This window comes from Psychrobacillus sp. FSL H8-0487 (genome assembly GCF_038008385.1).
Taxonomy (GTDB): Bacteria; Bacillota; Bacilli; order Bacillales_A; family Planococcaceae; genus Psychrobacillus; species Psychrobacillus psychrotolerans.
The window spans coordinates 230687-288357 of the sequence record NZ_JBBOZA010000001.1; the positions used below are offsets into that span (position 1 = coordinate 230687).

At 36.0% G+C, this 57671-nt stretch carries 57 protein-coding genes and 1 pseudogene (2 of these 58 running past the window's edge); 48 read left to right on the plus strand and 10 right to left on the minus strand.

What is annotated here, in order from left to right; all coding sequences use genetic code 11:
• From MHI47_RS01190 to MHI47_RS01240, 12 genes are all read left to right on the plus strand, one after another.
• On the plus strand, positions 1–138 hold the final stretch of the coding sequence (locus MHI47_RS01190; RefSeq protein WP_340761188.1) for a bifunctional diguanylate cyclase/phosphodiesterase. Its footprint begins 1839 nt before the window's first position; only the last 138 of its 1977 coding nucleotides appear in the window; the start codon falls outside the window, past its left edge; its stop codon occupies positions 136–138.
• Between the two features lie 97 nt (positions 139–235).
• Positions 236–1156, plus strand: a complete 921-nt coding sequence (locus tag MHI47_RS01195) for a DUF2971 domain-containing protein (protein ID WP_093536460.1) — start codon at positions 236–238, stop codon at positions 1154–1156.
• A gap of 143 nt (positions 1157–1299) precedes the next feature.
• Entirely contained in the window at positions 1300–2064 is a 765-nt protein-coding gene (locus MHI47_RS01200; RefSeq protein ID WP_340767949.1) for a sporulation protein, read from the plus strand.
• Positions 2065–2185: 121 nt separating this feature from the next.
• Positions 2186–2419: a DUF2568 domain-containing protein gene (locus tag MHI47_RS20155; RefSeq protein ID WP_411747550.1), complete on the plus strand. Its 234-nt coding sequence runs from the start codon at positions 2186–2188 to the stop codon at positions 2417–2419.
• An 84-nt stretch (positions 2420–2503) separates the two neighbouring features.
• Positions 2504–2731 carry a hypothetical protein gene (locus tag MHI47_RS01205; protein ID WP_340767950.1) on the plus strand — a complete coding sequence of 76 codons (228 nt, stop codon included), beginning with the start codon at positions 2504–2506 and terminating at the stop codon, positions 2729–2731.
• Between the two features lie 95 nt (positions 2732–2826).
• Positions 2827–4524: a glycoside hydrolase family 13 protein gene (locus MHI47_RS01210; RefSeq protein WP_340761191.1), complete on the plus strand. Its 1698-nt coding sequence runs from the start codon at positions 2827–2829 to the stop codon at positions 4522–4524.
• Positions 4521–5417, plus strand: a complete 897-nt coding sequence (locus tag MHI47_RS01215; protein WP_340761192.1) for an ROK family protein — start codon at positions 4521–4523, stop codon at positions 5415–5417. Before MHI47_RS01210 ends, MHI47_RS01215 begins: the two co-directional genes overlap by 4 nt.
• 392 nt (positions 5418–5809) lie before the next feature.
• Complete coding sequence (locus tag MHI47_RS01220) at positions 5810–7108, plus strand: ABC transporter substrate-binding protein (protein ID WP_340761193.1); 1299 nt, start codon at positions 5810–5812, stop codon at positions 7106–7108.
• A gap of 122 nt (positions 7109–7230) precedes the next feature.
• A complete protein-coding gene (locus MHI47_RS01225) occupies positions 7231–8091 on the plus strand; it encodes a carbohydrate ABC transporter permease (RefSeq protein WP_093536446.1) in 861 nt (286 codons plus the stop codon).
• Positions 8091–8906 carry a carbohydrate ABC transporter permease gene (locus MHI47_RS01230; RefSeq protein WP_093536444.1) on the plus strand — a complete coding sequence of 272 codons (816 nt, stop codon included), beginning with the start codon at positions 8091–8093 and terminating at the stop codon, positions 8904–8906. The genes MHI47_RS01225 and MHI47_RS01230 overlap by 1 nt, the downstream gene beginning before the upstream one ends.
• Positions 8907–8929: 23 nt before the next feature.
• Positions 8930–9952 (plus strand): LacI family DNA-binding transcriptional regulator, encoded by a 1023-nt coding sequence (locus tag MHI47_RS01235; RefSeq protein WP_093536442.1) that lies wholly within the window; start codon positions 8930–8932, stop codon positions 9950–9952.
• 26 nt (positions 9953–9978) lie between these two features.
• On the plus strand, positions 9979–11640 hold the full coding sequence (locus MHI47_RS01240; RefSeq protein ID WP_340829083.1) for a glycoside hydrolase family 13 protein: 1662 nt from the start codon (positions 9979–9981) through the stop codon (positions 11638–11640).
• Between the two features lie 173 nt (positions 11641–11813).
• Here MHI47_RS01240 and MHI47_RS01245 read toward each other — a convergent pair whose 3' ends face one another.
• Together MHI47_RS01245 and MHI47_RS01250 are read right to left on the minus strand one after the other, a co-directional pair.
• Positions 11814–13094 carry a glucose-6-phosphate isomerase gene (locus MHI47_RS01245; RefSeq protein WP_340829085.1) on the minus strand — a complete coding sequence of 427 codons (1281 nt, stop codon included), beginning with the start codon at positions 13092–13094 and terminating at the stop codon, positions 11814–11816.
• Positions 13095–13262: 168 nt separating this feature from the next.
• The gene (locus MHI47_RS01250) at positions 13263–13736 is read right to left on the minus strand and encodes a general stress protein (RefSeq protein WP_093536418.1); all 474 of its coding nucleotides are present in this window, start codon (positions 13734–13736) and stop codon (positions 13263–13265) included.
• Between the two features lie 194 nt (positions 13737–13930).
• Between MHI47_RS01250 and MHI47_RS01255 the strand changes: the two genes are divergently transcribed.
• The 5 genes from MHI47_RS01255 (at position 13931) to MHI47_RS01275 (ending at position 21403) form a co-directional block, all read left to right on the plus strand.
• Positions 13931–14350, plus strand: coding sequence for a MerR family transcriptional regulator (locus tag MHI47_RS01255; protein WP_340761199.1), 420 nt, complete (start codon positions 13931–13933; stop codon positions 14348–14350).
• Positions 14351–14385: 35 nt separating this feature from the next.
• Complete coding sequence (locus tag MHI47_RS01260; protein ID WP_093536414.1) at positions 14386–15687, plus strand: hemolysin family protein; 1302 nt, start codon at positions 14386–14388, stop codon at positions 15685–15687.
• 176 nt (positions 15688–15863) lie between these two features.
• Entirely contained in the window at positions 15864–19016 is a 3153-nt protein-coding gene (locus MHI47_RS01265; RefSeq protein ID WP_340829086.1) for a DEAD/DEAH box helicase, read from the plus strand.
• Positions 19017–19591: 575 nt separating this feature from the next.
• Positions 19592–20776 (plus strand): ParM/StbA family protein, encoded by a 1185-nt coding sequence (locus tag MHI47_RS01270; protein WP_093536410.1) that lies wholly within the window; start codon positions 19592–19594, stop codon positions 20774–20776.
• A gap of 9 nt (positions 20777–20785) precedes the next feature.
• The gene (locus MHI47_RS01275; protein WP_340761201.1) at positions 20786–21403 is read left to right on the plus strand and encodes a hypothetical protein; all 618 of its coding nucleotides are present in this window, start codon (positions 20786–20788) and stop codon (positions 21401–21403) included.
• 81 nt (positions 21404–21484) lie between these two features.
• Here the strand turns inward: MHI47_RS01275 and MHI47_RS01280 are convergent, their stop codons facing one another.
• Positions 21485–22345 carry a YsnF/AvaK domain-containing protein gene (locus MHI47_RS01280; RefSeq protein ID WP_340829088.1) on the minus strand — a complete coding sequence of 287 codons (861 nt, stop codon included), beginning with the start codon at positions 22343–22345 and terminating at the stop codon, positions 21485–21487.
• A gap of 324 nt (positions 22346–22669) precedes the next feature.
• Positions 22670–23218, minus strand: a complete 549-nt coding sequence (locus MHI47_RS01285; protein ID WP_093536404.1) for a GbsR/MarR family transcriptional regulator — start codon at positions 23216–23218, stop codon at positions 22670–22672.
• A 213-nt stretch (positions 23219–23431) separates the two neighbouring features.
• Here MHI47_RS01285 and MHI47_RS01290 point away from each other — a divergent pair, with 213 nt between their 5' ends.
• The 10 genes from MHI47_RS01290 to MHI47_RS01335 all read left to right on the plus strand — a co-directional run bounded on the left by MHI47_RS01290 (position 23432) and on the right by MHI47_RS01335 (position 34232).
• Positions 23432–24685 (plus strand): quaternary amine ABC transporter ATP-binding protein, encoded by a 1254-nt coding sequence (locus tag MHI47_RS01290; protein ID WP_340829091.1) that lies wholly within the window; start codon positions 23432–23434, stop codon positions 24683–24685.
• Between the two features lies 1 nt (position 24686).
• A complete protein-coding gene (locus MHI47_RS01295; RefSeq protein ID WP_340829094.1) occupies positions 24687–25544 on the plus strand; it encodes an ABC transporter permease in 858 nt (285 codons plus the stop codon).
• Positions 25541–26443: a glycine betaine ABC transporter substrate-binding protein gene (locus tag MHI47_RS01300; protein ID WP_340829097.1), complete on the plus strand. Its 903-nt coding sequence runs from the start codon at positions 25541–25543 to the stop codon at positions 26441–26443. The genes MHI47_RS01295 and MHI47_RS01300 overlap by 4 nt, the downstream gene beginning before the upstream one ends.
• A 357-nt stretch (positions 26444–26800) precedes the next feature.
• On the plus strand, positions 26801–28849 hold the full coding sequence (locus MHI47_RS01305; protein ID WP_340829099.1) for a BglG family transcription antiterminator: 2049 nt from the start codon (positions 26801–26803) through the stop codon (positions 28847–28849).
• A gap of 55 nt (positions 28850–28904) precedes the next feature.
• A complete protein-coding gene (locus tag MHI47_RS01310; protein ID WP_340761213.1) occupies positions 28905–29180 on the plus strand; it encodes a PTS sugar transporter subunit IIB in 276 nt (91 codons plus the stop codon).
• 1 nt (position 29181) lies between these two features.
• Positions 29182–30444, plus strand: a complete 1263-nt coding sequence (locus MHI47_RS01315) for a PTS ascorbate transporter subunit IIC (protein WP_340761214.1) — start codon at positions 29182–29184, stop codon at positions 30442–30444.
• Between the two features lie 322 nt (positions 30445–30766).
• Positions 30767–31549: a transporter substrate-binding domain-containing protein gene (locus MHI47_RS01320; RefSeq protein ID WP_340761215.1), complete on the plus strand. Its 783-nt coding sequence runs from the start codon at positions 30767–30769 to the stop codon at positions 31547–31549.
• A gap of 39 nt (positions 31550–31588) precedes the next feature.
• Positions 31589–32743 (plus strand): saccharopine dehydrogenase family protein, encoded by a 1155-nt coding sequence (locus MHI47_RS01325; RefSeq protein WP_340761216.1) that lies wholly within the window; start codon positions 31589–31591, stop codon positions 32741–32743.
• Positions 32744–32785: 42 nt separating this feature from the next.
• Positions 32786–33442, plus strand: coding sequence for an amino acid ABC transporter permease (locus MHI47_RS01330; RefSeq protein WP_093536386.1), 657 nt, complete (start codon positions 32786–32788; stop codon positions 33440–33442).
• Positions 33443–33482: 40 nt separating this feature from the next.
• Positions 33483–34232, plus strand: a complete 750-nt coding sequence (locus MHI47_RS01335; RefSeq protein ID WP_340761217.1) for an amino acid ABC transporter ATP-binding protein — start codon at positions 33483–33485, stop codon at positions 34230–34232.
• A gap of 62 nt (positions 34233–34294) precedes the next feature.
• On the opposite strand, the gene MHI47_RS01340 is transcribed toward MHI47_RS01335, so the two are convergent.
• Positions 34295–35095 (minus strand): hypothetical protein, encoded by an 801-nt coding sequence (locus MHI47_RS01340; protein ID WP_340829101.1) that lies wholly within the window; start codon positions 35093–35095, stop codon positions 34295–34297.
• Between the two features lie 177 nt (positions 35096–35272).
• Positions 35273–36508 carry a mechanosensitive ion channel family protein gene (locus MHI47_RS01345; RefSeq protein WP_340829103.1) on the minus strand — a complete coding sequence of 412 codons (1236 nt, stop codon included), beginning with the start codon at positions 36506–36508 and terminating at the stop codon, positions 35273–35275.
• A gap of 574 nt (positions 36509–37082) precedes the next feature.
• Between MHI47_RS01345 and MHI47_RS01350 the strand changes: the two genes are divergently transcribed.
• Positions 37083–37412, plus strand: coding sequence for a hypothetical protein (locus MHI47_RS01350; RefSeq protein WP_340761220.1), 330 nt, complete (start codon positions 37083–37085; stop codon positions 37410–37412).
• Positions 37413–37562: 150 nt separating this feature from the next.
• Here MHI47_RS01350 and MHI47_RS01355 read toward each other — a convergent pair whose 3' ends face one another.
• On the minus strand, positions 37563–38852 hold the full coding sequence (locus MHI47_RS01355) for a sensor histidine kinase (protein WP_093536346.1): 1290 nt from the start codon (positions 38850–38852) through the stop codon (positions 37563–37565).
• Positions 38853–38911: 59 nt separating this feature from the next.
• On the minus strand, positions 38912–39934 hold the full coding sequence (locus MHI47_RS01360) for a HAMP domain-containing sensor histidine kinase (protein WP_340829105.1): 1023 nt from the start codon (positions 39932–39934) through the stop codon (positions 38912–38914).
• A gap of 461 nt (positions 39935–40395) precedes the next feature.
• Here MHI47_RS01360 and MHI47_RS01365 point away from each other — a divergent pair, with 461 nt between their 5' ends.
• From MHI47_RS01365 to MHI47_RS20160, 6 genes and pseudogenes are all read left to right on the plus strand, one after another.
• The gene (locus MHI47_RS01365) at positions 40396–41106 is read left to right on the plus strand and encodes a class I SAM-dependent methyltransferase (RefSeq protein ID WP_340829107.1); all 711 of its coding nucleotides are present in this window, start codon (positions 40396–40398) and stop codon (positions 41104–41106) included.
• Positions 41107–41303: 197 nt separating this feature from the next.
• Positions 41304–42281, plus strand: a complete 978-nt coding sequence (locus MHI47_RS01370) for an alpha/beta fold hydrolase (RefSeq protein ID WP_340829109.1) — start codon at positions 41304–41306, stop codon at positions 42279–42281.
• A 155-nt stretch (positions 42282–42436) separates the two neighbouring features.
• Complete coding sequence (locus MHI47_RS01375) at positions 42437–43036, plus strand: cupin domain-containing protein (protein WP_340829110.1); 600 nt, start codon at positions 42437–42439, stop codon at positions 43034–43036.
• A 718-nt stretch (positions 43037–43754) separates the two neighbouring features.
• On the plus strand, positions 43755–45446 hold the full coding sequence (locus MHI47_RS01380) for a T7SS effector LXG polymorphic toxin (protein WP_340829113.1): 1692 nt from the start codon (positions 43755–43757) through the stop codon (positions 45444–45446).
• Positions 45447–45462: 16 nt separating this feature from the next.
• A complete protein-coding gene (locus MHI47_RS01385) occupies positions 45463–45972 on the plus strand; it encodes an ankyrin repeat domain-containing protein (protein WP_340829114.1) in 510 nt (169 codons plus the stop codon).
• Between the two features lie 114 nt (positions 45973–46086).
• Positions 46087–46272: pseudogene (locus MHI47_RS20160) on the plus strand (T7SS effector LXG polymorphic toxin); the annotation flags it as partial.
• A 23-nt stretch (positions 46273–46295) separates the two neighbouring features.
• On the opposite strand, the gene MHI47_RS01390 reads toward MHI47_RS20160, so the two are convergent.
• A complete protein-coding gene (locus tag MHI47_RS01390; protein WP_340829115.1) occupies positions 46296–46586 on the minus strand; it encodes a hypothetical protein in 291 nt (96 codons plus the stop codon).
• A 47-nt stretch (positions 46587–46633) separates the two neighbouring features.
• On the opposite strand from MHI47_RS01390, the gene MHI47_RS01395 reads away from it, so the two are divergent.
• The 14 genes from MHI47_RS01395 (at position 46634) to MHI47_RS01460 (ending at position 56954) form a co-directional block, all read left to right on the plus strand.
• Entirely contained in the window at positions 46634–46867 is a 234-nt protein-coding gene (locus MHI47_RS01395) for a hypothetical protein (RefSeq protein ID WP_340829117.1), read from the plus strand.
• Positions 46868–46875: 8 nt separating this feature from the next.
• Positions 46876–47358 carry an HNH endonuclease gene (locus tag MHI47_RS01400; RefSeq protein WP_340829118.1) on the plus strand — a complete coding sequence of 161 codons (483 nt, stop codon included), beginning with the start codon at positions 46876–46878 and terminating at the stop codon, positions 47356–47358.
• 14 nt (positions 47359–47372) lie between these two features.
• A complete protein-coding gene (locus MHI47_RS01405; protein ID WP_340767983.1) occupies positions 47373–47822 on the plus strand; it encodes an SMI1/KNR4 family protein in 450 nt (149 codons plus the stop codon).
• A gap of 738 nt (positions 47823–48560) precedes the next feature.
• Positions 48561–49037 carry a hypothetical protein gene (locus tag MHI47_RS01410; RefSeq protein ID WP_340829120.1) on the plus strand — a complete coding sequence of 159 codons (477 nt, stop codon included), beginning with the start codon at positions 48561–48563 and terminating at the stop codon, positions 49035–49037.
• A 386-nt stretch (positions 49038–49423) separates the two neighbouring features.
• Positions 49424–49645 (plus strand): hypothetical protein, encoded by a 222-nt coding sequence (locus MHI47_RS01415; RefSeq protein ID WP_419957618.1) that lies wholly within the window; start codon positions 49424–49426, stop codon positions 49643–49645.
• Positions 49646–49649: 4 nt separating this feature from the next.
• Positions 49650–50798: a suppressor of fused domain protein gene (locus MHI47_RS01420; RefSeq protein WP_340829122.1), complete on the plus strand. Its 1149-nt coding sequence runs from the start codon at positions 49650–49652 to the stop codon at positions 50796–50798.
• A 232-nt stretch (positions 50799–51030) separates the two neighbouring features.
• Entirely contained in the window at positions 51031–51540 is a 510-nt protein-coding gene (locus MHI47_RS01425; protein WP_340829124.1) for an ankyrin repeat domain-containing protein, read from the plus strand.
• A 109-nt stretch (positions 51541–51649) separates the two neighbouring features.
• Positions 51650–52783: an AHH domain-containing protein gene (locus MHI47_RS01430; protein WP_340831978.1), complete on the plus strand. Its 1134-nt coding sequence runs from the start codon at positions 51650–51652 to the stop codon at positions 52781–52783.
• Positions 52780–53346, plus strand: a complete 567-nt coding sequence (locus MHI47_RS01435; RefSeq protein ID WP_340767980.1) for an imm11 family protein — start codon at positions 52780–52782, stop codon at positions 53344–53346. Before MHI47_RS01430 ends, MHI47_RS01435 begins: the two co-directional genes overlap by 4 nt.
• 246 nt (positions 53347–53592) lie before the next feature.
• A complete protein-coding gene (locus MHI47_RS01440) occupies positions 53593–54102 on the plus strand; it encodes an ankyrin repeat domain-containing protein (protein WP_340829126.1) in 510 nt (169 codons plus the stop codon).
• A 110-nt stretch (positions 54103–54212) separates the two neighbouring features.
• Positions 54213–55454, plus strand: a complete 1242-nt coding sequence (locus tag MHI47_RS01445) for a T7SS effector LXG polymorphic toxin (RefSeq protein ID WP_340831980.1) — start codon at positions 54213–54215, stop codon at positions 55452–55454.
• Entirely contained in the window at positions 55451–56059 is a 609-nt protein-coding gene (locus MHI47_RS01450; protein WP_340829127.1) for an immunity protein Imm33 domain-containing protein, read from the plus strand. The genes MHI47_RS01445 and MHI47_RS01450 overlap by 4 nt, the downstream gene beginning before the upstream one ends.
• A 306-nt stretch (positions 56060–56365) precedes the next feature.
• Positions 56366–56491: a hypothetical protein gene (locus MHI47_RS01455; RefSeq protein WP_340767990.1), complete on the plus strand. Its 126-nt coding sequence runs from the start codon at positions 56366–56368 to the stop codon at positions 56489–56491.
• A gap of 271 nt (positions 56492–56762) precedes the next feature.
• On the plus strand, positions 56763–56954 hold the full coding sequence (locus tag MHI47_RS01460) for a hypothetical protein (RefSeq protein WP_340829128.1): 192 nt from the start codon (positions 56763–56765) through the stop codon (positions 56952–56954).
• A 390-nt stretch (positions 56955–57344) separates the two neighbouring features.
• Here MHI47_RS01460 and MHI47_RS01465 read toward each other — a convergent pair whose 3' ends face one another.
• Positions 57345–57671: the 3' end of a DEAD/DEAH box helicase gene (locus tag MHI47_RS01465; RefSeq protein WP_340829129.1), read on the minus strand. The gene runs 2562 nt beyond the window's last position; 327 of the gene's 2889 nt are visible here — the last part of the coding sequence; its start codon lies beyond the right edge, outside the window — the gene reads right to left on this strand; it ends in the stop codon at positions 57345–57347.

Genomic DNA, 57671 nt, shown 5'->3' on the forward strand with positions numbered 1-57671 from the left:
GAAGGAGTAGAAACAAAAGAGCAGGTGGATTTCTTAAAGGACACAAGTAAAAACCCAATTTTTCAAGGATTTTATTTTGCAAAACCGATGAACCCCCATGATCTTGTTAAGTGGTATCAAGCCAGAGTGGAAGGATAATTTCTTTCTAGCTCTGGTTTTTTTGTCTTAAAAATCAATAGCTTTTGGACATAAAAAGAGGGAAGTAATACTATAAAAGTATAGGAGGTGCTATGGGATGTCTAAATCTGAGGTAGAGAAAAACCTTTTAAATATTGATATGAAGGCTCTTATTCCTTTAATAAGTAAAGAATTTAAAAAATACTTCACAAAAAATATTAAGGCGTTATATCACTATACAAATTTAGAAGGAGCACAAGGAATTATTAGCGATAAAACCTTTTGGGCCTCGCATATTAAATTTATGAATGATTCCAAAGAATATAGTCATGGGTTAGAGGTATGCGAAAGTATCGTCCAAAAGCTTATTCAAGAGTTACCTCTAGAAAATCCCAGAAGAGCATATTTGGAAGAGGTCTTTACGATTTTAGAGGAACAAGACACAGATATTTTTGTCGTGTCCTTTTGTGAAAGTGGAGACCTATTAAGTCAATGGAGAGGATATAGTCGAAGTCAGCATGGGATTTCTATTGGTTTTGACTTTTCATCGTTATTTGATGTTTCTTTTCATCTAAGTGAAGAAAACTTTTTTCCGCGGAAGGTGATATACGATCATAAGTTGCAAGAGAGAATTATTCGTAGGATTATAAATGTTTCACTCATTAGTTTAGAGCTAAGTGAAGTAAAGCCACAGTTCTCTCCTAAGGAAGTAGCAAGAACGATTGGATACTTTCTACCACTTTTTAAACATGCTACTTTTTCAGAAGAAAAGGAATGGCGGATTATTGTGACCAACTCTAGGAGCATGTCATATCAGCATGAGCTGAAATTCCGCGCGCGCGATAATATTATTCTTCCATATATTGAGTTAGAAACACATAACAAAGTACTTCAAAATGACAATAGACTGCCAGTCAATCAAATCATTATAGGACCTTCGGGAACAAATGAATTTACGGCAAGAAGTATTAATTATTATTTGAAAAATGTAGGATACCCAACTGTTCCTATTAAACTATCGCATATTCCTTATCGCTAATAAGAAAAGCTTATGCGCTTATACTAGCCTTGAACGTTGGTGGACAGCTGACGAGTAAGAAGCAGAGTATTTTTCTAATAAAAGTGAAACCTATTGCGATGTAAAAGCGTAAAAATGTTATTAAAATCAAAGGAGAAATGTATATGTCATTTTTCAATAAAGTATTGGCAAGTGTCGGGGTTGGTGGAGCTAAGGTAGACACTAAACTAGAAAAGTCAGAGTTTACTGCTGGTGAAATTATGCAAGGTGTAGTAGAAGTGGTTGGCGGAAACTTAGAACAACAGATTGATGCGATCTACTTAACGGTAAATACAACATACATTCGTGAATCGAATGATCGAAAATACACGGACGTAGCAGCTTTTCAAAAATATAAAGTCACTGAACCTTTTACAATTGGGGCAAATGAAAAGAAAAAAATTCCCTTTTCACTAACACTTCCTGAAGATGCGCCAGTCACTTATGGAAGCACGCGTGTATGGATTAGCACAGGGTTAGATATCAAAAATAGTATAGATCCTACAGATAAAGATTATATTAACGTACGACCAACGAGAATAGCGGCTCATATTTTGGAGGCAATTGAACAGCTAGGATTTAAAATAAGAAAAGTTGAATGTGAGAAAGCCTCTCATAAATTAGGTAGTCGATATCCGTTTGTACAAGAATTTGAATTTGTGCCGGTTAGCAGCTCCTATAAAGCGAAACTTGATGAACTAGAAATCCTATTTTTGTCTCAGTCCGCACAATCAGCTGAAATTTTAATGCAGGTTGACCGAAGAGCAAGAGGTTTTGGGGGACTACTTGCAGAGGCTTTTGAAATGGACGAGAAATTCATTCGATTGACTATTAATGCACAAGATATTCCAACTATTAAAGACAAACTAAAGAGAGCAATAGGGATCTAGGGCATAATTCATTCACAATGCATATAAAATAATAAGCACCTTCAACTATTTTAAAATGGTTGGAGGTGTTTTGATAGGGAGTGCGTTTTTATTAACGGAAAGCTTGTTTAGTGGCTAAACTATCGCTCCAAAAGCTACTTTCCCAGTAACTATTCCTGTTCGAATACTACTTCAAATAATCGTATTTGTACTTTCTATAACTGCATTATTTGCGGCAGGAAAAGGTAAGTTGGCTATTATATTTGGTTGTAGTGTTTTAATAGAGATGATTTTAATGTACTCCATAGAAGACAAAAAATATAAAGTTAAAACTATTATAGAGGTATCATGCAAAATATTAGTAGATAACTCTTAGAAGGAAATATTGGAAGCTTTGTTGAATTAAAGGATATATGAAGAGCACTACAAACCAGCTGTGCAGCTTGAGCAAACGATTAGGTTGTCAGAGAATCTTTATGGAAGTATAAAACTATCACAGGAGTGGATACCAGTACTCCAATCATTTAATGATTCTCCAATAATTCCATCGTATTATTTTGGTTGGAATACATATGATAGCGCAGATAAGTCGACATATCCTGAAAGAAATGAAAATGGAAATTCTTCCGGGGGCGGAGATACATTTATTGACTTCCCTATTTACTTTGGGGAATCAGTATTAGAGTAGGTGTACTTTAAGAAATTATTAGTGCAAGCGCTTGCATAATAGATGCTAGAAGATTAGAATAACTCTATTAAGTTACATTTGGGATGGTGAAAAAAATGGGGCAAAAAGTGGATTCTTGGTGGAAAAAAAGTGTTGTATATCAAATATATCCAAGAAGTTTTATGGATTCAAATGGGGATGGTGTTGGAGATATCCAAGGGATTATTTCCAAGCTGGACTATATTCAAAAATTAGGGATTGATGTTCTTTGGTTAAGTCCTGTCTATGATTCTCCAAATGATGACAATGGTTACGATATTAGAAACTATCGGACCATAATGCAGGAGTTTGGAACAATGGAAGATATGGAAAAGCTTATAGAGGAAGCAAAAAAACGTGGTATTCGTATTGTGATGGATTTAGTTGTTAATCATAGTTCAGATGAGCACGAATGGTTTGTGGAGTCGAGAGCCTCAAAAGATTCTAAGTATCGAGACTACTATATTTGGAGAGACGGGAAGGATGGACGTCCCCCTAATAACTGGGAGTCTGTATTTTCAGGGTCTGCTTGGGAAAAAGATGAACTTACGAATTCATATTATTTACATCTGTTCTCCAAGAAACAACCAGATTTAAATTGGGAGCATGAGCCTCTAAGAGAGGACGTGTACCAGCTAATGACTTATTGGTTGGAAAAAGGGATTGGTGGCTTCCGAATGGATGTCATTAACTTTATCTCGAAGGATATGAACTTACCGGATGGTGAAGTACAACCGAATAAGTTATATGGAGATGGAAGCCCGTATTTTATGAATGGCCCTAAAATTCACTCACACTTGAAAGAGATGAATGACAAAGTGTTGAGTAAATATGACATAGTTACAGTAGGAGAAATGCCTGGGGCGACAACCGATGATGCCCGTCTTTACACGAACCCCGACAATAACGAAGTGAATATGGTATTTACATTTGAACATATGGACTTAGATAGTGGGCCTAGCGGAAAGTGGGATGTACAGCCATTGAAGCTAATTGATCTAAAGAGAAATTTCGAAAAATGGCAACATGGACTTCATAATGTGGGTTGGAATAGCTTATATTGGAACAACCATGATCAACCACGGGTAGTATCCCGTTTTGGTAACGATGGAGAATACCGAGAGCTATCTGCTAAAATGTTAGCCATCTGTCTGCATATGCTACAAGGCACCCCTTATATTTACCAAGGGGAAGAGCTGGGAATGACGAATGTAGAATTCCAGAGTATGGAGGATTACCGCGATATTGAGACGTTGAATATGTATAAAGAAAAAATAGAGCAGGGGACTTCGCATAAAGACATTATGAGGGGTATTTATGCTAAAGGTCGAGACAATGCAAGAACACCTATGCAATGGACATCAGATGGTGGTTTCACTACAGGTATTCCTTGGATTCAAATGAATCCTAATACGGAGGAAATAAACGTGGAACAAGCTATAAATGATTCCAATTCTATTTTTTATACGTATCAAAAGCTAATACAGCTTAGAAAACAGCATAATATTATAACAGATGGAAGCTTCCAGCTAGCACTTGCTAATCATCCTAACTTATTTGTTTATAAACGGATGTCGGCGGATGAAGAATGGCTCGTAGTAGCAAATTTCTCCGATCAAATGGAGCGGCTAGAGTGGGAAACTTTTGACCTGCCATCAAAATCACATAGACTTATAATATCAAACTATAATACGGTTCAAACAACTGAAAAAATAGTAGAAATCCGTCCATATGAAGCGTTTGTGGTCGCATTTGAAAAGGGGATAGGGAATTGAAGAAGGTTCTGGGAGTAGATATTGGTGGAACGAAAATCCGGATGGGTGTTGTCAACGAACAGGGTGAAGTTCTGGTAGATAAGACGATACCAACTATTTTGCCGCTATATCCCTATTTAGAAGAGCAAATTCTTGCGATAATAAACGATGTGCCTGATATATCGGGTATAGGCATTGGAACAAGAGGGATGGTAGATGCAGAAACTGGTGTCATTACATTTGAAACAGAAATGCCAGGCTGGCAAGGCACCCCTGTCAAAGCATTACTAGAAGCTGCAACAGGACTTCCTGTAGAGATCAACAATGATGCCAATTGTGCTGCGCTAGCTGAAGCGAGACTGGGTGCAGCAGCAGAGTACAAACAGGTCGTTTGCCTAACAGTGGGAACAAAGCTGGGTGGGGGTATTGTTCTTGACGGTAAAGTGATGAACGGGATAAATGGTGGCGGTGGTGAGGTTGGTCACTTAATCTTATATCCAAACGGTATAGTATGTGGATGTGGAAGACCTGGCTGTAGTGAAGAGTATGTATCCGGAACAGCTATTAAGAGACTTATTCAGGAGCAGAATGTGATCAATGCAGAAACGAACGAATTGGCGAAACCTCATGATGTATTCCGTTTAGCTGCGAATGGTCATACGGGTGCAATAGCAGTTCGTGATCGCTTCCTATCGGACTTTGCCATCGTTATCTCTAGTCTTCAAGCGGTGCTAGATATGGACTGTGTTGTTATAGGGGGCGGAGTATCTGACTCTGCTGATTTCTGGTGGGAAGAACTTCTAGCAAAAGTAGAACCTTTAAAACTGAAGCCAGTTCAAGTGAAAAGAGCAACTTTCGGCAATGAAGCGGGAATGCTGGGAGCAGCTATGCTTGTAATAGATTCAAACAAGTAAACTAAAGATATACAAACATTTTTGTATAATTTAAATTCAAAAAAGGTCTTGTCCAATGTGGGCCAGACCCTTTTTGAGTGGCTGAATCTGTCATAGTCGTACTCAACTTTTTCTGGTCAACTTTGTAAACATGAAAAAAATGTTCTATCAATAGAAGAGCTTGCTAAACTAATAGAAGTAATAAGTATTGAAACGATACCGTCTAGATAATAGGGTGACAATATTTATGTGAAATAAAAGACAGAATTCATATTTAAATCACTATTGTCATCTTATTATGAATATGGTAGGATTGTTTTAACAACTTGTGCAAACGCTTTCGCAAGCTTTGTTATTATTTTTAATCTTTTGTGCAAACGTTTTCGCAAATACAAAAAAGGGTGGGAGAAAGTATGAAGAATAAATGGCGCGCAGGTTTTCTAGCAGCTTCATTAGGTATTGCAGGGGTATTAGCAGGATGTAGCTCGGATGGGGAAAATTCTTCAAGTGGTGATTCTAGTAAAGATGTAAAAATAGACATTTTCCAATTTAAAGTGGAATTTAAAGATCAATTTGAAGCGGTAGCAGAAGCATATGAAAAAGAAAATGAAGGAGTCGACATTAATATTACTACTGTCGGTGGTGGAGAGGACTACGGTGCTGCTCTTCGTTCGAAATTTGCCTCAGGAAACGAACCAGCTATTTATAATATCGGAGGACCCCAGGATGTATCAGATTGGTCAGACAAATTAGCTGATCTATCAGGCACTGCAGCAGCAGACGCAGCTCAAAAGGGTTCTTTAGATGGAGTTTCTGTGGATGGGAAAGTTTTAGGACTACCATTTAACCAAGAGGGATATGGCTTTATTTATAACAAAAATGTATTTGAAAAAGCGGGTATTGACCCTGCTTCTATCATAGACTTTGCTTCTTTAGAAGCTGCAGTAAAAGAGCTTGATAGCCAAAAAGCAGACCTAGGCTTAGAATCTGTATTTGCATTACCAGGGAAAGAAACTTGGGTAACTGGTTTACATTTATCTAACACTTTCATTGCACCAGAATTTGATAATAATGTGTTAACAGCATATGAATCGAAAACAATCGATTATAAATATGGCGACGCATTCAAAAAAATTCTTGACCTTCAAAACGATTACTCTGCACAACCAACTGTTAGTTTAGATTACTCTAAACAAGTTGAGGAATTATTCTCTCTACAAAAAGTAGCTATGATTCAACAAGGTAACTGGGTATATGGATCAATAGCAGGAATTGATGAAGACTTCGCAGCAAACGATATCGGACTTCTTCCTATTCCTGTTGAAGGATATGAAGGAGATAGTATTCCAGTAGGAATTCCAATGTACTGGGGCGTAAATAGCAATGCAGACGAAGCAGTAGTGGAAGAATCAAAAAAATTCATAGACTGGTTATACACGTCTGATGCTGGAAAAGAAACAGTATTAAATGACTTTAAATTTATACCTGCATATGAAGGGTACGATTCATCTAAAATCTCTGATCCGCTTTCAAAAGCTGTGTATGAATATGCGGAGCAAGGAAAAACAATTGGTTGGACATTCATGGGTTATCCAACTGGATGGGGTCAAGATGAGTTGGGCGTACAAATACAGAAGTACCTTAGCGACGAAGCAAGTTGGGAAGAAGTTATAGAAGCAACTAAAGAATCATGGGAATCTTCACGTAAATAATAAATAATTGGTTTAAACAAAGTAGCACTTGTGCTACTTTGTTTTGTCAAAAGGATAAAAAATGGTGCTACTTTCAAAATTGTTTAGAGGAAGAGCATCGTTGTAACTTTGGAGGTGAGCGCATGCGCACAAAAGACTTAGCGTATTGGTTGTTTTTATTGCCGGTTTTAGTAGCATTAACGATAGTAGTAGTTGCTCCATTATTTTTAGGGGTATATTATTCTTTCACTGATTGGAATGGAATTCAGACAAACAATTTTGTCGGATTTGATAACTATGTTGCCTTGTTCCAGGATGAACGTTTTCTAGATTCTCTATGGTTCACGGTTAAGTTTTCGGTCGTATCTATATTCCTTATTAACGCGATTGGGTTGTCATTGGCGCTGCTTGTGACTGCCAATTTAAAATCTAATAAATTATTGAGAACGATTTTCTTTATGCCAAACTTAATCGGCGGATTAATCTTAGGATTTATCTGGCAGTTTATATTTACTAAGGCATTTGATGGATTTGGTTCCCTGTTAGGAATAGAAAGTTTACAAGGGTGGTTATCAACATCTACCACTGGTTTTTGGGCATTAGTTATTTTAATGAGCTGGCAAATGTCAGGGTATATCATGGTTATATATATTGCTTACTTAGAAGGAATTTCAAATGAACTGCTAGAGGCAGCTGAAATAGATGGAGCAAGTCCTTTCCAACGTTTCCGTCTAGTTGTATTCCCATTAGTAGCTCCGGCTTTTACAGTTAGTATGTTTTTAACACTTTCCAATACATTCAAGCTATACGATCAAAACTTGTCGTTAACAGGTGGAGGTCCATATAACTCAACGCAAATGGTTGCGATGGAAATTTTTAATACAGCTTTTGGTCGCTATGAAATGGCCTACGCACAATCGAAAGCAGTTATATTTTTCTTGATTGTGGCAGCAATTGCTTTATTGCAAGTGTATATTAGCAAGAAACGTGAGGTGGAAATGTAATGCGTAAAAAGTATTTAATTCCCCTTGAAGTATTAGGGATTTTCCTAGCCCTTATCTGGCTAGCTCCGTTTTATCTAATGATCGTAAATTCGTTAAAAACGAAACGTGAAATTTTTGAAGATACACTAAAACCGCCTAGTTCAGCAACATTTGATAACTACGTGCAAGCATTTAATGAATTAGACTTTCTTAGAACATTTGGGAATTCCCTATTAATCACAGTAGTTAGTGTTGCACTTATCATTGTCTTTTCTGCAATGGCAGCATATGCTCTTTCACGTGCAAAAAGTAGATTTAGTACGATAATCTTTTTCGTATTCGTAGCAGCTATGCTAATCCCGTTCCAATCAGTTATGATTCCACTTGTAACGATTTTCGGGAAGTTTGAAATGCTGAATCGTGCTGGTTTAATATTCATGTATATAGGTTTTGGTGCAAGTTTATCGATATTCCTTTATCACGGAGCCTTAAATTCTATTCCACGATCATTGGACGAAGCAGCTACAATAGATGGTGCAAATAAATTCCAAGTTTTTTGGCATATAATACTACCGTTGTTAAAACCGATAACAGTAACAGTTGGAATTCTAAATACCATTTGGATTTGGAATGACTACTTACTTCCTTCGTTGGTTATTAACCAGGAAGGGAAAGAAACAATTCCGCTTAAAATGTTCTTTTTCTTTGGAGAATATACAAAACAATGGCATCTTGCTTTAGCAGGTCTGACATTAGCAATTATTCCAGTAATCATTGCATACTTCTTTGCACAACGCGAAATTATAAAAGGTGTATCTGATGGTGCTATAAAATAATTTAGGAAAGGAGGGAGTTCCATATGACTGTTACAATTATCGATGTAGCAAGAGAGGCAAATGTGTCTCCATCTACAGTTTCCCGTGTAATTGCAGACAATCCACGAATCAGCGAACAAACGAAACGAAGAGTTAGAGAAGTGATGGAAAGACTAGAATATCACCCTAACTTTCAAGCGAGAAACCTAGCTTCTAAAAGTACAAAAACTATTGGAGTGATTATGGCCCATTCGACTACGCTTGCGTTTCAAAATCCTTTCTTTCCTGAAGTTATTCGAGGGATTTGCTCTAGAGCTCATGCCAGTATGTATGGAATCTATCTGTCCACTGGTGGCACGGAGGATGAAATATTCGAGGAAGTTGTCTCGATGGTACAAGGAAGAAAAGTGGATGGAATTATCCTTCTCTATTCCCGTGTAAATGATCGAACAATGAATTATTTAAAGGAAACGAGATTCCCATTCACGATGGTGGGACGTCCTTATCAATTTGATGATGAAATTACATATGTAGATAATGACAATAAAAAAATTGCTCACGATATGGTAGATTATTTGTATCAACGCGGGCATCGTCAAATTGCATTTATCGGAGGAGATCTTAACTTTGTCGTATCCACCGACCGTCTCGAGGGATATCGACAGGCGTTAATCGATGCTGAATTACCCAACTCAGATGATTATTTTATACAGGATCAGGCTTTTAAAGAAAAAGGAAATAAAAGTATTCATGAATTAATGCAGTTAGCAGCACCACCTACGGCTATCGTGGCCCATGATGACCTAGTTGCATATGAAATTGTTCGCTATTTAGAAGAATTATCTATCCGAGTTCCAGCGGATATTTCTATTGTTAGCTTTAATAACCATGCCTTATCTGCTTATGTGAGTCCTCCATTAACTTCACTCGATATTTCAATATTTGATCTTGGTTTTGAAGCAACAAAATTTTTATTGGAAAAAGTTCAGAATACAGAAGCCCCTGTCGTGCACCATCTAGTAGAAACAAATTTGATTGAACGAGAATCATGCAAAAATATTGGCTAGACCAATTAAAATAAAAGAGGTAGATTATGAAAGAAAATTGGTGGAAAGAAGCTGTGGCGTATCAGATATATCCACGTAGCTTTCAAGATTCAAATGGTGATGGAGTAGGGGACTTACAGGGAATAATGTCTAGGCTGGATTATCTACAAGATTTAGGAATTGATGTTATCTGGATTTGTCCTATGTATCAATCACCCAATGATGATAATGGCTATGATATAAGCGATTATCAAGCAATCATGGCTGAGTTTGGAACAATGGAAGACTTTGATGCCTTGTTAGAGGAAGTTCATAGACGTGGCATGAAATTAATCATGGATTTAGTGATCAATCATACGAGTGATGAACACCCTTGGTTTATCGAATCACGTTCTTCAAAATTAAGTGAAAAAAGAGACTGGTATATTTGGCGCGACGGTGTAGAGGGAAAAGAACCAAACAATTGGGCTAGTATATTCAATGGACCTGCTTGGGAGCTTGATGAAGAGACCCAACAATATTATTTGCATTTGTTTTCCAAGAAGCAACCAGACTTGAACTGGGAAAACAGTGACGTTCGTAATGCCTTGTATTCAATGGTCAACTGGTGGTTAGATAAGGGTATTGACGGCTTCCGTGTAGATGCAATCAGTCATATTAAGAAAGACATAACATTTAGTGACATGGCCCCTGTATCAGGTATCCCATATGTTCCAGCATGGGAAAAGTATATGAATGTGCCGGGAATTATGCCGTTCTTAGATGAGTTGAAGAAGGAAACTTTCGCTAAATACGATATTATGACAGTCGGTGAAGCAAATGGTGTAGGAATTGATGAAATATCCGAATGGGTAGACGAATCTGAAGGAAAGTTTAATATGATTTTCCAATTCGAACATTTAAGTCTATGGGATGCTGAAACAACTAAGTTAGATATCCCCGGTCTTAAACAGGTATTAACTAGGTGGCAAAAGGCTTTAGAGGGAAGCGGCTGGAACGCTCTATTCATAGAAAATCATGATAAGGCGCGATCTGTTTCCACTTGGGGGAGCGACACAGAATTTTGGAGAGAAAGTGCAACAGCATTAGCGGCAATGTACTTTTTTATGCAAGGAACTCCATTTATTTATCAAGGTCAGGAATTGGGAATGACCAATGTCGATTTCTCTTCTATCACAGATTATAATGACGTTGCAACCAAGAATTTATACAACTACCGAACTGGTCAAGGTGAATCACATGAACAAGTGATGGGAATTATTCGAGCTACAAGTCGTGATAATTCAAGAACACCAATGCAGTGGTCCTCGGACGAATCTGCAGGGTTCTCCAGTGGAACACCATGGCTTGGTCTAAATCCAAACTATAAAGCAATTAATGTAGTGGCTCAAGAGCAAGATCCTAAGTCAATTTTAAACTTCTACAAACAAATGATACAATTACGCAAAAAAGAAAGCATTTTCACTTACGGTATATACGATTTAGTGTTAGAAAGTCATCCAACGTTGTATGCTTATACCCGTACAATGGGACAACAAAAGGTAATTATTCTTTCTAATTTATCAGATGAGACACTTACAGTAACGGACATAGAAGGTATTACGTATAAGCATGAGAACCTCTTGTTAGCTAACTTAGAAGTAGGGGTTCATGAAAAGGTAACTACCTTACAGCTAGCACCTTATGAAGCGAGAATTTATCAAGTGTAAAAAAACGTCTTGTCCAATGCGGGCAAGACGTTTTCGTTGTAAGGTAGTTATGCAAATAAAAGAAAAATGAAGAGGCGATTAGTGACATAACCCACTAATCGCCTCTTAATGCCTCGCTGGAATATAGATTAACCAATTCAAAGCTCCCTCAGAGGGTGTCTAACTCTTGTATCTTAATAACCTGGTTTTTTTAGAATTTTAAAGATATTATTCTTATAGTCTTCCACACCAGGTTGGTCAAAGGGATTAATATCTAGTAAGTATGCGCTATAAGCACATGAAATCATATAGAAATACAACAAATGTCCGATATGTTCCTCGTCAATTTGCTCAATGGTTAAGGAAACTTGTGGTACACCGCCATCTAAGTGAGCGCTAGCAGTTGCTTCGTGGCAAGCATGGTTGAATTCATGAAGCGTTAATCCACTTAAATAGTTTAGTTCATCGCCATCATTTTCTGCCTCGAATACAGTTAAATCATCATTAGCTTTTTCAACTGTCAAAAACGTTTCAAATAACATGCGTTTTCCATCTTGAATGTATTGGCCTAATGAGTGCAGGTCTGTTGAATAGACAACGGAAGCAGGGAAGATACCTTTACCTTCTTTACCTTCACTTTCCCCAAACAGTTGCTTCCACCATTCTTGAATATAGCGAAGTTTTTCATCAAAGGTTGCCATAATTTCGACCGGATAACCAGCATCATACAAATGCTTACGAATAATAGCATACTGAATAGCACTGTTTGTTGTTGGATCAACAAGATTGAATTCCTCTTGTGCTTTTGTAGCACCGCCCATTAGTTTTGCAATATCATATCCTGCGGCCGCGATTGGAAGTAAGCCAACTGCCGTAAATACCGAATATCTACCTCCAATATCATTTGGCACGACATAACGTTTATATCCCTTTTCAATTGCAAGTGATAAAAGGGCACCTTTTTCTTCATCTGTAGTGACGATAATACGAGATGTTGCCTGTTCACCGTAGCGTTTTTCCATGTATTGCTGTAAAAAACGGAATGCTAATGCTGGTTCGGTCGTTTTACCAGACTTGGATATTACATTTAAAGACACTTCTTTTCCATCTAAGTACGACATCAATTGTTTCAGATACTCTCCACTGACCATGTGACCGGCAAAAATTACTTCCAGACCTTCTTTTGTTTCAAATGGTGTCGAAAGTGCTTCAATTACCGCTTTAGAACCTAGATAAGATCCGCCAATTCCGATAACGACAAGGACATCCGATGTAGAACGAACTTGTTTAGCTGTATTTTGAATATCTTGAAGAAATTCATTACTCATATTGCCTGGCCAATCAACCCATCCTAAAAAGTCAGCTCCAGCAGCTGATTTTGTATGTATCCCTTCATGTATTGCATTTAGTCGATTCCTCACTTCAGGTGTAACCAATTGTGAATAATCCCCCGAATAATTTACATTAATATTCATACGAATCCCCTTTGTAATACTGCATTTATTACTACTAATTTTATCATTAAACAGATATAAAAACGAGCATATGATACAAGAAGATTTTGTTCGTACTATACAAAAAATCCCTAAACGAGTATGTAAAGTTTAGGGATAGAAAAGATAGTTTCTAACGCGATATAAAAATTAACGTTCTCCTCGGTCACTTAGTGGGTATTGGTTTAAACGGTTCTCTACATCTTTTGCACGGATGGGTTCTCCAGGACCTTCTAATTCATCTCCATCATAAGAAGAGTCCGATTGATTTTTAATATAGTTATCATAAACAGCGCCATAGTTCTTGTCTACATACAGGAGAATTCCTCCATTTTTCACTTCACTATAATAACGTTCAGACTCTTCATCAGTAAACCCCATTTGACTAAAGGCTGCACGAACTGGCTCATCACCCATCAAAAATGCTTTGAATTTATCTAACCAGTTACCTTCTACAGATTCTAACTCTACAGCTGTTTGTCCTCGCACGATTGAAAGTGATTCCTTGTCATCTGTTACGACATAAATATCGTCATCCACATATCCTTCTAATTTTAGTTCATTGATTTTGTCTAATACTTCCTGTTCTGTTAGAAATGATCCTACAAATTTTTTATCTGCCATTTTAAAAGACCTCCATATTTTTTAGTATTGCTATTAATTTACCCATTAGAGCCTGTCATAAACAAAGACATTTCTCTTCAAAGTTTAAAGGGTAGAAAAATATATTTTCTTTTAAGAACACATAGGTTGTGTAATTTTCTACACTAAATAATTGCTTATATACTTAACTACTATTATACTTAAACTATAACGTGATGGTTTGGAGTGATCTAATTGGGATCGAAAAACTAAGAATTGGTGAATTAGCAGAAAAAACAGGTATAACTAGACGGACAATAGATTATTATACAACGCTTGGCTTACTACAAGCTGAACGTTCCGCTTCTAATTATCGTTATTACTCTATAGAAATGATCGAGAAACTACGATTAATTGAGGAGAAAAAAGCTTCTGGAATGTCTTTGGAAGCTATCAAAAAACAATTTGAAGAGGTTCAAATTGAAGAGGTAGATATTCAGGAGTTACGTTTACAAATGCAATATTTAGAAAAAGAAGTTACTCATTTAATAGAACAGATTAATTCAGAGGAAAAAGCTACTCAACACAATATAAAACAAAAAGTCTCATCAGAAAGCGTTGCGCTAATGCAATCTTTACTTTTACTTATCACTTAGGAGGTGAAGTCTTACTATTATAGTAAGACAACTTATTGACCGTATTAAACTTAACTATATTTATTATTTTATTAGCATTAACAGGATTTTTTGTTGCAACAGAGTTTGCAATCGTTAAGGTAAGGCATTCGAGAATAGATCAGCTTGTGGCTGAGGGCCGTAAAGGATCGCTTGCAGCAAAACATGTTACCACACATCTAGATGAATATTTATCGGCCTGTCAGTTAGGAATTACTGTTACAGCACTTGGTATTGGGATGGTGGGTGAATCGACATTTGAATTCATCCTACATCCTTTGTTTAATGGTATCGGTATTAGTACTGAATATATTCATTACTTTACAATCGGTGGTGCGTTTGCCATTGCAACATTTTTACACGTAGTAGTTGGGGAGTTAGCTCCCAAAACGGTTGCAATTCAAAAGGCGGAAGCTGTATCCCTTCTTTTTGCCAAGCCCATTATGATTTTCTATAGAATTTTATACCCGTTTATTTGGTTCTTAAATGGTTCCGCCCGTATTTTAGTAGGTCTATTTGGTATGAAGCCAGCTTCTGAACATGAATTATCTCATACCGAAGAGGAACTGCGATTATTGTTAGCAGAGAGCTTTAAAAGTGGAGAGATAAACCAAAATGAATTGAAATATGTGAATAATGTCTTTGAGTTTGATGATCGAATTGCTCGCGAGATTATGGTGCCACGTACTGAAATTATTGGTTTTGAAAAGAATGCAACATTCCATGAAGTACTTACATTAATTTCCGAAGAGCGCTACACCCGTTATCCTGTTTATGATGGAGACCATGATAATATAATCGGCTTTATAAATATTAAAGACTTTTTGACGCAGGGGATGAGTAATCGGGTTACTGCGGAGACATTTACGATGGAAAGGTTTACAAACCCTGTCATAAATACAATGGATACTATACCGATAAATTCCCTATTATTGAAAATGCAGAAAGAGCGTACGCATATTGCTATTCTTTTAGATGAGTATGGTGGTACTTCTGGTCTTGTCACAGTAGAAGATATTCTTGAAGAAATAGTTGGAGAGATTCGTGATGAATTTGATGAAGATGAAATAGCGGACATCCGCAAACTAAAAGATGATCATTATCTAATACACTCAAAAGTACTACTAGACGATGTAGCGAAACTTTTGAAAATTGAGTTAGAAAATCCAGATGTTGATACATTTGGTGGTTGGTATTACACGCAAAATATGGACCTGTTAATGGATAAACAGGTTGAGTATAATGGCTATAAATTCTCTATTTACGAAAAAGATGGTCATCAAATACATTTTATTGAAGCGATAAAAATACCTTCTTAATACTATGCAAGTGAATAATATTGAACCTTCTAGAGCTCAAATCTAGAAGGTTTTTTTATAGCACTTTACTAGTCGATTTTCAGAGTAGGCAGGAGGGATATGTTAATATAAAGTAAAAAGCCAACAACTATCCGATCAACAGAAATAATTTAGGGAAGATCGAGAAAGGATACACAATGAATTTTTCGATGAATGAAGCAAAGATAAAGCAATTATGTGGGGTTACCGCTTTTAAAAAGGGTAAATCTTATTATCAAGCTGGAAAAGTACATGTGCATTCTTTTCAACCAGATGATTCTATCATAAAAGCGACTGTACATGCAGTCGATGATGTGGAAGTTATGGTAGTAGCAGATGTTGAGGGGAAGGTTGGAGGTACTTGTACTTGTCCGCCTATAGGATTTGTTAAAACATATTGTCAGCATATTGCAGCAGTGCTCTTTGTAGTAGAGGAAAAGGAAACAGAAGAGCGTCTGGCATCAAGAATGCTTAATTTGTTTGAAAACAGATCTGTGCACCCTACAGCAAAACAGCTACATTTTGATAAAAGACAAACATTACATATTGAATTTATATGTCATCTATTACCACTAGTTGATGGCTGGGATAACGGAATTGGCATTCAGGTAAAGGTGGGTACAAATAGTTTATATAGTATTTCTAACATGAAAGATTTTCTTCGTAATTTGGAGAGACAAGAGCCATTTGAATATGCCTCAGAACAATACTATGCTCCCGAGATATATAGCTTTCCAAAAGAATCAGATGCCGTGCTTCAGCTGTTATTAAAAGGGCAGCATGAGCAATCCCTCCAAGCAGATACCTTACTCATCTCAGCATCCGACTGGGATCAGTTAGTCCCGTTGTTAACAGAAGCGCCATTAGTTCGATTCGTTCACGGGGAAAGAAAATATAGTGGGGTGAAGTTTGGAAGAGATCTTCCACTCCGTTTTGCCTTTGATGAAACGAAGAGGACCAATTACCAACTGAATGTGGAGGGACTTGATCAAATTGTTGTGTTGAAAGGCTATGGATATGCATTCTCACAGGGAATTTTGTATAAGCTTCTTCCAGAAGAATGTATAAGACTTGCCGAACTAAAAGAGATGCTTGATCAGTCTGGAAAACATGAATTAGTCATATCAGAGAGCCAAATCGATTATTTTATGGAGAAAACCATACCAGGGCTTATGAAGCTGGGGTATGTACATATTGCAGAATCTATTTCTAAAAGAATGGGAGAAACTCCACTCCGGGTAAAGCTGTTTTTAGACCGAGTCAAGCATCGAATACTTGCAGGACTTGAATTTCATTATGGACACCTGGTTATAAATCCTTGTGAGGAGATAGAGTCAGATGTTATGCATTATCCGGGTATTAGACGGCAGTTGGATAAAGAACAAAAGATTATAGATGTGTTATTGGAAAGTGGATTTTCTCAAACCTCGGGGGGATTCTACTTGTTTGATGAAGAGGCAGAGTATCACTTTTTATATCATGTGCTATCTGGTATGGAAAAGTGGGTCCAAATATATGCCTCGACAGCAGTTAAATTGCGTGTACAAAGAGGATATATTGGTCCGAGGATTAAAGTAGAAGTAAAAGAGCGAACAGATTGGTTAGAGTTTAAATTCGATTTAAAAAATATTTCAGAGAAGGAAATTCAGCGATTGATGACCTCCATCGAAGAAAAACGGAAATTTTACCGTATTCCAGGAGGTAACTTAGTTTCACTTGAAACCCCTGAATATCAAGCTTTATCAAGCTTTATTATTGATATGGGAATCACGACGGATTCATTTGACGATGAAATCCATATACCGTTAATAAAAGGGATGCAAATGATTGATGCTTTAGATCAAAGTGATCTATTAGAACCTGGTGAGAAATTTGCAAAGCTCATGAAAAACTTACATGACCCTGAAAACTCAGAATTGGATGGCGCTATACCTCTAGAAACGATACTTAGAGACTATCAAAAAGTAGGTTTTCGTTGGTTTCAGCTGCTGGCAAAATACAAATTTGGTGGTATACTCGCCGATGATATGGGACTTGGAAAAACCCTTCAAAGTATTGCCTTTATTGAATCCGTTCTTCCAGATATTCGTGCGAGAAATTTACCGGTGTTAATCGTGTGCCCTGCATCACTATTATACAATTGGAGGAACGAGCTAAAAAAATTTACTCCACATATCCAGGTGCAGGTGATAGATGGTAATAAGACAAAAAGAAGTGATTTGTGGAGACACACTTTACATACTGATGTAATAATTACTTCTTATCCAACGCTACGATCGGATACAGATCTGTACCGGGTACGATTTTTTCATACATTGTTCTTAGATGAGGCACAAGCCTTCAAAAATCCAGTAACCAAAACAGCGAAAGCAGTAAAAATGATCAAAGCAGATTTCCGATTTGCCCTAACAGGAACACCAATCGAGAATACATTAGACGAGCTCTGGTCTATATTCCATGTTGTATTTCCCGAACTATTACCTGGAAGAAGAGCCTTTAGTGAATTAAGTCGTGAAAATATTGCAAAACGGGTCCGACCATTTATTTTGCGTCGGATGAAACAAGATGTATTGAAGGAATTACCAAAGAAAACAGAAACAATGCTCTACTCTGAATTACAAGTCGAACAAAAGACATTATATGCCGCTTATTTGGCTGAACTTAAACAGGATGCACTGAAGCATTTAAAAAAAGGGGATCTTCAAAGGAATCGCATTAGAATATTAGCGGGTTTAACAAGACTTCGACAGCTTTGTTGTCATCCAGCTCTATTTGTAGATGGTTACAAGGGAAGTTCAGCTAAATTTGAACAATTGATGGAGCTTCTAGAAGAGTGCAGAATATCGGGGAGAAGAGTGCTCATTTTTTCGCAGTTTACACAGATGCTAGGAATTATTAGAGGGAGACTTATACGAGAGGGGACTCCTTACTTCTATTTAGATGGACAAACCCCATCTGAAGAACGGGTAGAATTATGTGATCGCTTTAACAACGGAGAAGGGAATCTATTTCTCATTTCGTTAAAAGCAGGAGGCACTGGGTTAAATTTAACTGGAGCTGATACAGTTATTCTATATGACCTTTGGTGGAATCCAGCAGTGGAGCAGCAGGCCGCTGATCGAGCTCATCGAATGGGTCAAGAAAACGAAGTTCATGTCATACGTTTAATAGCTAAGGGTACGATAGAGGAAAAAATTACTCAGTTACAACATAAAAAACAAGGCCTCATTGATGAGGTCATTCACTCAGGAGAGGATACTTTGTCTGCAATGACAGAACAGGATATTAAAGAGATTTTAATGATTGAATAGGGAGTTTTTAAAGAATAGTCCAAGTGAAGCATAAAAGCTTTGCTTGGTTTTTTTATTTGGTTTTATTCAGAATATGGTGCTCTATATAATCGTTTTTAGTACCTTATTTTTGATTCCTAATAGGAAAGTTAGTTAAATAGATTAAACGCCTTAAATGGGCGATAAGTGCTTAATTAACGGAATTGGATAATTTAAATTCTAAATAGTGAACTACAAAAACTACAAATAGGCTAAAAGTTATTCTATTTTTTATTACTTTATTGTAGTAAAAGTACCAAAGAAAGTATTAAAAAATCCTCCCCAAATTGAATTTTAGTGATGTATTCATGAATGTATACAAGTATACAAAAAGAAAACAAAGTGTATACATAATAGTAAACATGTACACAAAGAGGTGTACATGTTGATTTAACAACATGTGTGCAATTGTGTATACAAGTGTACGTAATGAGTAGAGTTGTATACACAAAGAGGTTAAATGTTTACAATTTGAATACATCTTTTGTTGGATTGACCGTGTTTACTCTATAAGATAACCTTAAATTGGTAGAACATATAGATGAAGGGATGATTTGATGAATACTTCAAGAATTTGTGCAATCGATGTAGGAAATGACTCAGTTAAAGCTTTATTTGGTAAGTTAGATTATGAACTCAATATTCCTAACGTAATAGCCGTATCCACAGAAGACAGACCTGTTATAGGAATAGAGGAATTGAATGATAAGGATCCAATTGAAGGAATTCATATTAGAGTTCACTCCCCTGCCCTAAATGATAATAATATAATTTACAGAGTGGGTAGTTTAGCAACAAAAAGTGATAATGCAACTGAATTAGACCCTGGTAGCAACAAATCAGAAGAAGATCAAACATTAGTAATGTTATTTGCTACTTTAGCTTTAGATGCAGTGAGAGAAGAAAACTCAGAACTATTCAAAAAGAATAATAATATAATAGATGCTAACTACACATTGGGTACAGGTTTACCTTTACGTGAAGTAAAAGAAGGTAAGGATGTAGGTTATCGTTCACAACTTTTAGGATCTGTTCACCAAGTGGAATTTTTAGTGACTCCTAAATATCAAGGATTAAAAGTGAATATTAAGTTTGAAGAAGTTAAAATCTATCCTGAAGGATTTGCTGCATATATAAACTTAATAATGGATAATGATCTAAACATTATTAATAGAGATTTGGTAGACAAAAGTATCCTGATTCAAGATATTGGTGGACTATCAACGGATGTAGCAGTTATTAAAAATCGTAATGTAGATGATGATAAAGCGCAGGGGTTCAATTTAGGTGTTTCTGAAGCTCTAGAGTCTATTCGAGAAGAGATTAGATTAAAACATGGTGTAGAACTGGATAGCCGTAGAGATGTGGTAGATATTATCACTAGAAAAAATGATCGAAATCATATTATGGTGAATGGTAGCCGTACAAGCGTTCATGATATTACTGACCGAATTCTGCTAGACTTGGCGAAAAAAGAATATCGTCACTTACGTAATGTTTGGCAAAAAAACTCGCAAACAGAGATATGCTACTTTGTTGGTGGTGGAGCAATTGTATTAAAAGAGTATATCAAAACACTAAACAACAATCTAAATGGATATAACATCGAATTCTTTGAAGATGAAAAAGAGAGCATTTGGATGATGGCAAATGCCTATCATAAATTAATCTCTGATTTTGTGAGAAAGAATAAGAAAGATATAAAAAGTAATGAAGTAGTGAAACAAAAAGTAGAAAAATAAGGTGATTTCATGGAAAAAGCGAGGAACTCTGGTATTCAAAGGGGACAAGCAATTACTTTTCGTCTGCCTTCTGACACTCCTGATCACATTTTAAAGCAAATGCAAAAGTTAAAAGAGACTGAGAGAAGAAACTTTTCAAGTAAAATAGCAGAGTTTGTTTTGGAGGGAGTAAGTACCTCCTTATCTAAGGATAGAGAAACTATAACTATCCCGATGCCTAAGCAGTTAAGTAAGGAACAGCGTAACTGGCTCAAGCATGCACATTCCGAAGCTATGCTAGGAAATATTGTCTATCATTTGTTGTCTGATCCAGTTCGTGCAATGTCTATTCTTGCTTCCCTTAACAGTAATGCCTTAGATATTGACCAAGCCTTATACTTACAAGCTGAGCTTACTGAAGAAGTAGAAGATGAATTAGATATTAGTACTAATACTAGCATTTTGACGGAACGAGAGAATAATCCCCCAGAATTACCCGATGATGAAATCGAAGATGATTTAATGAACTTTGACTGGGAGCAAGCAAAACAAGAGCATGCCATAACTGAAGAAGATTCAGAGGAAAGTACCGAGATGGAAAGCTTGGATGATTTGCTTGGTGACTTTCTTTCCAGGATGAATAAATAATAGTTGAAGTATAAATAGGTAAACTAATACCCCCAACCATTAATATTGGTTGGGGGTATTAGTTCTAGTGGAATTTTGTGGTTATAATCTATTACGTTTATTCAAAGGATCATTGTCCATACGGTTTTCTTCCAATGGATCATTATCTAGAGCCTTAGCTTCGATATCATCTGTACGATGGATATCTGCTTCTTCGCGACGAACTGTCTCGTTTACAAACTCGGTGTCCGTTACTTTTCTCTTGCCTACAACAATTTCTTCACTTACGACAGGACGTTTGGTTACTTCTACTCTCTCTTCCATAACTGGAATATGAATTTTTTCACCATCATCTACAATTTGTCCAGTGGCGTTTTCATCAACCACTGCACGTCTTTCAATATAAACTTCTTCGTGCTCTACTGGAACTTCAACTCTTTCTTGCGTTTCTACAACGTGTTTCTCAACGTTTACTTCACCAGCTAGTTGTTGTTCCTTATCAATGGACAGTCTTTCCTCATGAAGGCGCATCCGTTCTTCTTGTGTATGACCATCAATGAAGTTGTCTGTTGTAGAGAAATTTGTACCTGTTTGCGTAGTGCCTAGATCTTTATCGTTCTCATCATAAATAGTTCCGTACTCTTTATCTACATAGAGAAGGATGCTACCGCTTTTAACTTCATTATAATACCGATCGGACTCTTCATCAGTGAAACCCATATTTAGAAACGCTGCTCGAACTGGTTCATCTCCACTCATAAAAGCCATAAACTTATCTAGCCAGTTACCTTCTACTGTAGATAAATCTACATCCGTCTGACCGCGAACAATAGAGAGCGACTCTTTATCGTTAGACACTACATATATATCTTCTTCCACATAGCCTTCAAGTTTCAACTCGTTAATCTTATCGATTACTTCCTGTTCTGTTCTAAAAGATCCAATATATTTTTTGTTTGCCATTATTAATCTCCTCCTAAAAAATTAGATATTAATATCGTGCATGTTTAATAAAATACCCAGCATGTTTTAAATTAAACAAAAGCAACTTCATTTTTGGATAGGATAAAGTTCAAAACAAAAAATTAAAAAAACTGCCAGTTGCTTATAAAATAAGGGTTTAAAGCACTTGAAACAATTCTTATAAGATAATATTATTCCAGTAATTGGATTTTTTGAAGCGAGCTAAGGGTAAAATAATTGGAGATGTCTTGGTTAGAGTTACAAAAACCCCAAATAATTGGCACTATGAAAAGTGCTGATTATTTGGGGTTTATCTTGAAATCTCTAATTTTTAGAGTCTCTCTCGAACTTAGGAACCAAATCGAAAATTCGTTGGTCCTCAAATGCATCTATGAGGCGTTCAAGCCAGTTGTAGTAATCTTTCATATACTTAAGCTTACTAATATCTATTTCAACCACTTCACGCAATTCATCACTAAGTGTTGGATTTTGCAATAACTCCTCATACTCTGCTAGTGACTTTTTAATAGCTGCTGAATGAAGTGTAACCGATCTCTGCCATTTAATAGAAAATAAATCGATGAAGCTTTGATGCCAATCATCGGTTACTTTATATAAATCTTTTCGAACTCCTTTTTTCCATGCACGCTCAACTAATTTTAGTTCAGACAGTGCCCGGACAGAAGTACTCATACTTGTTTTACTCATGCCTAATTTTTCTGTCATATCATCTAATGTTAAAGGTTCATTTTGAAAAAACATTGTGCCGAATTGTCTACCTGCAGAAGGCACCAAGCCGTATAAATGTATATTTTGGGCAATTGCTTCTATAATTCTTTCCCGTGCTTTATCTATTTTTTCATGGTCCTCCATATACGTTCCCTCCACTGAAATTAGCTTCATTCAAATCATCTGCTAACTAAATTTAAATGTATTATATCCTTACCCAAAAAGCAATTTTTTTAAATATTTTTCGTACAGTTTTAACTGTACAAACAATTAATATAGTTAATACTGTTGAAATTATACGAAAAAACCACTATAATGAATTGGGTTCGGATTTTTCGGACGGTAAGGAGTGAAGATATGACTGAGGAATACATAAATAAAAAAATAGTGGTAAAAGACGCTACTAAGATATTTGGTAAAAGTAGTGGCCGTGCTATACAGATGCTGAAAGATGGCAAAACAAAAAGTGAAATATTAAAAGCCACTGGGGCAACTGTGGGGGTAAAACAAGTATCCTTTGATGTAAATGAAGGTGAAATTTTCGTCATAATGGGTCTATCCGGAAGTGGTAAATCAACATTAGTTAGACTACTTAATAGATTAATAGATCCAACGATGGGGCAAATATTACTGGACGGTAAAGATATTGTACAGATGAATAAAGAGCAGCTTCGTAATGTAAGACGGAAGAAAATTGGTATGGTTTTCCAAAACTTTGCGCTCTTCCCACATAAAACAATTGTTGAAAATACAGAATATGGTCTAGAAATCCAAGGGATATCTAAAAAAGAACGGAACGAAAAAGCAACAGAGTCATTAAGACTTGTTGGTTTGGCGGGATATGAAGACCAATACCCGAAACAACTAAGTGGGGGTATGCAACAGCGTGTCGGACTTGCTAGAGCACTGGCAAATAACCCCGACATCTTGCTTATGGATGAAGCGTTTAGTGCATTAGATCCACTGATACGAAAAGATATGCAAAATGAGTTGCTTCAGCTTCATCACGATATGCAAAAAACAATTATTTTCATTACACATGATTTAGATGAAGCACTTCGTATTGGTGATCGTATAGCACTGATGAAAGACGGAGAAATTGTTCAGATTGGATCACCTGAAGAAATTTTGATGAGTCCATCCAATGAATATGTCGAAAGGTTTGTAGAAGACGTCGATTTGTCTAAAGTACTAACTGCTGGTCACATCATGAAAAAAGCCGACACAGTAAAAGTTGATCGTGGTCCGCGTGTAGCACTTCGACTGATGAAACAACTGGGTATTTCTTCTATATATGTAGTGGATAATGCGAATCGCTTACTAGGAGCTGTAACTGCGCAAGATACTCTAGAAGCTATTGAATCGGAGAAGTCTTTGAATGATGTCCTTATTTCTGACCTTCCGATGATTTCACCTGATACAGTGCTTACGGAACTATTTGATGTAGTGTCAACCGCGAGCATTCCTGTTGCTGTTATCAATGAGGAACAAAAGCTGCAAGGGATTATCATTCGTGGTGCCCTTATAGGTGCATTATCTGGGGATAATGATTTTATAAACAAAGATGGAACAGTGGATTCCAAAGAGCAAACTATTACGGAGGTGAAGTAAGATGGATAAATTATTACCTCGTTTACCTTTTGCTGATTGGATTGATACTGGTGTTGACTGGTTAGTAGATACATTCGGGACTGGTCTGGACGGATTTGCCGATGTATTAGAAGGGGTAGTAGAAGGTTCAGTAGATATATTGGATTTAGTTCCTTCTATATTACTAGCTTTTATCTTTGCTTTGATAGCTGGAATTATATCTACAAGAAAGATTGCCTTCTTTTCATTGATTGGACTCTTATTCATTGATTACTTAGGATATTGGTTCCCTATGCTTCAAATGTTAACGCTAGTACTTACTTCCGTTATTTTTGCATTAGTAATTGGTATTCCTGTCGGGATTCTTGGTTCACAAAAAGCAGGTGTGCGAAAGGTAGTAAATCCAATGTTAGATTTAATGCAAACAATGCCTGCATTCGTATATTTAATACCAGCGATTTTCTTTTTCAACATTGGAGTAGTACCGGGAGTTGTAGCATCGGTAATTTTCGCAATGCCTCCTACAATACGTTTAACGATGTTAGGCATTCAGCAAGTTCCAAAGGATTTAATAGAGGCAACAGAAGCATTTGGTTCAACAACATGGCAGCGTTTATTTAAAATCCAAATTCCTCTAGCGAAACCTACAATTATGGCAGGGGTAAACCAAAGTATTATGTTAGCACTATCGATGGTAGTAATCGCATCAATGGTAGGTGCGCCAGGCTTAGGGGAAGAGGTATATCGCTCTGTTACGCAATTGAAAACAGGAGTTGGTGTAGAAACGGGATTATCCATTGTAATCGTAGCGATTATTTTAGATAGAGTCACGCAATACGCGGGAAATAGAAAGAAAAAATTAGGGGGACATTCATTATGACATTAGCAAAAAAAATAACAGGTATTGGCGCAATTGCATTACTTTCACTTGGATTAGCAGCATGTGGTGATGCAGATGAGAAAAATGATTCAACATCTACAGACTCCGCAGTAGGAGAGTCCCTTAACTACAAAATTACGGGTATCGATCCTGGAGCTGGAATTATGGAAGCAACAGAACGAGCTATTACAGACTATGAACTAGATGAGTGGGACCTTGTAAGTGGTTCAAGTGCTGCAATGACAGCCTCTCTAAAAAAAGCATATGATGCGGAAGAGCCAATTGTGGTAACTGGTTGGACTCCTCACTGGAAATTTGCTGAATATGATTTAAAATACCTTGAAGATCCAAAAGGTTCATATGGTGGAGAAGAAGAAATTCACACAATTGGTCGTACTGGATTACAAGAAGATATGCCAGAAGCTCACCAAGTCCTTTCTAATTTCAACTGGACGGAGGATGAAATGGGTGAAGTAATGATTGCTATCAAAGACGGTGAAAAACCTGAAGTAGCTGCACAAACATGGATTGATACAAATCCTGAGAAAGTTGCAGAATGGACAGAAGGCATTGAAAAAGTGGATGGTGACAAGATTAAACTTGCATATGTTGCATGGGATAGTGAAATTGCCAGCACGAACGTTATGAGCATCGTATTAACAAGTTTGGGCTATGACGTAACAATGCTTCAAGTGGAAGCTGGTCCAATGTGGACTGCTGTTGCAGACGGTAGTGCAGATGCATCGCTTGCAGGTTGGCTACCATTAACACATGCTACGTATGCTGAGAAATTCGATGGCAAATTCGAAGATCTTGGTACAAGCATGACAGGTGTGAAAATTGGATTAGTTGTACCAGCATATATGGACATCACATCTATTGAAGACTTAAAAAAATAACTAGAAACGAAAAAAATCTCCTCAGAGTAGATATTCTGAGGAGATTTTTCTTTTTATTTCTATCTTCAAAAGAATAATGATTATACGCTTAGGAATTTACCTTTAGTGAATCTTTATGTTCTCTATATGATAAGGCAATAGTAGTGGGCAAAATATTTAGGATTAAATATATATATCTTTTTTAACATTGGGGTTTTGTCTTTTTTTTAACCTTCAGTCCGCATTTATGATAATGAGTTTAATTGAGCTAAAATGTACATACCAATGAGGTAAGGAATTGAAAGTAACTTTTGTGACCAAATGTCATCTGAAGTGAAAGCGATTTCCGTTATAATTTATATTAAGGGGGAGCTAGGGATGTTGGAAAAACGAAGTCTGAATACTTTTTATCAATTGATGAAATTGCAACCGACGCAACTAACCTCTTTTATGGACAAGATAAACCTAACTGAACATCAGTTTCAATATGATGTAGAAAAAGTTAATAGCTTCTTATATAAAGTAGGGGTAACGCCCATTAACATTTCGGGTGACCGAATCATAATAGGGCAAGAAGTAATCGATTACTGGAAGGAAAATGGAGCAGGATTTGTAGCAAATCAATTTTCTTTTGAGCAGGAAGAGCGTGTAATCATATTCTTGTTATATACCTTTATCCGACATGAACCTCTCTCCAATTTTCACTTTCAACACTTGTTTGGCGTTAGTAAAAATACCGTCAGTTCAGATGTGAAGCGAGTTAATAATTTTTGTGCCGATTTCCGTGTAGAAGTGCGCTATTCGCGTGTACATGGATACCATTTAAAAGGGACAGAAGAAGATAAGCGAAACTTAATGCTCAAAGCAATTTCTACATTGAAGATTAAATCATATGCTCATGAAAAGTTCACATTTATATTTCAGCAGCAACAATTACAGAATCAGTACGATAACTACCAGCAAGTTTTGAAGGATTTTGAACAGCAGTATTCATTTGCATTCACGGAAGATAGATTGGATGAATTTATCTACTTACTTCAAATGGTTCATATTCGTCAACAACAACATAAACGGGTGCAAATCTATCCAGATACAGTGAGTTTTTTGGAAAATCAACAAGCTTTTCTAGTATCTACATTGATACAGCAGCGCTTGGGATATACAACTAATCGGGAAGAAGTTGCCTTTTTGACAATTCAACTTCTTGGCATATGCCAAGGGGAAGTTAGCCCTGTTAGAACGGATGCACTATTTGCGATTACAGAACAAATTATTGTTAATTTTGAACGTTATGCATGTATCCAATTATTAGATAGAAACAAAGCAATGGAAACATTGTATTTACATTTTAAGCCTGCCTACTACCGGATGCTCTTTAAAATACCAATTACAAATGTATTACTTAATGATATTAAGGAAGAGCATCGAGACTTGTTTATCGTCGTAAAAGAAGTACTCAAGCCAATTGAGGAAATGTTAAACATTAAGGTACCAGAAGATGAGGTAGGATTTCTAACCCTTCATTTTGGTGGATTGCTTAAAATGGATAGTGACAGCTCGCTAAAGTTGTTTAGAGCTTTAATCGTTTGTCCAAATGGTATTAGTTCAAGTTTAATGTTGGAAAATCAATTAAAGTCACTTTTTCCACAGTTTAAATGGACTTCATCGTTTTCATCCTATGATTTTCAACATCTTGCAGATACGGAGTATGATCTTGTATTTTCAACTGTTGTACTTGAAACAAAAAAGCCATTATTTATCATTAGACCAATTATGAGTGAAATGGAAAAGAAGGAACTAATACAAACAGTAGAAGGGCTCACGCTCCAACAGTCATACCATAATCCAACCTCAGATGAATTAATAAAGATTATTCGTCAGTACGCGGATATTAAACAACCTGAGCTGCTAAAAAGCGCATTACAACAGGCTTTGTTTAAAAATGATTACTTGAATATAGGGAGGAAACAACCAGTGTTAAAGGATTTATTAATCGAAGAGAATATCCAATTTATAGATGAAATAAGCGATTGGAAAGATGCAATCAAGGCCGTAGCGGAACCACTGTTATTAAATGATTCCATTACAAATCAGTATGTAGATGTCATGATTGAGAACGTAGTGACAATGGGACCGTATATTATTATCGGTGAACAAGTGGCGATACCGCATGCACGCCCAGAATTCGGTGTGAAGAAATTAGGCATGAGCTTGTTGAAATTATCAGAACCTACTTACTTGTTAGGGGAAGAGGAAAACAAAGTAGAAATATTCATTTGTTTAGCTGCTATTGATAACCAAACGCATTTAAAAGCATTAGCTCAATTAACTACCTTGTTGAGTGATCCCGAAAAATTAGAACTTTTAAAGAAGGCTGAGAAAAAAGAAGATATTCAAAACTTAGTCGTAGAGTTTTCTGAACTATAAGCTTACAAAAATGAAAAATACAATCGAAACTAACTATTAATAGGAGGAAGTAAAAATGAAAATTTTAGCAGTATGTGGAAACGGTTTAGGTACGAGTTTTATATTGTCGATGAATGTAAATAAGGCACTAAAAGTATTGAATATAGACGGTGAATGCAAGAATATGGATTTGGCTAGTGCAAAGACAGAAGTAGCTGATTACTATATTGGTACTCCTGAAATTATGGAGCAATTGCAAGATGGCAACAAAAAAACGATTAGTATTGTCAATATGGTCAGTGCAGATGAAATTCAGAAAGCGTTAACTACTCATATCGTGGGGGAAAAATAGTATGTTTGATTTTATCATGAAGGATATTCTAGGTACTCCAGCTATATTGGTAGGGTTGTTCGCTTTATTTGGCTTACTTTTGCAGAAGAAAGCCATTACCGATGTTGTTTCCGGTACATTAAAAACGATTATGGGCTTCATTATTCTTAATGCAGGTGCGACAGTATTAACGGGTTCTCTTACTATCTTCGGAGAAATGTTCGAAAAAGCATTTAATATTGAAGGCGTAATTCCAAACAATGAAGCAATTGTGGCGTTATCACAAAATGCTTTTGGTACGGAGACCGCTATGATTATGTTAATAGGTATGATAGTGAATATCGTCTTAGCACGATACACAAAGTTCAAATATATCTTTTTAACAGGACATCACACTATGTTCATGGCTTGTTTACTTGCTGCTGTGCTTTCCACATCAGGGATGGGGAGTGTTCCTCTTGTAATTCTTGGGTCTCTAATTTTAGGTGGATTGATGGTTCTACTACCTGCAATGCTACAACCTACGGTAAGAGAGATTACAGGTTCAGATGATATTGCTGTAGGACATTTTGGTTCTTTCGGTTATTTCGTTGCTGCTAAAGTTGCTAAACTGACAGGAGACAAAACGAAGTCAACAGAAGAGGTTAAAGTGCCAAAATCACTTGGTTTCTTACGTGATTCATCCGTAGCATTAGCGTTAACAATGACTATTATGTTCCTTGTAGTTTCATTATTTGTTGGGCCGACTTACATAGAGGAAAACCTTAGTGATGGTACAAACTTCTTAGTATTCTCATTACTTCAGGCCATTACTTTTGCTGCTGGGGTGTTCATCATCTTAGCTGGTGTTCGTATGTTGATCGCTGAAATTGTTCCCGCATTTAAAGGGATTGCAGACAAAATTGTTCCAAATGCAAAACCTGCACTAGATGTACCAATCGTGTTCCCATTTGCACCTAATGCAGTTATTATTGGGTTCTTATCAAGTTTCGTAGCTGGATTACTAAGTATGTTTTTACTTCCACTCGCTGGATTGGCAGTAATCGTACCAGGACTTGTTCCTCACTTTTTCTGTGGAGCAGCCGCTGGAGTATTCGGTAATGCAGTAGGTGGACGTAGAGGTGCTATAATTGGTGCTTTTGTACAAGGGATCTTAATCAGTTTCCTACCAGCAATGTTATTACCAGTCCTTGGTTCGCTAGGATTTGAAGGCACAACGTTTGGTGATTCTGATTTCGGTGTAGTAGGTATTATCATTGGTTATATTATTAATCTATTTAGTTAGTAATAGACTAATAAATTTACACATATAAAAGTAAAACAGTCATGGACGACAGGAGTCTATGGCTGTTTATCTGTATTGGGAGTCAACCACATTCGAGTAAGACTCTAAACTATTTTTCTAAATACAATTCAAACACATAAAATCCCGTAGGAATGAGTAATACTTGTTCCTACGGGATTTTGTTTTTTGAGCGATGTTGATTTATTAGATTATCTGATTATAAAAGCCAGTCCTAAAGAATACATTGTTTGAAAGGGAGTTGGTTTTCCAAAATGAATTTGGACGATTTCACAATGTTTTACATTATAAAGGGGGACAAGCATTGAAAAAGAAACTAATTTTGAGCATCATTACTTTAATAGTCCTGAGTATTGTTGTGGGGTGTGGGTTTGGGGGAGGAAAGGTACTAGATCGAATGGAAAAAGACGAAGTGCTGAATGTGGCATTTGAGGGTACGTATCCACCATTTAACTATTTAGATGACAATGGCGAACTAACAGGTTTTGATGTAGACATTTCAAATGAAATTGCGAAAAGATTAGGCGTGAAAGCTAACTTTGTAACTTCAAAATGGGAAGGCTTAATAGGTGGTTTAAAGGCAGATAAGTTCGATATTATCATTGGGCAGATGACTGTAACAGAGGAAAGGAAAAAAAGTGTAGATTTTACTGATCCATATGTTATAACAGGCTCGGTGTTAATCACCCGTGAAGAAACAAACGATATTAGTAAACTAGAAGATATTAAAGGCAAAAAAGTTGGTGTAGGTGGGGGAACTACGTTTGAAGAAATTGCAAATAGTGTAGAAGGTGCAGACGTCAAGCTATATAAAGCGTTTAGCGATTATTTAGAGGATCTTAAAAATGAAAGATTAGATGTCATTATTAATGACCAACTGCTAGTGAGCTATAACATCAAAGAAAATAATCTGCCGATCAAAGTTGCGAGCGATATTCTCAAAGTGGACGAAGTTGGAATGGCAGTCAATAAAGGTAATGAAGATTTTGTTGAGAAGGTGAATGAGGCTCTAAGTGAGATGAAAGAGGATGGGACGTATAAGGAAATATATAAAAAGTGGTTTGGTTCAGATCCTGTTGAACAATAAATAACAAAAGTACAAACATGATAAGGAGGAAAGAAAACCTTGCATATCGTAGTTTTAGGAACAGGGATGATCGGGACAACGGTCGTAAGTGAACTTGCCAATTTTACTGATATAGATTTAATTACTGCTGTTGATGTTAGGCAAGAGAGTATAGACAAATGTTTAGAAATCTCAAATAGTCATAAAGTTGTGGGAAAAGTTGCTTCATTAGAAACAAAAGAAGACATAGCTGAAGTGTTAAAGTATGCAGATGTGGCAGTTGCATGTCTTCCTCATTCTTTGAGTCTTGTAGCTATAAAAGCAGCAATAGAATCGAAATGTCATTTAGTAGATTTAGTAGGATCTAAGTTCAATGAAAAAATAGAATTACATGAGGCAGCAATGGATGCAGGGGTAATTATCGTACCAGGCTGTGGAGTAGCTCCTGGAATTACGAATTTTTTGGCAGCTCAAGGAATTGAGATGCTAGAGGAAGCAGAGGAAGCGGTTATGATTTGTGGGGGGATTCCCAGACATCCAGTTCCCCCATTATGGTATCAGGTTGTTTTTCGATTAGAGAGTGTCCTTGGCCTTTATACAAAACCGGCTATTGCAGTGGAAAACGGACAACTTGTAGAACTATCTCCTTTATCAGGATTAGAAAAGATGACATTCCCTCAACCCGTAGGTGACTGTGAAGCTGTTATTACGGATGCGCATAGCACTGCTTATATTCTAAAGGATAAAGTGAAAAACCTATATGAAAAAACAGTTAGATACCCTGGGCACTGGGACAAGATGAATGTATTAGGAGAACTAGGATTTCTTGATAATATTCCTATTACAGTAGCAGGAGTTACAATCACGCCACGGGCATTTGCAGAGCGAATCTTGGCACCTAAAATGCTAGGTGCCTCTCATGAAGATGTGACAGTGCTCCGAGTGGAAGTTAGTGGAGTTAAGGATGGAAAGCCAACTAAATTTACATGGGAAATGGTCGACTTATACGATCATGAACGAGAGATTACCTCTATGGCTAAAACTACGGCAATCCCTGCAGCGATCATGGCGAAATGGATTGCTTGTAAAAAAATCATAGAGACAGGTGTTGTACCAATAGAGAGCTTAATCGTTAGAGAAAGGTTCCAACCATTTATGGAGGAGCTAAACAATCTTGGAATTCAAATAGACTTTAAAGAAGATATTTTACTCTAAGTGATTATCAACCTTGTAATTCGTCGGAAAGGAGGTTGATGTATGGATGTTACGATAATTATTGATTCATTGCCATCTTTGCTTAAGGCAACTTTAATGACTATTTTACTGGCAGCGATATCCATCATAATAGCGCTCGTTCTTGGATTTTTTGCTGCAATTGTAAGAATCCTAAAAGTAAGAATATTAAACGGAATTGCCACAGCATATGTTTCGATTATTCGTGGAACTCCTCTACTTGTTCAAATTTTTGTCATTTACTATGGGTTGCCGCAGATTGGTATTTCGCTAGACCCAATATCTTCAGGAGTAGTGGCATTAAGCTTAAATGCTGGTGCTTACCTTTCAGAGTCCTTTAGGGCAGCAATTCTTGCTGTGGACAATGGTCAAATGGAAGCATCATTATCAATGGGAATGACGTATTCGCAAGCATTAAGGAGAATTATTCTTCCCCAAAGCCTTCGAATAGCTATTCCTACCTTATCTAACACATTTATTGTGCTTATCAAGGATACCTCTCTAGTCTCCGTTATAACGGTAACTGAACTACTGCAAATGTCGAGTTTAATCATCGCAAAAACATTTGAACCACTCACAATCTATTTGCTAGCTGCGGCTATTTATTGGATATTAATAACTTTCTTCACAACCATTTTAGATAAACTAGAAGTTCGTACATCAAAATACTTGGTTCGCTAAGTACGTGCAGCATTTTAAATACGAATGATAGGAGATGTTCATGAGTATCATTCAAGTTAATAATTTAAGAAAAAGCTTCGGAACGAATGAGGTACTAAAAGGAATAGATTTAACAATTGCTAAAAGTGAAGTGGTTGTAATTATGGGACCGAGCGGTTCAGGGAAATCAACCCTATTACGCTGTCTAAATTTCTTAGAAGAGCCAACGGAGGGTATTATTCGTATTGGTGAATTCCAAGTAGTTACAGGTGGCAAAGCAAATAGTAAACGAAAAAAAGAAATAAGAGAACTAAGGAAGAGAACCGGGTTTGTATTTCAATCGTTCAATCTATTTCCCCATAAAACGGCCATTGAAAATGTGATGGAAGGGCCAATCATAATACATGGAACCAAAGTAGAAGAAGCTAGAATATTAGCGAAGGCACTTCTTACAAAAGTCGGTCTTGGAGATAGATGTGATTACTACCCAGCTCAATTGTCAGGTGGACAGCAGCAAAGGGTAGCAATTGCAAGGTCATTAGCCTTAAATCCTATGGTAATGCTCTATGATGAGCCTACTTCTGCACTAGATCCTGAGCTTGTAAAAGAAGTTCTACAGGTAATTAAAGATTTAGCACGAGAAGGAATGACAATGATTATCGTGACACATGAAATGAGCTTTGCAAAAGACGTCGCAGATCGCGTTATTTTTATGGATAAAGGAGTAATAGTGGAACAAGGAACATCAGAAGAAATCTTCCTGAAACCAAAAGAGGAAAGAACGAGACAGTTCTTATCGATAGTTAAGTAAAAGGAGTACCAGGTTCTATAACAGTTCTGAATTTGAATAGAGCCTGCTACCCTTTTACTCCTTTACTCTTTTTCTTCAATATGAGTTGCAATCTCCAAAGCAATTATTGGATCCTTTACTTCGTCTATCATATAAACTGTACTTTCCTTTTGCCAAATAATGCGATTATCTGATTGATACACGTCAATATGAGCAAATCCGTTCGGTTTCGGAATAGGTAATGTATGAGTTTCTAAAAACTCAGTGGCTTCTTTTGCAAGTTTTTCTCCTTTTTCACCTTCTGAAGTATGTGTGTGTGCAGCGATTGCCCAACGGCCTTCATTCCAACTTGTCCACATGGAGCCAGCGCCAGCATCCTGATAGCCGGTAATGCCAAACCCAAGATCAATTGGTTGTCCTCCAAACTCACTAAAGTTTTCAAATCCTACTTGTTCATTTGCTTCCTGTATGCTCTCATATTTTTGTGCTTTAAGACGAGCAATAATTTGATCATTATCTGCTAACATTTCATGATTAACAGCAATGGGCTCATCGCTTTCATAAAAAATAACTTCATAATTGTTTGTATCTGATTTCGTCGTTGCGGTTAAATATTTTCCTTCTTCTAATGGTAGTTCACTTGGCAGCATTTTAGATTGATCAGTTTTCAAGTCAGTTTTTACTGCATCTAATACTTCTTTTTGTGTCATAGTTTGTTCAGTTTGATTGGTTTCATCTTTCTGTGGAAGGTTTTTGTCCGACTGTACTTCCGAAATCTTTTCTTTGCTATTATTCGTCATTTTATTTACATCATCGCTAGTGGAACAGGCACTAAGTAAAATTACGGTAAGGGCAGTGGTGGAAATTGGTGTTATAAATTTCATTTGAATCTTCCTTTCTCTGCTTCCTTTTTTCTCTTCATTAAAAAGTAAACTCCATTGGTAGTCAAGAATATAACGTTTACTGGGAATCTGAGTGCTTTTACCAAACCTCAGGAAAACAAAAAAGGTATAGAAACGTAAAAGTTTCCATACCTTTTTCAATTGATAAACTTAATTAACTCATACATCAACAATTTTTTTAAAATCATTCCCGGTTGGGTTCTGGAATAATTGTATTCCAAATTCCGCGGCTACGGCAAAAAGGTGATCGAATATATCTGCTTGAACCGTTTCATAGACAGCCCACTGTGTGTCGTTAGTAAATGCATATATTTCTAGCGGTAATCCGTTCTCGGTTGGAGCTAACTGCCTAACCATTAAGGTCATATCCTGATTGATTCCAGGATGATGTCGAAGATAGTTGCTAATATATGCTCTAAACACACCAATATTTGTAAGAGCTCTTCCATTCACTCGATTACTGTGATTAATTTTATTTCTTGTATTGTACTCAGCAATTTCACTTTCCCTAAGGGTCACGTAGTCTGAAAGATAGTGGATATTTTTAAAGTTATTAATCATTTCTTCCGTACAAAATGAAATACTGTTCTTATCAATAAATAACGAACGCTTAATCCGTCGTCCTCCAGAGGTTTGCATCCCTCGCCAATTTATAAAAGAATCGGATATTAGGGCATAGCTTGGAATCATCGTAATCGTTTTATCAAAGTTTTGGACCTTTACAGTATTTAAGGAGATATCAATAATGTCTCCATCTGCCCCGTATTTCGGCATTTCAATCCAGTCACCAACCTGGACCATATCATTAGTGGACAACTGAATTCCAGCAACGAGACCTAATAATGAATCTCTAAAAACCAACATGAATACGGCGGATAGAGCACCAATACCACTCAGAAGAAGAAGTGGGCTCTTTCCAATCAGGTTAGCTATCACCATAATAATCCCAAGCGTTATGATAATAATTTTAACAACTTGAATATACCCTTTAATAGGCTTGGTCCTTGATACTTCATAGGTTTGATAAATATCATTCATTGCATTTAAAGCACTATTGATAATTACTAACCCCATAATTATTAAATATGCTATGGAAACTTTTTGGATCAAATATTGAAAGGATTCAGGGAACGCGAAAGCAAAGAAATAAATAATAATCGCTGGAACAATATGCGATAGCTTATGAAAAACCTTCCTTTCCAAAAGCATATCATCCCATCGGAATTTTGTGTTTTGTACGATTTTAGTGATGACCCTGATTACTACTTTTTTACTGATAAAATTAGCGATTATACAGACAAGCAGTATAAAAAGCACCATAATAATTAGTGAAAGATAACCGGCCAAAGTCATATCCATATTAAATTCTAAAAGCTGGTTATAAATGTAATCCATCTATTTCACCTCATTGTATATATTATTGTTGGTATTAAGTTTGCTACTCATTTTTGTCATAAGTGTAATGAGGTAATAACCATTGTATCAGAAAAAATTGGACTTCACTTTCTTCGAGGCTTCGCGAATAAAATGAGCATTCGAGAAGTGACTATAAGATGAACTTTTTGAGGAAGAAATAAAAATTATCAAATTTTTGTGTGGTTACCTCTATTACACGGAGATTTTCAATTATGATTTACCTTTCTAATTATTTATAATCCTCTGTCGAAAATTTATTAAATGCGAAGTTGCATGATGGATCATTCGAATTGAAATTGGTATAGGGAAATAGTACATATATGCTGTCAAAAGAAGCAACGACATGGAATGCTATATGGAGTTCAGATGAATAAGGTAGATTTAAATGCGATGAAATTGAAGGGGACGGTACTATAGCTAATGATTTGTGAAGATGGCAGTTATAAATGATTAAGTGCTGCTAAATTCTGAAGTATTCTCTATACGTTTTACAAATGATATAATTGCTGTCATTAGTAAAGAGTAACAGCTATTCACGCATGGAGGATTTCAAATGATTGAAGTAATAACGGTAGTAAATATGTTGGTAGAAGTGAAAAATACGAAAGATTATGAAAAAAAAGTAGAAAAGATTTTGCAGTCCAAGACTCGGTCGATTCAACATATAGAGACGATTAATATGTCGAAACCAAATGAAAAACTGATCGTAAGCGCTTTGGTGAAGTATAGAGTTCTCATAGAAGAAAGAATGGAGAACAAGTTTTTAGATGATTATGTGGGTCTCGTTCTACCGATGTTTTATAATCGTTTTAAAGCGATGCCTGTAAGCAATCAAATTTATAAAATTTCAAGGATCAAAAAAGAAAATAGTTATCGGCGTTAATATTTGTTTGCAAATCGGATTAATCCTTGTAAAAAGAAGTAACAGAAAAGCAAATAATCTAAATGAGATAAAATAGTTAAGACCCAATAAAAATAGACCTGTGATTGAAAATGAGACAAGTCTATTTTTAGTATAATTTCTTAGCACTTATCAACTCATAACAAGTTCTTTCTCAGTTTTCTTTGTTTCTAACGAATTAGATAATAAGGAAGGAAATGTAATTTTAAATGTCGTTCCTTTTCCAATTTCACTTTCTACATGAATTGTACCATTCATAGCACGTACGATACTATACACTACCATAATACCGAGACCTGTTCCCTTGCTTCCTTTGGTTGAATAATAAGGTTCACCTAGACGGGTCATTTGTTCAAGTGTCATACCTGAACCAGTATCTTTAATGAGAATGCTTACAGTTGTTGTACGCTCCGTTTCAACCGTTAATATTCCTCCCTCAGGCATTGATTCTATTGCATTTTTCATGATATTTACAAAGCATTGATGAAATTTTTGTTTGTCTCCTTCAATCCCCTCTCCCGGTGAAAAAATAGAAACTATTTTAACCGAATTTCGCTTTGCCAATGGTTGTAGCAATTGAACTACTTGTTCTAGCTCTTCCTGAAGAAGTAGGGGTTCCATCGATTTAATTTCAGGATTAGAGAAATTCAAATAATCTTGAATAACTCTTTCAGCAGATTTCAGTTCGTTTTTAATAATGGAGATGTAGTGGGTATGGTTCTCTTTTGAAATAGCATTACTTTGCAAAAGTTGAACAAAACCAATTGCTGCTGTCAATGGGTTACGAATTTCATGACTAATAGCTGCACCCATTCGTTCAACAGCCTCTATCCTTTTGGATTTTATAGTGCGTTGGCGCAATTGAATAGTCATAATAATTTCTTCAATAATATAAGAAATAATTACGGCTCCAATTGGTTGGATGACTAAGTAAGCAAACAAAACTTCAGCACTACTGTGAGGTAAGTGCCAAATTCCCATCGTAAAAGTTTGGGCAAAACTGAACAGAAAAGTTACGCATCCAGTAAAAAGAATTCGCTGCATGGGAGAGCGTTTTAAAAACCAGGAGGCAATTCGCCAAAAAAGAATGGCTAGTCCTCCATAATAAAGGACAGTCATCCAAAATCCAAAATCAATTCCCAAAAGACCTCTTACGAATACAATGAATGTAGCCAAAAAAGGTCCTATGCCCATATACAAACCACCGATAATGAACGGAACTTTCCGTAAATCAAAAACAACCTCAATACCTTCAATTTCATAAGTAAAAATAAAACAGATTACTAAACTAATTATTAAATAGATGTTGCAAATAGCTTGATAAGACCAATACCTTCTCAGCTTCTCTCCACATAAAAAACCTGAAAGTAGTAATACGATTAACAAGGATAAGTTGAAAAAGAAGTATACTGTTAACTCCAAGGTATTATTCCTCCAATACTATTTATTCCTAAAAGGATTCATCTATATCTTCACTTCATCTAAGTTTTGTTTAGCTTAAAATGAAATTGAAAAGTGGTGCCTTTGCCAATCTCACTTTGAACTTCAATTCTCGCTCTCATAGCACGTAATATACTGTAAGCAACCATCATGCTGAGACCAGTTCCCTGGGGTCCCTTCGTAGAATAATGTGGTTCTCCTATACGTTGAATTTGTTCTTTACTCAATCCTGTTCCTGTATCTTGTATAGAAATAATTATCTTGTTCTGAGTAGCCACCGTTTTGATCAATAATGCACCGCCATAAGACATAGATTCAATCGAATTTCTCATAATATTTATAAAACATTGGTGGAATTTCGACTTGTCTCCTTGGATTGTTCCATAGGTAGTAAAGTCAGTTGAAACCTTCACTGAATGATAATTAGCAAGAGGGTGTAGTAATTTTAAAATATGCGTTAGTTCTTCTTGAATATCCAGTTCCTCTACTGATTCAACAACTGGTTTAGAAAAGGTTAAGTAATCTTGTATGATACCTTCTGCAGAATCTAACTCATTTTTTATAATGGAGAGATATTTTGTTCTTCTATTATTATCAAGATAAACTTGATCGAGGAGATCGATAAATCCAATTGCTGTAGTTAATGGGTTTCGTATTTCGTGAGATATTGCAGCACCCATTTGTTCGACTGCAGCCAACTTTTCCTCGATTATTAACTGTTGTTGCAACTGCTGATTTTTTTCTCTTATTTCAATGAGAGAAGAAAGCAGGGCAACTCCAAGTGGTGGGACTACTACATAAGCAATGATTATGTCTAGCAATTGGTCAGCAGATACTGTGTTTAATGCTATGGTGAGTAGGATACCTACACTTAATAGTAAAGTAATACCGGTGGAAAACAGTATTCGTGTAGTAGAAGTGAGTTTTAAAAACCAAGGAGAAATACGCCATATAAAGAAACTAAACACGCTATAAAATGCAATTGCTATAAAGAATCCAAGGTCTATTCCATGGAATGCACGAAAGAAAATAACCAAAAATCCTAGTATAGGACTGAGCCTCAAATAAAGACCACCCAATAAAAAAGGAATTATCCTCAAGTCTAGAACATACTCACTTTGTATGGGATAAGAAAATAAAGAACAAAGTATTAATGAAAGAACAAAGTATAATACGCCTGTTCGTTTGTGTATATGGATACTACCGACTCTCTTACTTAATAGAAAGAAAGCAAAAAATAGAATCGTTAATAAGGTCAGGTTAAATAAAAAATGTATTGTTATAACTCCCAATATATACCTCTTCTAATAATTTTTATAAATTAATAGTAACTAAAGAATGCAGAATATACAATATCCTTAAAAGAATATTCAGACGATTTATAGGGGTTTTTGATAAAGTATCCCTAACACTGTGTTTTTCTTCTTAATGCAGGGGCTAAATATTGTGGTTGTGTTACAAGGAGGTATTCGAAACTATTTGTTGAATACAGGAGGATATATAATACTAACCTTTGAGGTGGGACATGAATAACAGGGTGATAGAAACTTATAACCAACTTGCCAATGATTACGAGCATAATGTGGATAAAGGAAGTCTATTTAATACAGAATATGAACGACCAGCAATGATGAAGTTATTGCCAACTGATTTAAAAAACAAGCAGATTTTGGACGCTGGTTGTGCAGCAGGTTGGTATACAGAGCAATTAGTGAATTTTGGTGCTGAAGTTACAGCGACTGATATTAGTCCAAAAATGGTAGAGGCTACTAAAAGAAGAGTCGGAGAAAACGCAAAGGTATTATGTTTGGATTTAGGAGAAAAACTACCTTTTGAAGATGAAACATTCGATGTGATTATAAGCTCTTTAGTTCTACATTATATAAAGGATTGGAGCAAAACTTTTAGCGAATTCCAAAGAATATTGAAACCTAATGGGAAATTACTTTATTCCATACACCACCCATTTATGGATATAAAATTGTCCGTGAATGGTGACTATTTTTCCAAAGAGCTTATTATCGATCAATGGAAGAGAGAAGGAAAGCTGATAGAGGTTCCGTTTTATCGTCGTCCACTAAATGAAATAGTAAATGTAACGGCAGCATATTTTACATTGGAAAAGTTAATCGAACCACAACCTACAAAAGCTTTTGAAGAGAAAAAACCAGAGAAGTATAAAAATCTTAAGAAAAATGCTCACTTTATGATTGTAAAAGCTCGGAAAGAAAATTAGGTAAAAAGAGACAATTAGGAAAATAGACAAAGCTCTACGTTCTTAATTTTATAAAGTGTAAGCGAGGGGAAATCCCTCGTTTTTTTATGTAAAAAGCGTTATTGAAACTAAAAAAGTTATTTATCGTAATATAAAGATAGAAAGATTTTGACATTCCATTATCGAGTACAACTTTATATAAGAAAGCAGTGGAGAAAGTGAAAAAAAAGAGGTTTAAATTTCGGATAATAATTAGAAACTTAATTTTAGGATTAGCTGCACTATTCCTTGTCTGGATTGCTTTCCATCAGGTTATGGTCGCATATGAACAAAAGAAGTATCCAGCATTAGGTGAATTAGTTGAAGTGGATGGAAAAAATATGCATGTGTATACAAAAGGAGAGGGTCCAAATACAATTATTTTGTTGAGTGGTTTAGGTACGACAGCGCCAGTGTTGGATTTTGAACCTTTAATTAACGAGATGTCAAAAAGTAATAAAGTTGTTGTGGTAGAGCCTTTTGGTTATGGCTGGAGCGACCTAACGGATGAGGATCGAACAGTAGAGAATTTAGTTGAGGAATTACGAACAGCTTTAATAAAATCGAATATCGAAGGGCCATATATATTGATGCCCCATTCTATTTCTGGAATTTATAGTATGTATTATGCGAGTAAATATCCAGAGGAAATTAAAGCTATTATAGGAATCGATCCCACATTACCTAATGCCTTAGAGTATTTTGATGAATCTGTTCCTACAATGCCAAAATATATGAGTTACATAGCCCCTACGGGAATTGCAAGATTGGCATTATATTTAAGTTCAGAAGAGTTCCTCCCTTTGGCAGACGAAGGTATTTATTCAGAAAAAAATTTAAAAATGACCAAAATCCTTTCTGCGCAGAGGGGGTATAACAAAAATATAGTAAATGAAGCAAATGAAATAAATAATAACATTGGAAAAACACGTAATTTGTCGTTTCCTCCAGATATGCCTGTGATGATTTTCACGACAAACGAAAAAGAAGAGAATGAGGAAGGCAAATCGAATATAACCTTTTATCAGTCAGAAATAGGAAATTCGCCATTACAAAAACTTGTTCCTTTAGAAGGGCATCATTATCTGCACTGGACTCAATATCAGCAAATGAGTGAATATGTTAATGAATTTACCGAAGCGTTTGGAAATGATTGAATAAATGCATAGTACCTGTCTTTAAAATACAGAAGGTACATTATTCTATCCAGTCTGTGCAGTCTGCCTATTGCACAATAAATAGGCTAATTACATATCATGGAAGGAATGTGCTTTGTAAACACATTACAAATGCTAAAAAGGCAGGTCAAGTTATGGATTCTTCTATTGATTACACAGCACCGTCCACTCAGTTCGCTTTTGATGTAAATAAAAGCCCCTTCTTTAAAAAAGATAGTTATAACTTTATGAATATTTTAGGTGTTCAACAATTAAATACACTGGATAATATATCTTTGCTCGATATTTTTCTTAGTGCCAACAATAACATAGAGCCACATTACCATCCGAATGCAGCAGAGTTAGTATACTGTATTTCAGGAGAAATCGTTGTTTCTATACTCAATCCATTTACTAAGCAATATAAACACTACACGATTACACCAGGTCAAGTGGCAAATATCCCACAAGGTTGGTGGCATTACCAAATGGCTACTGAAGATCGAACGCATATATTAGCTATTTTTAATGCTTCCACGCCTGAAGTAATTCTAGGTTCCGATATCTTAAAATTGACACCTTCGAATATTATGGCGCATACCTATTGTATGAACGAGAACGAGTATAAAAAAGCGATAGCTCCAGTTATGCCGTCTACCTATATTGGTCCACCAAAAAACTGCAACAAAACTACAACAGATAATCAGCAATACTATCCAAATCATTTCATCAACCAAAGCTATCCAATGCAATAATTCCACCATTACGAGTGTAGGGCACCAGTTACTAAAACAATTCTGTATTGTATTAGAACTGTTGCCTTTTACTATTGGTGAATTTGAATACATCCTTGGAACAGTAGTGCTAATTTGCGTAGAAGTCATCTCTATTAAAAATAGTACTTCACAAAGTAAACGGAAACCTCTAAAGCAAGTTGAACTTGTTCTCAAGAATTTCTGGCAATTTATAAAGGTATTATTAATCGGTTACTCAAACTAAAAAACGGTAAGCTTTTAAAGCTTAAAATTTCTTCATAGGTATTTATAAACACTTTTAGAAATTTGATTAAACCCTTAGTTGCATTATGACTGTAGTGTTTACCATCCCTATGAATCATTTTCCCAGTATTATTAAACTCTTCCTTTACCATCCAACTAAAAAATGGAATATTATAACTAATAGGGTAGAGGGGGAGTTTAATGTTTCAGGAAAGGAAGATATCTTTTTTTAGAGTCAACAGTTGCCTCTTACATTCTTTCAATAGGAAAAAAGAATCCAAGGTGTGTCTATGAAAATACTAGACGTAGATTTATCCCGCTTTAACGGACAGTAGACCTCCCACTTGAAAAAGCTTAAGTGGGAGGTTTTACTGTCCGTAAAAGTCCGAATGGTTCAACTAACAATCAGGGGGAAAGAACTTCCCTCTGATTGAAGTTTCACTTTTTTTCAAGATGTTTAAGACGAAATATTGCAATGTTGGACAGGCTCGAAAGTGAAGTAGAGGCAATTCGTCGTGCTGTAGAAGGATTAGTAGCGATGGAAGACGAACTAAAAGGACAAGGAGGCAGTGCCATTCGTGCTTTCTATACGGAATGCCATCTGCCATTACTCCAACAATTCCTTGTTTCTGCTGCGGGTTATAAGCAAGTGCTTCAACAAATGGAAAATGCATTATATGCATTAGAACCAGATACGTCTGGTCATATTGTGGAGCAATTTCTAGAAGGGGAGGTAGAGCAGGGACTTACTACAATCGCACAACTGACTGAAAATCTAACGAATGAGTCAAACAGTATTATGGACCAGGTCAGTGATATAGTAGCCCTCCCGCATCTGGATGATAGTGGTGTACAAGAAGGCGTTCTAGATGCAAAAAGAAAACGAGGCGATACAGTAAGCAGGCTTCAAGAATTTGATGCAACGCAGACAGCAGCCTTACTACCTTTCGAGCAAGATATGCAGGCAATGGATACGTGGATCCGTAACATGGAAGAGATGTTCACAAGTAATCTAACAGATATTCACTTCCAAACAGATCGATGGGCGGAACTGGTGGCATGTAGTCCCCCATTAACCATTTCCACGCCAACGATTGAAGGAGAAATGTGCCTACGTGAAGAAGAGGAAGAAAAGTCTTTTGTAGATACTGGTTTAGAAGTAGTAGACGGAATTTTAAGTGGTTTATTTGATGTAGGGAAAGATTTTGTTACTGGAATTGTAGATATAGTCCAGGACCCGAAAGCCACACTGGATGCTACGTTAGAGGCAGTTACTAATCCGATAGAGACATATAACACGATAAAGTCGGCCATTACTACTTCCTACGAACGTGATATGGTCAACGGAGATGCCAATTCCCGTGCTCACTGGGTAACCTATGCATTAGGCACGGTTGCCACTTCAGTGGTTGGAACAAAGGGTGTCGGTGCACTTACCAAATCAGGGGTCACGGTCACAAAGGCAGTTGCTCCAAAAGTAGTCGGAGCCGCCAACAATGCCTCGGACTCATTAGCTAATCTATTACCTTATGGACCGCGTCCCCAGTTTGCAATCGCAGGTAAAGTTCCTTATAACACAGTGAATGCAATGGGTTTGAGGGATCGAATAAATTCTATAGTCAAAGTGGAGAGTGGTTTTAGGGGATCGGGTAATACTGTAAGTGATTATACTAATGATATTATTGTAAAGGGGAAAGTAGATCCCACTAAGATGAATAAGCTTAAAAATGCTATTCAGAATAACACCTTCAGTGTAAATGAGCTTTCCGAAATTAGTAAAAAAATGTCCGAATTAGGCATTACTAAAGTATACAATGAAGCATTAATTAAAATAGATTTTGGTAAGTATCTTCGGGGATTAATAGGTGGCCCACCTACTGCTATGATAGATCCGCATGCACATCATATTCTATTTAAAAAGGGTCTTGGCCAAAAGCAACAAGAACTTGTTGGAGAAGGTCAGGAAATATTAAGAAGGTATGGGGTGGATCCAATAATTGGGAAAGAAAACCTTGTTTGGGCACCAAATGCTGTAATAGGGCAACATAGTTTAGATGCTTTAGAAAATGTTGTCAATCAATTGAAAACAGTTGAAATTGAAGGTGGAGACTTTGATGATTTTGTTGAAGTTCTTGAAGAGTTAGGGAATTTAGCAAGTAGAAGGTAACTAAGGAGGATTAGTTTTGGATAAAAAAAGTTCTAACAAAGCAATTAGGAATGCAATAAAACTTGGAGATATTATTGGAGTAAAAAAGTTAATAGGCAGTGATACTGAAGTTTTGAACACTATGACTGCGTTTGGTACATGGTTGCATGTTGCTGCCAAAAATGGACAACTTGAAATAGTCCAATATTTAATTCAAAAAGGTATAGATATTGATGTTAAAGGCGGAACATTCGATGCTTCTGCATTAAATTTAGCGGCTGGTTCAGGTTATATTGAAATAGTAAAGTATCTAATAGAGGCAGGAGCAGAATTAGATGTGACCTTAGCAAAAAGAAATCCATTATTTGGGGCAATTTATGGTGGACATAAAGAAGTAGTTGAGTTTCTAGTTGAAAAAGGAATAGATATTTCAATTAGATACACTGGAGAAACTATTAAAAATATGAATGCTTATGAATATGCTAGAGAATTTGGGCAAACAGAAATTGCTGAATATCTAAAGCAAAAGATGGATAAAAGAGAATAAAAAAGTGTTACCAAGATTAATCCTAACTTTAAATTAATTGGCTCTTTAATTTAAGTAGGATTAGTAATAGATAAACTAATAGGATTAGGGTACCAGGTTCTAAAACAATTCTAAATTGTATTAGAACCTGGTACCTTTCATTATAGTGGTGTACAAGAAGGCGTTCTAGATGCAAAAAGAAAACGAGACGATACAGTAAGTAGACTTCAAGAATTTGATGCAGCACAGACGGCAGCCTCACTACCTTTCGAGCAAGATATGCAGGCAATGGGTGCGTGGATTTGTAACATGGAAGAGATGTTCACAAGTGATCTCACAGATATTCATTTCCAAACAGATCGATGGACGGAGCTAGTGGCATGTAGTCTCCCATTAACCATTTCCACGCCAACGATTGAAGGAGAAATGTGCCTACGTGAAGAAGAGGAAGAAAAGTCTTTTGTAGATACTAGTTTAGAAGTAGTAGACGGAATTTTAAGTGGTTTATTTGATGTAGGGAAAGATTTTGTTACTGGAATTGTAGATATAGTCCAGGACCCGAAAGCCACACTGGATGCTACGTTAGAGGCAGTTACTAATCCGATAGAGACATATAACACGATAAAGTCGGCCATTACTACTTCCTACGAACTTGATATGGTCAACGGAGATGCCAATTCCCGTGCTCTGGGTAACCTATGCATTAGGCACGGTTGCCACTTCAGTAGTTGGAACAAAAGGTGTCGGTGCACTTACCAAATCAGGGGTCACGGTCACAAAGGCAGTTGCTCCAAAAGTAGTCGGAGCCGCCAAAAATGGCTCTGACTCATTAGCTAATCTATTACCTTACGCACCCCGCCCGCATTTAGCGATGGTAGGTGAAGTTCCTTATAACACAGTGAATGCGGTGGGTTGAGGGATCAGGTGATTTCTAACGCTAGGGTTGAAAGTGGAGTTAAGGGTACGGGTAAAAGTAATTTAGAAATCCAATTTACAAAAGAACAACTTGCCACTAAACCGTCATATTCGCCTGTCCTGGATAAATGGACAAAGAAAGGCGGTACAGTGAAAATTGATGAAGATGGTGCTTGGTTATATACAAATAAGAAGGAACAGACTGTAAGGTATCCTAATGGTTATCCAGACTTCACGGAATATGTACATCCAACTGTTAAGCCGGTAGAAATTGAAATTGCAAGTCCAACCAATCGTCCATTGGATTATAAAAATGCTAATATAGAGGCAGGTTTAAGTAAAGATTCTGACCCACCTGTGCCAGCATTAGATAAGCCACCTGTAGGATATATCTGGCATCATCATCAAGATGGGAAAACGATGATTCTAGTAGATAAAGATATTCATAGACAATTTACTCATACAGTATCGACAGTTAATGGAAGAAAATAAGGGAGGATATTAAAATGGTCAAAATTGAAGGTTCTCATAAGAAACTTACTATAGAAGAAATTAAACAGTTTGAAAAAGATACTGGAGTCAAATTAACAAAAAAATACACTGAATTTTTACTTAAATGGAATGGTGGATACCCGAAAGAAAGTATATTTACTATTACTGATAAAATGGGGAAAAGCGTTTTGAATGTATTTAATGGAATAGGTGAAATGTATGATAACTTAGAGAAAGTTATAGACATATATGAATTTAGACTTACCAAAGGCTTTATACCAATAGCAGATGATTCAGCGGGCAACGTTATATGCTTAGGTACAGAGGAACCTTACTTAGACAAGATTTATTTTTGGGATCATGAACAAGAACCGGAAGATCCTGATGATATGAGTAATATGTATTTTTTAGCAAATGATATTGATGAATTCTTAGATAATTTATATGAGGACACAGAGGAATAAAAAGAAGTATTAGCAATGAAGAACATTATACGCTAATTATAAAGCACTTGATTGTTTAATAGGCAACAAGTGCTTTTGTGGTGAGAAATTTATGTTTTAGGGAATGCTTATGACAAAACAATAGACCATAGAATTGGGAGGAAAAATTTGAGGAGTGAAGATACATGGCAGTTTTTGTATTGATGTTGAAGGAATTTGAGGACAAGACAGGGCAGTATATATCTATATGGATCAAATGAGAATTCAATGGGGTAAAAAATAGGGTTATCAACCAACTCTCGCCAATTGATTCACAAGAGTCCGCTGATGATTTCTTCTTTAAGAGAGAAGAAAGACGTCTTTCAAGAATAATTATTAAAGAGAATCAGAACTTTGTTGACCGAACAACTATAGAATTTTGATAAGTGCTAAAGATTTTAGTGGTTTTTTATTAAATTTGGGTATGTAAGAAAGTAGCATAGCGTTTGAACCTTGATGGGCTATATCCTTTCAAGGTTTTAATATTTTTAATAACTTGGTGGTAAACAAACTAGATTTGTAGCCAGATTAGGGTACCAGGTTCTAAAACAATTCTATATTGAATTAGAACCTGGTACCTTTCACTTTAGTGGTGTACAAGAAGGCGTTCTAGATGAAGAAAACCGAGACGATACAGTAATTAGACTTCAAGAATTTGATGCAACACGAATTTTAATCCACCAATTAAAAAGTGAAAAAGTTAAAGAAAGGATGTAACGAATGAAACTATATTTTATTGAACCAGAAGTTGCCGGTGTTCATGGTGAACAGACTGTTTATGGAACTGAAGAGGATATTGTAAAAGAGGGCATATCGGCAAAGGTGAGATTTTTACACTATGAGTTTGAAGGATGGCTTGGAGATGACCTTTTAGAGTCAACACCAGCTTTCATAGTGTCAAGTTTACTAGAAACAGAATTACAGAAAAGTGATATTAAAGATTACAAATTAGAACCATGTCTAATTACAACATCTGATGTATTTAATGAAATGCATCCAAATAAAGAAATCCCTCTTTTTAGCAGATTTATTCCACTTGGTAAAATTGAGGTAGAAGGAGAGCATTTCACAAATTGGTCAGGGCATCATTTCTGCTTATCATCCAAAGGTGAGTTAGTTGTAACTCAAGAAGCATTGGAGTTATTAAAAACTGTTTCGATAGATAATTGTTATATTACTTCTTTAACACAAGCATAATTAATAGATCCTTAGGGAAAATAAGACATTCTCTAAGGTTTTATAATTTTGGATAATGGGGTGTCGAATAAATACTTTGTACTTCTATATAAAAGATAACTCATATGAACTCTATAGGACTTTTAGAATAATAATAAATTTTATTCCCTAAATAAATCTTTCTATTTCTTTAAATAATTACAATATTAACAGTTGTCATCATTACAACTCTCCAAGTACTAATCCATGTTTTAACACTACTTATTAAATTTCTCGCAAATTTGACGTATATAAAACGACTGCTAAGGTGAGGTTACTCCACCTCGATTAACTCCTGAGATATGTACGATCCTCATGCACATCATATTGTATTTAAAAAAGGAAATGGCATATCTCAAAAGGAATTAGTGAAAGAAGGCCAAGAAATATTAAAAGAATATGACATTGACCCTATTCTGGGACTTGAAAATCTAGTTTGGGCTCCTAATAGAGTTAAAGGTCAACACGGGATTGAAGCCCTTAGTAATGTTGTTGATAATATTAAAAAAGTAAGGGATGCTGGCGGAGATAGAGATGATATGGTGGAAATGCTAAATAAACTTGGTGATGTTGCAAAAAGGAGGAAGTAATTACATGGACAATAAACTAATTACTAAAGAAATTCGTTCTGCTATAAAAGATGGTAATGTTCAAAAAGTAGTAGAATTAATCGACTCCAACACAGAAACATTAAATATGGAGACTCCTTTTGGTACTTGGCTTCATGTTGCAGCCTCTAAAGGAAAGCTTGATATAGTACAAAATCTGGTAGAACTTGGGGCGGATATTAATAAACTAGGTGGAGTATATGGTGGTGGGGTATTGAATGAAGCTGCTTCTTCTGGACATATCGAGGTAGTGAGATATTTACTATTAAGAGAAGCAAATTTAGACATAAGCGAACCAGAAAGAAATCCATTGTTTGGAGCGATTAGCAATGGGCATGTTGATATTGTAAAACTATTAATTAAAAGTGGTATAGATACAGATATTAAGTACACTGGCGAATCAAAAGAAGATATGGATGCTTTAACTTTCGCAAGGGAACAAGGTCAAATAGAAATAGTTAAGTTATTGGAAAATCCAAATGAGTGCTCCACTACTGCAAGTAAAACAAATGAAAGTAATCAAAACCAACATGATGTAATTTTAGAGCATGTAGCTAAATACTTTGGCGAGATTAAAAATACTATAAGTGAAATTGTTCCTAGTAGTAGAGTAGCCGTCAATATTCATATAATTGCTCCATCCATAAATAAAAATTTCGTAACTCTATTTACTACGGGTATGAGTGATGAACCAATGGACTATTCAGAAAAAGAAAGTGGATATAAATATTCGGAGTTGTTATTAAAACTGCCTTCGAATTGGAATGTCGATAAAGACGATAAGAAAGATCAGAACAATTATTGGCCTCTTGCATGGCTAAGGAAAGTGGCTCATATTCCACATATTTATGACGGATGGATTGAAGAAGGTGTTATTCTTCCAAATGGAGAACCTCCACAGCCACTTGCATCAAATACAAACTTATCCTGCGTAATGGTGTCTCGTCCTAAAGAGACCGGATTAGATATCGTTCAAACTAAACAAGGAACAGTAAACGTTTATACACTCATTCCTATTTATGAAGAAGAAAGAATTCTTGCATTGGAAAAAGGGCATGACTATCTAATTAAGATAATGAATGACAAAGGAGTCTCAGACGTATTGGATTTAGATAGGATAAATGTTGGTAAATAACAACAGTAACAGCCAGTGTAGTACTTTATAAATTAGTCACATTACAAGGATATAAGTGGAGGGTATCGGTTTCTAAAGCAATTGTAAATTGCATAATTTACTGGTCCTTTTATTGATTAAAAATATAGTTGATGATTGATGTGGCATCAGATTTAGATGACATTATTGAAATACTAGAAGACCTAGGAAAACAAGCTGCTTCTAGGAAATAGAGATTAAAGGAGAAATTAATATGGATAAGACTCAATCTGCAAAAGATATTAGAGATGCCATAAAAAGTGGTCAACTAGAAACTTTAAGAGATTTACTTGAGAATGAGCCAGAAATGTTAACATGGATGACACCTTTTGGTACGTGGTTACATGTAGCGGCAGCTCATGGGCATTTAGAGATAGTGGAATATCTTATTAATGCTGGGATAGATGTTAATGCAGAGGGTGGAACTTTTTCTACAAATGTACTTGAAAGAGCGACTACAAAAGGACATTTAGATATTGCTAAATATCTAATTAGTCGGAATGTAGAGATGGATATTAGTGAACCAGATAGAAATCCTCTGTTTGCTGCAATATATGGTGGGCATTTGGAGATTGTAAAATTATTAGTTGAGAAAAATATAAATATATCTATAAAATACTCTGGTGAAATCATGGAAGATATGGATGCCTATTCATTTGCTATAGAAAGAGGACAAACAGAAATTGCTGAATATCTTAAGCAAAAGATGGATGAAGAGGAATAATAAAGAGTTATACAAAGAATAACCCTATCTATAAATGAATAGACTCGTTAATATAAAGTAGAATTAGTAATTTAATAAATTAGGGTACCAGGTTCTAAAACAATTCTAAATTGTATTAGAACCTGGTACCTTTCATTATAGTGGTGTACAAGAAGGCGTTCTAAATGCAAAAAGAAAACGAGACGATAAAGTAAGCAGGCTTCAAGAATTTGATACAACGCAGACAGCAGCCTTACTACCTTTCGAGCAAGATATGCAGGCAATGGATACGTGGATCCGTAACATGGAAGAGATGTTCACAAGTAATCTAACAGATATTCATTTTCAAACAGATCGATGGGCGGAACTGGTGGCATGTAGTCCGCCATTAACCATTTCCACGCCAACGATTGAAGGAGAAATGTGCCTACGTGAAGAAGAGGAAGAAAAGTCGTTTGTAGATACTGGTTTAGAAGTAGTAGACGGAATTTTAAGTGGTTTATTTGATGTAGGGAAAGATTTTGTTACTGGAATTGTAGATATAGTCCAGGACCCGAAAGCCACACTGGATGCTACGTTAGAGGCAGTTACTAATCCGATAGAGACATATAACACGATAAAGTCGGCCATTACTACTTCCTACGAACGTGATATGGTCAACGGAGATGCCAATTCCCGTGCTCACTGGGTAACCTATGCATTAGGCACGGTTGCCACTTCAGTAGTTGGAACAAAGGGTGTCGGTGCACTTACCAAATCAGGGGTCACGGTCACAAAGGCAGTTGCTCCAAAAGTAGTCGGAGCCGCCAAAAATGCCTCGGACTCATTAGCTACTCTATTACCTTATGGACCGCGTCCACAGTTTGCAATCGCAGGCCAAGTTCCTTATAACGTAGTGAATGGGAGCGAATTGAAGGATCAGCTGATTTCTATAGCTAGGGTTGAAAGTGGAGTTAAGGGTACTACTAAACCTTTAGAAAATCACCACTACGCAACTAATAAAAGCAAAAAATACACTCCTCAAATGGAGAGTTTAACTAAAAAGTATGGCTTAAATTTAGATGATGGATGGAATAAGGAATTATTACCTCATCAAGGGAGACATCCATATGCATATCATGATTATGTATTAGATAAATTGAGTACTTATGATAGATTAGCTAAAGGTGATAGGGAGAAATTCCTTAAATTGTTTGAAGGGTTAAAGAAGGAAGTAAGGGATAATCCAGATATGCTTTATAAAGAATATTGGAGGTCAAAATGAAATATTTCAAACTAATTTTAGATGACAGCAACGATAATGACGTAGTTGTTCATTGTGAGGATACACATGGATTTGAGCAGTATGAGTTAAAGGAAGGGAATTTTTTAGAGAGTTGGAATGACAATATCACTTTTTATTTTAATCTACATGATGGAAATAGATTTACTGATTATTTAGCAAATAATTTAGGGTGGTTCATTGTATCAAAAAAGTTTAAGGATTTAATAAAAAAAATTGAAGAGGATGTCCAATTTTTACCTGTAAACGTTGTTGATTTTGAAAGTAAATCTAAAATAGTGAATGATGAATATTTTGTTGCAAATGTATTAGGAGTAGTTGATGCATTAAACCTTCAAAACTCTGATTATAGTGTTGTAGATTTAGACGGTGAAAAAATATATTCTGTAAGAAAATATGCAGTTTCGGAAGACAAAATAAATAACAAAAATTTGTTCAAATTAAAAGGAGATGAAATTCCTTTATTCATGTCAGAAGATTTTAAACAATTAGTTGAAAAAAGTAATATTACTGGTTGTGAATTTCTAGAAATAAGAAACATCTGATTTTTTGGGAACCTTAGAGGGATAAGGCACTGACTATACTTTTTGAGTCAGGAATAAAACACCCTACTATGAAACCAATTGACGGTATTGAACCGGCAATTGGTTGTTTAGTTTCGTTCGTTTGAATACGGATATTGTTGTAATAAGAAGTAGATAGTTTTGGAGGTAATCATGAAAAAATGGTTGAAATGCTTAAGCTATTAGGTGAAGAAGCAGCATAAAATAAAGATACTTTAGGAGGATTCTGTGGATAATAAGGAAAAAGCAAAAAAAATCTATGATTTAATTAAGAATGGTGACTTAGAACTAGTGAAAGAGATAGTTATTACTGATAAAAACTTGCTAGATTTTGTAACCCCTTTTGGAACGTGGCTACATGTTGCAACTAGAGCAGGTAAATTGGATATAATAAAATTTTTAGTTGAATCTGGTATGGATATTAACATAATCGAAGGTGTACCAAAGTCAGCACCTATTGCACATGCAGCTAGTGAAGGTGAAATTAGTATTGTAGAATTCTTATTTGAGAATGGTGCAATATTAGATACTAGTGACCCAAATAGAAATCCTCTTTTCTCAGCGATTTATGGTGGGCACCTCGATATAGTAAAATATCTTGTTCTGAATGGTATTGACATTAACACTAAGTATACAGGGGGTACTATGCAAAATATGGGAGCTTATGAATTTGCTATTGAAAGAGGACAAACAGAAATTGCTGAATATCTTAAGCAAAAGATGAATGAAGAGGAATAATAAAGAGTTATACAAAGAATAAACCTATCTATAAATGAATAGACTCGTTAATTTAAAGTAGTATTAGTAATTTAATAAAATTAGGGTACCAGGTTCTAAAACAATTCTAAATTGTATTAGAACCTGGTACCTTTCATGATTGTGGTGTACAAGAAGGCGTTCTAGATGCAAAAAGAAAACGAGACGATACAGTAAGCAGACTTCAAGAATTTGATGCAACACAGACAGCAGCCTTACTACCTTTCGAGCAAGATATGCAGGCAATGGATACGTGGATCCATAACATGGAAGAGATGTTCACAAGTAATCTCACGGATATTCATTTTCAAACAGATCTTTGGGCGGAGTTGGTGGCATGTAGTCTCCCATTAACCATTTCCACGCCAACGATTGAAGGAGAAGTGTGCCTACGTGAAGAAGAGGAAGAAAAGTCTTTTGTAGATACTGGTTTAGAAGTAGTAGACGGAATTTTAAGTGGTTTATTTGATGTAGGGAAAGATTTCGTTACTGGAATTGTAGATATAGTCCAGGACCCGAAAGCCACACTGGATGCTACGTTAGAGGCAGTTACTAATCCGATAGAGACATATAACACGATAAAGTCGGCCATTACTACTTCCTACGAACGTGATATGGTCAACGGAGATGCCAATTCCCGTGCTCACTGGGTAACCTATGCATTAGGCACGGTTGCCACTTCAGTAGTTGGAACAAAAGGTGTCGGTGCACTTACCAAATCGGGGGTCACGGTCACAAAGGCAGTTGCTCCAAAAGTAGTCGGGGCTGCCAACAATGCCTCGGACTCATTAGCTAATCTATTACCCTACGGACCCCGTACACAGTTTGCGAGCGCAGGCCAAGTTCCTTATAACGTAGTGAATGGGAGCGAATTGAAGGATCAGCTGATTTCTATGGCTAGGGTGGAGAGTGGGGTTAAGGGTGCAGATAACGGTATTACAAAAGACGAATATAAAAATTTGAGGAAAAAGACACCAAGTAATGATATAAGAAAAATGGTTAATCCAGATGGTCCTAAAGTAGACCCAGTGTACGGGTATGAAGTTGATAAGTTTGAAGCAGACCATATTGTTTCAATGAAAGAAATAACTGAAATGGATGGATTTAATAGGTTAACTAGAGAACAACAAATAGAAACTCTAAATCTAAAAGATAATTTTGTTGGTCTTGGAAAATCTTCGAATGCGTCTAAGAGGGCTCATAGCTGGGCTGATTGGAAAGGACATTCTAAGATGGGAGAGGTACCTGTTAATGTTAGAATAGAAATGCTAGAAAAAGAGAAACGAGCTAGGGAAATCCTAAAAGCAGCTATAGAAGAGAGGTTGAAGAAATGAAGGAATTTGAAAAGACTATTATGGGCAAAAACATTATAGTAACTGCCGAAAAAGAATTAGAACCTCAAATAGAAAGTTTGTTTGTCATATTAGAACAGGTAGACCGCAATAATTTAATTCATGGATTTTCTATACAAGTTGGTTGGTCCGTCTATTATTTACATGAGAGAGAAACCGGGAATTTTATATTGACCTCTCCTGATTACTCTAGAAATCCATTTGAAGATATAACAGAAGATTTAACTTTAGCATTGTGGGTACAACTAGAACAAGGTCATTTTTTGAGAAAGATAAATGTCGATGGTTTATCAATAAAATTTAGTGATAAAATCATACTTTGTAAAGGTGTACTAGAACTTGAGAAAATATATTTGCAAAGAAATGGAAATGTTGAAAAAGGAGATTCAGGTTGGTATATAGGTCCTGTAGAGGAGGATAATACTACAGAGTTGTATGCTCTATATGCTTATCAACTACTAAAAATTAAACCAGAGATCATACAAGTTCTTGCTTTACCAAATGAATATATGGTTGTTTTTGAAGGTAATAAAATAAAAGCGGTATTAAACGAAAACGATCTAGATGTTTTTAAAGACTCTATATAGATTTTATTTATGGAAATCTTAAGTTACGACTAAACTACACAGGAAGTAAAACATTGATTAAAGCACTTAATTGTCTACTAATGACAACGAGTGCTTTTTTTGAGAAATTTATGCATTGGACAACTAAAAAAAGATTGTATGAAATTCATAGCTCATGAAGGTAGTACATCGAGGAATTCTGTTTTAGTACTGTGTTTGTGAAAATATAGATAAATAGGCGAGATGACATTCTACATGGCAAGGATAGTTAAGATATGGAATGGCTTACAAACTAAACGAGATTGACAAAGTTCATGGTGATAAACAATGGGTAATGAAGCTAAAGTCGATGAAGAAGCGTTAGAATTGGATGGAATTGGCTTTCAAGAGGTGTTGAAGTATCTCTCTCACCGTGGAATGGATTATGTTGTCAGATGGAACACAAGCCGTTAATGGCATTCAGAGGTTGAGTGTTAGTTCATCTAGAAAAAAGTATGGTGTAGACATTCGGAATATTAAACAACAATACAGTATCCCAAAAGACACTAGCGACTAATTATCAATGGTTTAATTGGGTTATTAGACCAATTAAACGATTAAAAATCAGCAAGAACTGGTTCGAGAAGGTATATAGAAATGGTGTGCTTTGGTTTCTAAGTGAGATGTAGTACGAATAATTTACCAAATAATACACATCCTAACCCTGTGTTTAGGAGGTGAAATTATGACTAATCAAGAAAATAATCAAGATCAAAGAAATAACAAAAGTGTCGCAAAGAGCATCAAATACACAGCAGGATCTGCATTTGAAACAGCGCATAATGCTTTAGAGGCTACAGAAAATGTTGCAATGAACACTGTTGATGCAACTAAAAATGCTGCAAAGAATTTAACAGGTAATAAAAATAATCGTTAGACTAAAAAGTTGTGCAATTTTCTTACTTGAACAATGTTAGATAAAAAACGCCCATTGGGCGTTTTTTGTTATTCATTCATTCATTTTACATGGAGCGGCATGGAGAAAAATACATACAAGTTTATATGATGATCCAGTAACGTGCAGGGAAAATACAATTCGTAGAAGAGATGTTAGAGATTTTATATGCTCTACATTAACTGTATAAGGAAAGTTTTCATTCCCTTAAAATTATTCTTCTCTTGGATTTGTTTTCTTATGCTGTTTATTTACATGAAAATTGTCGATTTCCCGGGAAATATTACGAATTACGCCTAAAACTTTTCTTACTTAATGAAAAAAGTATTTTTACAGTAAAAACTTCATTGATGATACTCTTTTACATTCTTATTATTCTTCCACTAAATAATGATAAATATCGTATTGTACTGGTTGTTCAAGAATCATGTTCATAGTAGCTACATTGTAGATTTTACCTTGGTCTATTAGTGTATCGTTTTCTGCGCTATTTGAATCTACAGTAACTTCACCAAGGTAATAGAAATCTTTTCCCTCACCATTATGTTTTTTTACAAACAAATGAACAGTTATATCTGCTGCAGAAGAGTTTACAATAGGAGCAATATCTTTAGCTGTAACTTTTCTGTTTTTTGTTGAACACCATTTGAAAATGTCTGTTGATAAGAACTCATCCATATATTTTACTTCTAAATTATC

What these genes read in the sequence shown, in the direction of transcription:
- MHI47_RS01195 (WP_093536460.1), top strand. Translation starts at nt 236, where the DNA reads ATGTCTAAATCTGAGGTAGAGAAAAACCTTTTAAATATTGATATGAAG.
- MHI47_RS01200 (WP_340767949.1), top strand. Translation starts at nt 1,300, where the DNA reads ATGTCATTTTTCAATAAAGTATTGGCAAGTGTCGGGGTTGGTGGAGCT.
- MHI47_RS01210 (WP_340761191.1), top strand. Translation starts at nt 2,827, where the DNA reads ATGGGGCAAAAAGTGGATTCTTGGTGGAAAAAAAGTGTTGTATATCAA.
- MHI47_RS01220 (WP_340761193.1), top strand. Translation starts at nt 5,810, where the DNA reads ATGAAGAATAAATGGCGCGCAGGTTTTCTAGCAGCTTCATTAGGTATT.
- MHI47_RS01225 (WP_093536446.1), top strand. Translation starts at nt 7,231, where the DNA reads ATGCGCACAAAAGACTTAGCGTATTGGTTGTTTTTATTGCCGGTTTTA.
- MHI47_RS01230 (WP_093536444.1), top strand. Translation starts at nt 8,091, where the DNA reads ATGCGTAAAAAGTATTTAATTCCCCTTGAAGTATTAGGGATTTTCCTA.
- MHI47_RS01235 (WP_093536442.1), top strand. Translation starts at nt 8,930, where the DNA reads ATGACTGTTACAATTATCGATGTAGCAAGAGAGGCAAATGTGTCTCCA.
- MHI47_RS01240 (WP_340829083.1), top strand. Translation starts at nt 9,979, where the DNA reads ATGAAAGAAAATTGGTGGAAAGAAGCTGTGGCGTATCAGATATATCCA.
- MHI47_RS01245 (WP_340829085.1), bottom strand. Translation starts at nt 13,094, where the DNA reads ATGAATATTAATGTAAATTATTCGGGGGATTATTCACAATTGGTTACA.
- MHI47_RS01250 (WP_093536418.1), bottom strand. Translation starts at nt 13,736, where the DNA reads ATGGCAGATAAAAAATTTGTAGGATCATTTCTAACAGAACAGGAAGTA.
- MHI47_RS01255 (WP_340761199.1), top strand. Translation starts at nt 13,931, where the DNA reads ATGGTTTGGAGTGATCTAATTGGGATCGAAAAACTAAGAATTGGTGAA.
- MHI47_RS01265 (WP_340829086.1), top strand. Translation starts at nt 15,864, where the DNA reads ATGAATTTTTCGATGAATGAAGCAAAGATAAAGCAATTATGTGGGGTT.
- MHI47_RS01270 (WP_093536410.1), top strand. Translation starts at nt 19,592, where the DNA reads ATGAATACTTCAAGAATTTGTGCAATCGATGTAGGAAATGACTCAGTT.
- MHI47_RS01275 (WP_340761201.1), top strand. Translation starts at nt 20,786, where the DNA reads ATGGAAAAAGCGAGGAACTCTGGTATTCAAAGGGGACAAGCAATTACT.
- MHI47_RS01280 (WP_340829088.1), bottom strand. Translation starts at nt 22,345, where the DNA reads ATGGCAAACAAAAAATATATTGGATCTTTTAGAACAGAACAGGAAGTA.
- MHI47_RS01285 (WP_093536404.1), bottom strand. Translation starts at nt 23,218, where the DNA reads ATGGAGGACCATGAAAAAATAGATAAAGCACGGGAAAGAATTATAGAA.
- MHI47_RS01290 (WP_340829091.1), top strand. Translation starts at nt 23,432, where the DNA reads ATGACTGAGGAATACATAAATAAAAAAATAGTGGTAAAAGACGCTACT.
- MHI47_RS01295 (WP_340829094.1), top strand. Translation starts at nt 24,687, where the DNA reads ATGGATAAATTATTACCTCGTTTACCTTTTGCTGATTGGATTGATACT.
- MHI47_RS01300 (WP_340829097.1), top strand. Translation starts at nt 25,541, where the DNA reads ATGACATTAGCAAAAAAAATAACAGGTATTGGCGCAATTGCATTACTT.
- MHI47_RS01305 (WP_340829099.1), top strand. Translation starts at nt 26,801, where the DNA reads ATGTTGGAAAAACGAAGTCTGAATACTTTTTATCAATTGATGAAATTG.
- MHI47_RS01310 (WP_340761213.1), top strand. Translation starts at nt 28,905, where the DNA reads ATGAAAATTTTAGCAGTATGTGGAAACGGTTTAGGTACGAGTTTTATA.
- MHI47_RS01315 (WP_340761214.1), top strand. Translation starts at nt 29,182, where the DNA reads ATGTTTGATTTTATCATGAAGGATATTCTAGGTACTCCAGCTATATTG.
- MHI47_RS01330 (WP_093536386.1), top strand. Translation starts at nt 32,786, where the DNA reads ATGGATGTTACGATAATTATTGATTCATTGCCATCTTTGCTTAAGGCA.
- MHI47_RS01335 (WP_340761217.1), top strand. Translation starts at nt 33,483, where the DNA reads ATGAGTATCATTCAAGTTAATAATTTAAGAAAAAGCTTCGGAACGAAT.
- MHI47_RS01340 (WP_340829101.1), bottom strand. Translation starts at nt 35,095, where the DNA reads ATGAAATTTATAACACCAATTTCCACCACTGCCCTTACCGTAATTTTA.
- MHI47_RS01345 (WP_340829103.1), bottom strand. Translation starts at nt 36,508, where the DNA reads ATGGATTACATTTATAACCAGCTTTTAGAATTTAATATGGATATGACT.
- MHI47_RS01350 (WP_340761220.1), top strand. Translation starts at nt 37,083, where the DNA reads ATGATTGAAGTAATAACGGTAGTAAATATGTTGGTAGAAGTGAAAAAT.
- MHI47_RS01365 (WP_340829107.1), top strand. Translation starts at nt 40,396, where the DNA reads ATGAATAACAGGGTGATAGAAACTTATAACCAACTTGCCAATGATTAC.
- MHI47_RS01375 (WP_340829110.1), top strand. Translation starts at nt 42,437, where the DNA reads ATGGATTCTTCTATTGATTACACAGCACCGTCCACTCAGTTCGCTTTT.
- MHI47_RS01380 (WP_340829113.1), top strand. Translation starts at nt 43,755, where the DNA reads ATGTTGGACAGGCTCGAAAGTGAAGTAGAGGCAATTCGTCGTGCTGTA.
- MHI47_RS01390 (WP_340829115.1), bottom strand. Translation starts at nt 46,586, where the DNA reads ATGGCCGACTTTATCGTGTTATATGTCTCTATCGGATTAGTAACTGCC.
- MHI47_RS01405 (WP_340767983.1), top strand. Translation starts at nt 47,373, where the DNA reads ATGGTCAAAATTGAAGGTTCTCATAAGAAACTTACTATAGAAGAAATT.
- MHI47_RS01410 (WP_340829120.1), top strand. Translation starts at nt 48,561, where the DNA reads ATGAAACTATATTTTATTGAACCAGAAGTTGCCGGTGTTCATGGTGAA.
- MHI47_RS01420 (WP_340829122.1), top strand. Translation starts at nt 49,650, where the DNA reads ATGGACAATAAACTAATTACTAAAGAAATTCGTTCTGCTATAAAAGAT.
- MHI47_RS01425 (WP_340829124.1), top strand. Translation starts at nt 51,031, where the DNA reads ATGGATAAGACTCAATCTGCAAAAGATATTAGAGATGCCATAAAAAGT.
- MHI47_RS01435 (WP_340767980.1), top strand. Translation starts at nt 52,780, where the DNA reads ATGAAATATTTCAAACTAATTTTAGATGACAGCAACGATAATGACGTA.
- MHI47_RS01450 (WP_340829127.1), top strand. Translation starts at nt 55,451, where the DNA reads ATGAAGGAATTTGAAAAGACTATTATGGGCAAAAACATTATAGTAACT.
- MHI47_RS01455 (WP_340767990.1), top strand. Translation starts at nt 56,366, where the DNA reads ATGGGTAATGAAGCTAAAGTCGATGAAGAAGCGTTAGAATTGGATGGA.
- MHI47_RS01460 (WP_340829128.1), top strand. Translation starts at nt 56,763, where the DNA reads ATGACTAATCAAGAAAATAATCAAGATCAAAGAAATAACAAAAGTGTC.